Annotated in this window: 51 protein-coding genes, 2 tRNA genes and 1 riboswitch; of the genes, 43 read left to right on the forward strand and 10 right to left on the reverse strand. The window is 37.1% G+C overall.

Annotated features, from left to right (window positions below; all coding sequences use genetic code 11):
* Positions 1 to 321: 321 nt before the first annotated feature.
* Positions 322 to 834, reverse strand: a complete 513-nt coding sequence (locus tag JEM49_RS06775) for a Panacea domain-containing protein (protein ID WP_025005692.1) — start codon at positions 832 to 834, stop codon at positions 322 to 324.
* A 233-nt stretch (positions 835 to 1,067) separates the two neighbouring features.
* Between JEM49_RS06775 and JEM49_RS06780 the strand changes: the two genes are divergently transcribed.
* The 3 genes from JEM49_RS06780 (at position 1,068) to JEM49_RS06790 (ending at position 5,343) form a co-directional block, all read left to right on the forward strand.
* Positions 1,068 to 2,294, forward strand: a complete 1,227-nt coding sequence (locus tag JEM49_RS06780; protein ID WP_201874316.1) for an SLAP domain-containing protein — start codon at positions 1,068 to 1,070, stop codon at positions 2,292 to 2,294.
* A gap of 18 nt (positions 2,295 to 2,312) precedes the next feature.
* Entirely contained in the window at positions 2,313 to 3,404 is a 1,092-nt protein-coding gene (locus JEM49_RS06785) for an SLAP domain-containing protein (protein ID WP_025005694.1), read from the forward strand.
* A gap of 103 nt (positions 3,405 to 3,507) precedes the next feature.
* Positions 3,508 to 5,343 (forward strand): monovalent cation:proton antiporter family protein, encoded by a 1,836-nt coding sequence (locus JEM49_RS06790; RefSeq protein ID WP_201874318.1) that lies wholly within the window; start codon positions 3,508 to 3,510, stop codon positions 5,341 to 5,343.
* A gap of 297 nt (positions 5,344 to 5,640) precedes the next feature.
* Here JEM49_RS06790 and JEM49_RS06795 read toward each other — a convergent pair whose 3' ends face one another.
* The 3 genes from JEM49_RS06795 to JEM49_RS06805 all read right to left on the reverse strand — a co-directional run bounded on the left by JEM49_RS06795 (position 5,641) and on the right by JEM49_RS06805 (position 8,254).
* Positions 5,641 to 6,606 (reverse strand): Gfo/Idh/MocA family protein, encoded by a 966-nt coding sequence (locus JEM49_RS06795; protein ID WP_201874325.1) that lies wholly within the window; start codon positions 6,604 to 6,606, stop codon positions 5,641 to 5,643.
* 9 nt (positions 6,607 to 6,615) lie between these two features.
* On the reverse strand, positions 6,616 to 7,416 hold the full coding sequence (locus JEM49_RS06800; protein WP_201874327.1) for a hypothetical protein: 801 nt from the start codon (positions 7,414 to 7,416) through the stop codon (positions 6,616 to 6,618).
* Positions 7,417 to 7,498: 82 nt separating this feature from the next.
* Positions 7,499 to 8,254 (reverse strand): DUF6612 family protein, encoded by a 756-nt coding sequence (locus tag JEM49_RS06805; protein WP_201874329.1) that lies wholly within the window; start codon positions 8,252 to 8,254, stop codon positions 7,499 to 7,501.
* Positions 8,255 to 8,417: 163 nt separating this feature from the next.
* Between JEM49_RS06805 and JEM49_RS06810 the strand changes: the two genes are divergently transcribed.
* The 19 genes from JEM49_RS06810 (at position 8,418) to guaB (ending at position 30,392) form a co-directional block, all read left to right on the forward strand.
* Positions 8,418 to 9,110, forward strand: a complete 693-nt coding sequence (locus tag JEM49_RS06810) for a 2,3-diphosphoglycerate-dependent phosphoglycerate mutase (RefSeq protein WP_003630668.1) — start codon at positions 8,418 to 8,420, stop codon at positions 9,108 to 9,110.
* A 221-nt stretch (positions 9,111 to 9,331) separates the two neighbouring features.
* Positions 9,332 to 9,934, forward strand: coding sequence for a pyroglutamyl-peptidase I (pcp, locus tag JEM49_RS06815; protein WP_201874331.1), 603 nt, complete (start codon positions 9,332 to 9,334; stop codon positions 9,932 to 9,934).
* Between the two features lie 63 nt (positions 9,935 to 9,997).
* Complete coding sequence (locus tag JEM49_RS06820; RefSeq protein WP_087176742.1) at positions 9,998 to 10,558, forward strand: aldose epimerase family protein; 561 nt, start codon at positions 9,998 to 10,000, stop codon at positions 10,556 to 10,558.
* Between the two features lie 101 nt (positions 10,559 to 10,659).
* Positions 10,660 to 11,766: an LCP family glycopolymer transferase gene (locus JEM49_RS06825; RefSeq protein WP_201874333.1), complete on the forward strand. Its 1,107-nt coding sequence runs from the start codon at positions 10,660 to 10,662 to the stop codon at positions 11,764 to 11,766.
* A complete protein-coding gene (locus JEM49_RS06830) occupies positions 11,766 to 12,383 on the forward strand; it encodes a glycerol-3-phosphate acyltransferase (protein ID WP_025005701.1) in 618 nt (205 codons plus the stop codon). The genes JEM49_RS06825 and JEM49_RS06830 overlap by 1 nt, the downstream gene beginning before the upstream one ends.
* A 36-nt stretch (positions 12,384 to 12,419) precedes the next feature.
* Positions 12,420 to 15,410, forward strand: coding sequence for an LTA synthase family protein (locus JEM49_RS06835; protein WP_201874335.1), 2,991 nt, complete (start codon positions 12,420 to 12,422; stop codon positions 15,408 to 15,410).
* 85 nt (positions 15,411 to 15,495) lie between these two features.
* Positions 15,496 to 16,890, forward strand: coding sequence for a fibronectin type III domain-containing protein (locus tag JEM49_RS06840; protein WP_201874337.1), 1,395 nt, complete (start codon positions 15,496 to 15,498; stop codon positions 16,888 to 16,890).
* A gap of 252 nt (positions 16,891 to 17,142) precedes the next feature.
* Complete coding sequence (tyrS, locus tag JEM49_RS06845) at positions 17,143 to 18,405, forward strand: tyrosine--tRNA ligase (RefSeq protein WP_201874339.1); 1,263 nt, start codon at positions 17,143 to 17,145, stop codon at positions 18,403 to 18,405.
* 421 nt (positions 18,406 to 18,826) lie between these two features.
* Positions 18,827 to 19,183 carry a hypothetical protein gene (locus JEM49_RS06850; protein ID WP_087235720.1) on the forward strand — a complete coding sequence of 119 codons (357 nt, stop codon included), beginning with the start codon at positions 18,827 to 18,829 and terminating at the stop codon, positions 19,181 to 19,183.
* Between the two features lie 124 nt (positions 19,184 to 19,307).
* Positions 19,308 to 19,380: transfer RNA gene (locus JEM49_RS06855), tRNA-Thr, on the forward strand.
* A gap of 69 nt (positions 19,381 to 19,449) precedes the next feature.
* Entirely contained in the window at positions 19,450 to 20,763 is a 1,314-nt protein-coding gene (locus JEM49_RS06860) for a C1 family peptidase (protein WP_025005706.1), read from the forward strand.
* Positions 20,763 to 21,416, forward strand: coding sequence for an HD domain-containing protein (locus JEM49_RS06865; RefSeq protein ID WP_087176745.1), 654 nt, complete (start codon positions 20,763 to 20,765; stop codon positions 21,414 to 21,416). The genes JEM49_RS06860 and JEM49_RS06865 overlap by 1 nt, the downstream gene beginning before the upstream one ends.
* 158 nt (positions 21,417 to 21,574) lie before the next feature.
* A complete protein-coding gene (locus tag JEM49_RS06870; protein ID WP_087235721.1) occupies positions 21,575 to 23,194 on the forward strand; it encodes a peptide ABC transporter substrate-binding protein in 1,620 nt (539 codons plus the stop codon).
* 185 nt (positions 23,195 to 23,379) lie between these two features.
* The gene (locus JEM49_RS06875; protein WP_087176736.1) at positions 23,380 to 25,008 is read left to right on the forward strand and encodes a peptide ABC transporter substrate-binding protein; all 1,629 of its coding nucleotides are present in this window, start codon (positions 23,380 to 23,382) and stop codon (positions 25,006 to 25,008) included.
* 142 nt (positions 25,009 to 25,150) lie between these two features.
* On the forward strand, positions 25,151 to 26,080 hold the full coding sequence (opp3b, locus tag JEM49_RS06880) for an oligopeptide ABC transporter permease (RefSeq protein WP_087176546.1): 930 nt from the start codon (positions 25,151 to 25,153) through the stop codon (positions 26,078 to 26,080).
* 4 nt (positions 26,081 to 26,084) lie between these two features.
* Positions 26,085 to 27,116 (forward strand): ABC transporter permease, encoded by a 1,032-nt coding sequence (locus tag JEM49_RS06885; protein WP_087235722.1) that lies wholly within the window; start codon positions 26,085 to 26,087, stop codon positions 27,114 to 27,116.
* A gap of 13 nt (positions 27,117 to 27,129) precedes the next feature.
* On the forward strand, positions 27,130 to 28,179 hold the full coding sequence (locus tag JEM49_RS06890; protein WP_087235723.1) for an ABC transporter ATP-binding protein: 1,050 nt from the start codon (positions 27,130 to 27,132) through the stop codon (positions 28,177 to 28,179).
* Between the two features lie 21 nt (positions 28,180 to 28,200).
* Positions 28,201 to 29,142, forward strand: a complete 942-nt coding sequence (locus tag JEM49_RS06895) for an ABC transporter ATP-binding protein (protein ID WP_087176549.1) — start codon at positions 28,201 to 28,203, stop codon at positions 29,140 to 29,142.
* A gap of 107 nt (positions 29,143 to 29,249) precedes the next feature.
* Positions 29,250 to 30,392: an IMP dehydrogenase gene (gene guaB / locus JEM49_RS06900; RefSeq protein ID WP_201874347.1), complete on the forward strand. Its 1,143-nt coding sequence runs from the start codon at positions 29,250 to 29,252 to the stop codon at positions 30,390 to 30,392.
* Between the two features lie 75 nt (positions 30,393 to 30,467).
* Here the strand turns inward: guaB and JEM49_RS06905 are convergent, their stop codons facing one another.
* Together JEM49_RS06905 and JEM49_RS06910 are read right to left on the reverse strand one after the other, a co-directional pair.
* Positions 30,468 to 31,784 (reverse strand): C1 family peptidase, encoded by a 1,317-nt coding sequence (locus JEM49_RS06905; RefSeq protein ID WP_201874348.1) that lies wholly within the window; start codon positions 31,782 to 31,784, stop codon positions 30,468 to 30,470.
* 140 nt (positions 31,785 to 31,924) lie between these two features.
* Positions 31,925 to 32,350 carry an Hsp20/alpha crystallin family protein gene (locus JEM49_RS06910; RefSeq protein ID WP_025005709.1) on the reverse strand — a complete coding sequence of 142 codons (426 nt, stop codon included), beginning with the start codon at positions 32,348 to 32,350 and terminating at the stop codon, positions 31,925 to 31,927.
* A 233-nt stretch (positions 32,351 to 32,583) separates the two neighbouring features.
* On the opposite strand from JEM49_RS06910, the gene greA reads away from it, so the two are divergent.
* Complete coding sequence (gene greA / locus JEM49_RS06915; protein ID WP_025005710.1) at positions 32,584 to 33,045, forward strand: transcription elongation factor GreA; 462 nt, start codon at positions 32,584 to 32,586, stop codon at positions 33,043 to 33,045.
* Between the two features lie 88 nt (positions 33,046 to 33,133).
* A complete protein-coding gene (locus tag JEM49_RS06920; RefSeq protein ID WP_087176553.1) occupies positions 33,134 to 33,796 on the forward strand; it encodes a CPBP family intramembrane glutamic endopeptidase in 663 nt (220 codons plus the stop codon).
* 48 nt (positions 33,797 to 33,844) lie between these two features.
* On the opposite strand, the gene JEM49_RS06925 is transcribed toward JEM49_RS06920, so the two are convergent.
* Positions 33,845 to 33,915, reverse strand: a tRNA-Gly gene (locus JEM49_RS06925).
* Between the two features lie 41 nt (positions 33,916 to 33,956).
* The gene (locus JEM49_RS06930) at positions 33,957 to 34,556 is read right to left on the reverse strand and encodes an SOS response-associated peptidase family protein (protein WP_201874350.1); all 600 of its coding nucleotides are present in this window, start codon (positions 34,554 to 34,556) and stop codon (positions 33,957 to 33,959) included.
* 126 nt (positions 34,557 to 34,682) lie between these two features.
* Here JEM49_RS06930 and trpS point away from each other — a divergent pair, with 126 nt between their 5' ends.
* The 15 genes from trpS to JEM49_RS07005 all read left to right on the forward strand — a co-directional run bounded on the left by trpS (position 34,683) and on the right by JEM49_RS07005 (position 51,672).
* Complete coding sequence (gene trpS / locus JEM49_RS06935; RefSeq protein WP_003625567.1) at positions 34,683 to 35,705, forward strand: tryptophan--tRNA ligase; 1,023 nt, start codon at positions 34,683 to 34,685, stop codon at positions 35,703 to 35,705.
* Positions 35,706 to 35,725: 20 nt separating this feature from the next.
* On the forward strand, positions 35,726 to 36,205 hold the full coding sequence (locus JEM49_RS06940; protein WP_087176555.1) for a deoxycytidylate deaminase: 480 nt from the start codon (positions 35,726 to 35,728) through the stop codon (positions 36,203 to 36,205).
* Positions 36,195 to 36,803 (forward strand): TPM domain-containing protein, encoded by a 609-nt coding sequence (locus tag JEM49_RS06945; RefSeq protein ID WP_201779645.1) that lies wholly within the window; start codon positions 36,195 to 36,197, stop codon positions 36,801 to 36,803. The genes JEM49_RS06940 and JEM49_RS06945 overlap by 11 nt, the downstream gene beginning before the upstream one ends.
* A gap of 49 nt (positions 36,804 to 36,852) precedes the next feature.
* Positions 36,853 to 37,016: riboswitch (M-box (ykoK) riboswitch) on the forward strand.
* Positions 37,017 to 37,101: 85 nt separating this feature from the next.
* Positions 37,102 to 39,765: a magnesium-translocating P-type ATPase gene (gene mgtA, locus JEM49_RS06950; protein WP_201874353.1), complete on the forward strand. Its 2,664-nt coding sequence runs from the start codon at positions 37,102 to 37,104 to the stop codon at positions 39,763 to 39,765.
* A gap of 91 nt (positions 39,766 to 39,856) precedes the next feature.
* On the forward strand, positions 39,857 to 41,833 hold the full coding sequence (gene metG, locus JEM49_RS06955; protein ID WP_087176558.1) for a methionine--tRNA ligase: 1,977 nt from the start codon (positions 39,857 to 39,859) through the stop codon (positions 41,831 to 41,833).
* Positions 41,833 to 42,600, forward strand: coding sequence for a TatD family hydrolase (locus JEM49_RS06960; RefSeq protein ID WP_201874354.1), 768 nt, complete (start codon positions 41,833 to 41,835; stop codon positions 42,598 to 42,600). Before metG ends, JEM49_RS06960 begins: the two co-directional genes overlap by 1 nt.
* Entirely contained in the window at positions 42,587 to 43,153 is a 567-nt protein-coding gene (rnmV, locus tag JEM49_RS06965; protein ID WP_025005717.1) for a ribonuclease M5, read from the forward strand. The genes JEM49_RS06960 and rnmV overlap by 14 nt, the downstream gene beginning before the upstream one ends.
* Positions 43,143 to 44,027 carry a 16S rRNA (adenine(1518)-N(6)/adenine(1519)-N(6))-dimethyltransferase RsmA gene (rsmA, locus tag JEM49_RS06970; RefSeq protein ID WP_025005718.1) on the forward strand — a complete coding sequence of 295 codons (885 nt, stop codon included), beginning with the start codon at positions 43,143 to 43,145 and terminating at the stop codon, positions 44,025 to 44,027. The genes rnmV and rsmA overlap by 11 nt, the downstream gene beginning before the upstream one ends.
* 61 nt (positions 44,028 to 44,088) lie before the next feature.
* Entirely contained in the window at positions 44,089 to 44,346 is a 258-nt protein-coding gene (locus JEM49_RS06975; protein WP_003625575.1) for a Veg family protein, read from the forward strand.
* A 104-nt stretch (positions 44,347 to 44,450) separates the two neighbouring features.
* Positions 44,451 to 45,281, forward strand: a complete 831-nt coding sequence (gene purR, locus JEM49_RS06980) for a pur operon repressor (RefSeq protein ID WP_025005719.1) — start codon at positions 44,451 to 44,453, stop codon at positions 45,279 to 45,281.
* A 46-nt stretch (positions 45,282 to 45,327) separates the two neighbouring features.
* Positions 45,328 to 46,713, forward strand: a complete 1,386-nt coding sequence (gene glmU, locus JEM49_RS06985; RefSeq protein WP_025005720.1) for a bifunctional UDP-N-acetylglucosamine diphosphorylase/glucosamine-1-phosphate N-acetyltransferase GlmU — start codon at positions 45,328 to 45,330, stop codon at positions 46,711 to 46,713.
* A gap of 148 nt (positions 46,714 to 46,861) precedes the next feature.
* A complete protein-coding gene (locus JEM49_RS06990; protein WP_201874356.1) occupies positions 46,862 to 47,641 on the forward strand; it encodes an SLAP domain-containing protein in 780 nt (259 codons plus the stop codon).
* Between the two features lie 134 nt (positions 47,642 to 47,775).
* Positions 47,776 to 49,461 carry an SLAP domain-containing protein gene (locus JEM49_RS06995; RefSeq protein ID WP_201874358.1) on the forward strand — a complete coding sequence of 562 codons (1,686 nt, stop codon included), beginning with the start codon at positions 47,776 to 47,778 and terminating at the stop codon, positions 49,459 to 49,461.
* Between the two features lie 241 nt (positions 49,462 to 49,702).
* The gene (locus JEM49_RS07000) at positions 49,703 to 50,677 is read left to right on the forward strand and encodes a ribose-phosphate diphosphokinase (RefSeq protein WP_025005722.1); all 975 of its coding nucleotides are present in this window, start codon (positions 49,703 to 49,705) and stop codon (positions 50,675 to 50,677) included.
* A gap of 62 nt (positions 50,678 to 50,739) precedes the next feature.
* Positions 50,740 to 51,672, forward strand: coding sequence for an ROK family protein (locus JEM49_RS07005; RefSeq protein WP_201874360.1), 933 nt, complete (start codon positions 50,740 to 50,742; stop codon positions 51,670 to 51,672).
* 30 nt (positions 51,673 to 51,702) lie between these two features.
* Here the strand turns inward: JEM49_RS07005 and JEM49_RS07010 are convergent, their stop codons facing one another.
* Both JEM49_RS07010 and JEM49_RS07015 read right to left on the reverse strand, forming a co-directional pair.
* Entirely contained in the window at positions 51,703 to 51,978 is a 276-nt protein-coding gene (locus JEM49_RS07010; protein WP_025005723.1) for a hypothetical protein, read from the reverse strand.
* Between the two features lie 31 nt (positions 51,979 to 52,009).
* Positions 52,010 to 53,374, reverse strand: coding sequence for an HD domain-containing protein (locus tag JEM49_RS07015; RefSeq protein WP_201874362.1), 1,365 nt, complete (start codon positions 53,372 to 53,374; stop codon positions 52,010 to 52,012).
* A 114-nt stretch (positions 53,375 to 53,488) separates the two neighbouring features.
* On the opposite strand from JEM49_RS07015, the gene JEM49_RS07020 reads away from it, so the two are divergent.
* From JEM49_RS07020 to JEM49_RS07035, 4 genes are all read left to right on the forward strand, one after another.
* Entirely contained in the window at positions 53,489 to 53,890 is a 402-nt protein-coding gene (locus tag JEM49_RS07020) for a DUF1934 domain-containing protein (protein WP_056945556.1), read from the forward strand.
* Between the two features lie 46 nt (positions 53,891 to 53,936).
* The gene (gene rpoE, locus JEM49_RS07025; protein ID WP_056945557.1) at positions 53,937 to 54,491 is read left to right on the forward strand and encodes a DNA-directed RNA polymerase subunit delta; all 555 of its coding nucleotides are present in this window, start codon (positions 53,937 to 53,939) and stop codon (positions 54,489 to 54,491) included.
* 117 nt (positions 54,492 to 54,608) lie between these two features.
* Entirely contained in the window at positions 54,609 to 56,228 is a 1,620-nt protein-coding gene (locus JEM49_RS07030) for a CTP synthase (protein WP_087235736.1), read from the forward strand.
* A gap of 134 nt (positions 56,229 to 56,362) precedes the next feature.
* Positions 56,363 to 57,658 carry a UDP-N-acetylglucosamine 1-carboxyvinyltransferase gene (locus JEM49_RS07035; protein WP_056945558.1) on the forward strand — a complete coding sequence of 432 codons (1,296 nt, stop codon included), beginning with the start codon at positions 56,363 to 56,365 and terminating at the stop codon, positions 57,656 to 57,658.
* Positions 57,659 to 57,671 lie beyond the last annotated feature (13 nt).

The following is a 57,671-nucleotide window of genomic DNA, read 5'->3' on the forward strand; positions in this document are numbered from 1 at the left end:
TAGACGACCTCTATCGGCAATAGTCAAAAGATTACTGCTGGTAAGTCAAGTCCGTATCTAAGCAAGTTGGTGTTCTGGTTAGCGCAAGCTAACGAGCCACTAAGCCCTAGACTTCAGTCTAGGGTAGTTGACTCCCTAGACGGTCAACAAAGTTGGAGAATTCATTCTTTTCGTCTTTAAATGAATTTAAAAATTGGTCAAAAAATAGAATTTTTACATCAGCATTGAGCATTCAGCTGACCAGCAGTATGCTGATTAAATAATTTAACTCCAGTCGTTAGGCTGGGGTTATTATGGTTGGTTACTAATTTGGGACGAAATTTAGGCATTTGTGGTTGCGGCATATTCCTTGTAATCTTCAATAATCTCTTCTTCATTCATGGGACAATGTGATTGACCGGCCTTATAAGCCTTTTTCCAAGCACTATCTTGGTGTGATCTAGCTACTAATCCAAAATCATTAATAGGATCAATTTGTGCAATCATATCATCAATAAATGACCAAACATCTTTTTCCATCGAATTAGAGTAACGCTTTTTCTCTAAACTTGGCGTGATTGAGTTATTTTTATCTTCTCCATAAACTTTGTTTAGGACGGGGCCGTATTGCCAAGCTTCAAAGTTCGCCTTAAATAATCTTTTTGGGTATTTGATAGTTTCTGAAAATTCACTATTTTCATTAGAATAATCAATGCTTCCGTATGTTGCAGCATAGAAGGCCCATAAGAAATACAATGATTTTTGAATTTTCAATGGAGTAGGGTTAGTAAGTTTTGCTTCAAGATATGATACCAAGTCTTCGACTTTATCAAAAAAGTATGCATCTCTACTCATAATAGTCTCCTTCATATTAAATCTCGTACCTACAAATATTATAATGAAATCTGTTAAAAGTACCTAATGAATTAAATATCACCATACACTTTCTTAAGATTGTACAGCTCCCACCAAACACAATAAAAACAGTGTAATAGAAATATTACTTTTTCCGTACAAATGGTATGAATGGCTTGTTTCTTGCTTATTTGCTAGATACAATGAAGGGTGTTATACAAGGAGGAAATTTCATGAAGAAGAGACTTTTGACCAGCATAGCTGCCGCAGTTGTGTTGACTTCCACAATTGCCCCAGCATCTAATATTTCTGCAATTAATGATTTTCGTAGCCAAAAGGTTTCTGCTGCTACTGATGCGCAAACAGCATTTTTAAATAAGGCCGCTAAGCAAGCTGTCAAAGCTGCTAAGAAATATGGTACTTATCCATCAGTAATGATTGCACAAGCTATCGTAGAATCTGGTTGGGGACAATCAGGTCTTGCAGTTAATGCCAACAATCTTTTTGGTATGAAGGCTGACGATAGTTGGGGTGGCGCTACTTATTCTGCCAAGACTCGTGAAGAGGGCAAGAATGGTAAGAGCTACTACATTAATGCCAAGTTTAGAAAATATAATTCTTTTGAAGAATCATTTGAAGATAATGGTAGCAAGTTGCGTAATGGTGTTACTTGGCAACCACTTCGCTACAAGGGCGCTTGGCTTGAGAATGCTAACACTTATGCCGAAGCAACCAAGGCTTTAACTGGTACTTATGCTACCGACAGCAAGTATGATATTGCACTTAATTCTAGAATCACTAGTCATAATTTGAACCAATATGACCCAGTGATTTCTAAGGCTACCAAGCACTACACTGTTGATAAGTCAGGTTCAGTTTATAACTGGCCAACTAACCATTCAGTAGCTAAGGCTGTTGGTTCTGTTAAGAGCGGCGAAAAGGTTACTGTAACTAAGACCATTACCTACAATGATGGTTCAACTAGAATGTACATTGAAGGTAAAGGCTGGATCAACGGTACTTCTTTAACCAAGGGTAAGACAACTACTAGCGAACCAAGTACTCAGGCTCCAAAGGGTGCAACCAAGGTTGAAAAGAACTTGATGCACAATGCCTATGTCTACGATGCCAAAGGCAAGAAGATCAAGGGCAAGATGTACAAGGTCAACGATGAAGAAGGCACCAAGTTAATCGCTACTTACGGTACTAAGACTATTAAGAAGAAGACTTACTACCGTGTAGGCGAAAATGAATACATTGCAGCCGGTAACATTGATGGTACTCTTAGATTCTTGAAGCATAATGCCTATGTTTATAACCAATATGGCAACCGCGACAACACTTTAAAGCGTAAGAAGAATGAACAAGTTGCTACATACGGAAGTGCTGTTAAGATCAATGGCAAAAAGTATTACAGAATCGGTATCCGTCAATACATTAAGAAATCAAACTTCATGTAATAAGAACGGGGGCCTGATTTGAAATTAAAGAAAGTTTTAGCAACTTTAATTGCGGTATTGGGGCTGATTACGGCGATTAATATTCAAAGTCAAACAGTTCATGCTGAATCAATCAACTCGCTCGCCAAAAAATATAAATATAGCGGTGTGACTTATTTATACAAGATGCTGAAGCTCGAAGGTATTAAGTATAATAAGTTCCCTGGTGTCGAATATGAAAATGGCAAGCCAGAAGGAATCGTAGTTCACGAAACTGACGATCCTGGCGCGACTGCCCACGATGAAGCAATTTACTTTAACCGTGAGTGGATGAATATTAATGCTTACGTTCATGCTTTTGTTGATAGCAAGCAAGTTATTCAGATGAGATCACCAGATATGGGTACCTGGGGTGCAGGTCCTAAGGCTAACAACCGTTTTATCCAGATTGAGCTTTGTGAAGAAAATACTAGGGATGCATTTGCTAAGTCAGTGAATAATGATGCTATTTATATCGCAAAACTGCTTCACCGTTATGATCTTAAGCCAGACAATGCCTGTGATGATGGTGAAGGGACGATCTGGTCTCACCATGCTGTCAGCACATTCTTAGGTGGTACCGATCACGTTGACCCAGATGGCTACTTTGCTAAGTGGGGCTACGACATGGATCAGTTCTATTCTTTAATCAAGTATTACTACAACTTGCAAAAGAAGAATGAAAATACCCATACTAAGGATCCAAACAAGACGAAGGAAGAAGTACCTGCAGTTCAAGGTGCGGTAACTCTTGGTCACGATGCTTATGTTTACACCGAAAAGGGCAAGAGAACCAAGATCTTGAAGAAGACTGGCAGTCCTGTCGTTGTGATGGGTTACAAGATGATCAATAATAAGAAGTACTACAAGATTGGCGAGGATCAATATGTTGTTGCTTCTAACATTGATGCCACTGTCCGCACAGTAAAGAACGAGACCTACTTGCACACTAGAAGTGGTCGCGTTGAAAAGCAGAACAAAGTCAAGGAAGGCAGCCGCGTATTAACTTACGGCAGCAAGATCACAATTAAAGGTCAAAAGTATTATGCACTTAACGCTACACAATATATCTTAGCTAAAGATATTGAATAGAAGTGTAGTTGATTTAACGCTAGATGATTATTTGTTAGAATATCATCTAGCGTTTTAATTTTGAAAATGAAATAATTAACTCGTGTTGAAAGAGAGGGAGTTTATGGCACAACTATCACTATTTTTAGTAGTTTTGTTAGCGCTAGTCATTCCAATATTTATGGCACGCTTTCAGATTAGTAACGTACCAACCGCGGTTGCCGAGATTATCGTCGGCATTATCATGGGATCCAGCGGTTTTAACTTGATTACATCCACGCATGATCTAACCTTGTTATCTAATCTAGGTGTGATCTTGTTGATGTTTTTATCAGGGATGGAAATTGATTTTGATTTATTGCAAAGAAAAAATAATCCTAAAGGGAAGTCGCAAGCAGGGAAGACGGTCGATCCGCTGAAGACGGCGATTACTGCCTTTATTGGGATCGTGATCATGGCCTTTGTTTTAGCCTATGTCTTACGACTTACCGGATTATTCAGTGAAGTCATGTTGGCCGCAATTATCTTGATGACTGTGGCCCTTGGCGTGGTTATCGCTACTTTGAAGGAAAAGGATATTTTAGGTCGACCAATCGGACAGACGATTTTGTTAACAGCCGTACTCGGCGAAGTTATTCCACTGCTTTTGTTAACAATTTATGCATCTATCAATGGTGGTAATGCGGAACAATTGTGGTTGATTATCTTATTATTTGTTGCTGCAATTTTCTTGTTGCGTCGATTTAAGCAGCCATATTTGTGGTTTGCTAAGATTACTAAGTCAACAACTCAGCTAGATATCCGACTAGCATTTTTCCTGATTTTTGCATTAGTAACTGTGGCAGAAAGAGTTGGTGCTGAAAACATTTTAGGTGCCTTTTTAGCCGGAATGGTAATGAAGTTGCTTGAGCCAAGTGAAGCTACTAAAGATAAGTTGACTTCAATTGGTTATGGCTTCTTTATCCCAATTTTCTTCATTATGACTGGTGTGGTACTTAACTTGCGTTCACTTTTTGCACATCCGTCTTCATTGATGTTATTGCCAGTGTTAGTTATTTTCTTATTTATTGCAAAAGTACCAGTTCTTTTAACTTATGTGCGCTATTTTCAGAAGAAAAATGCTTTTGCTGGTGGGTTCTTGACGGCAACAACTATTACGATTGTTTTGCCAACTTTACAAGTTGCACGGAAATTGCACGCAATCACATCAACGCAGTCTGATGCCTTCATTTTGGCTGCGGTAATTGTCTGCATTTTGAGTCCAATTGTCTTTAACTCTAACTTTGTTTTGTTACCAGAAGACAAGATTAAGGAAAAGGTGGCAATTGTTGGCGCGAATGCCGTTACTGTGCCTGTTGCTCATGATTTGCATGCTAATTGGTATTCAGTCAAGATGTTCACTGACAAAAAGAATCAATATAAAACTTACGATAGTCGAGTAGAGAATTTAACCTTTTTGCCAAATCTAGACGAAGAAACGCTTGAAAAAGATGGCGTATTTGATGGTGATATCGTGGTAGCGGCTAATCGCGCGGACGAAGATAATATTAAGATTGCCCGGATGGCAAAAGAGAAGGGCATAAATCGTGTGATTGCCCGACTTAGCGAAGTTGATAGCAAGACTTTGACCGAGTTTAATGAGAAGGGAATCGAAGTCTTTAACTCTACCAATGTGCATGCTGCATTGATGAGGGCAATGATCGAGTCACCAACTGTTTACAGAATTATGACTGACACGAAGAACATTTTGTATTCTGTCAAAGTGAAGAATACGCATTATACGGGTCGTCAACTGATGGATTTGGAGTTTATTGATCAGATTACGGTAAGTAGAATTAAGCGTGGGGATGAATGGTTAATTCCACGTGGTGCGACTGTGATTGAGCCGGGAGATATTTTGGTCTTCTCTGGTGAATTTAAGGTGGCAGATCGTGTCCGTGATTTGTTGAGTAAGGAATAGTAGAAAAGAAGTGTCTGAGAAAAATCTCGGACACTTTTTTAGTAATCATTGGACGCGATAATCTTCTTATATACATAAGAACATGTTAAAGTAAAAATGCATGTCATTCATGCACATTCTAGGGGCTGGCCTAATCAACCTGCTACATGAACTTCATTTAGTTCTTCGCGAGCTAAATAATCTGCTTGATAAGTAGGCAACATTAGTAGACGCGATCGGAGTCATTGGCAGTTGTATAGTCGATGGTTTATAAAATAAGACATAAAGAAACCACCTTGTTTAAAGGTGGCTTTCACATTATTCAACTGAATTTTTAGCTGCAGTTAAAATCTTCATTGTTTCCAAAGTATTGACAAACGCTTCATCAGCTCTTCGAACATCATGTTGATCGATCATCTCGGCAAATGCAGTGAACTCACTTGCCATGCGATGTGGATATTTATTAAAGTTGTAACGCTTCGGCTTTTGCCCGCGCATTTCAACAGTGAAATTATCAAGTGTACCGGTTGAACCGTCAAAATAAATGCTGCCTTTTTCGCCTTCAATGAACGAACGTGGCGTTACATAACTGTCCTTTGAACCGATCAAAGTTACTTGTTTATCAGGATAAGAAAGATGCAGGATACCCGATGTATCAATGCCTTTTTGCATGTTGGCGTAGTATTTTACCTTATCAGGCAACCCGAGCAGTCCAGCGGCAAGGTGGATATTGTAAATATTCAAGTCCATCAAGGCGCCGCCATCTTTTTTCGGATCAAAAACGGGAGCAATCTTACCTTCAAGGAAGGCGTCATAACGGCTAGAGTATTGCGTATAATTTAAAGAAACGATATGAATTGGAGCAATATTATCTAATTCTTTTTTGATCTTTTTGTAGTTTTCTAAGTAGATATTAGTGATAGCTTCAACGATAATTAAATCTTTTTCATCGGCCAATCGCTTTAATTCTTCGGCTTCAGCTGTACTTAATACAAATGGCTTTTCGCAGATGACATTTTTGCCATGTTCAAGTGCAAGCTTAGCTAGCGAGTAGTGCAAGAAATTAGGCACGCCGATATAGACCGTATCAACGTTGCTGTCTGACGTTAATTTTTCATTGTCAGTATAGGTTTGAGAAATATTGTATTTTTGTGCTAATTCTTGCGCGATGCCTGCGCTACGCTTGGTTGAAGAAATTGCGGTTAATTCTAAGTTATCAATTTGATCAGCAGTAGTTAAAAAGTCTTGAACAATCATGCCGCTGCCGATAATTCCTAATTTCATCGTGAATACCTATTTCTTTTTCTTATTATTGTCAGTAGTTGGCAAATTCTTAGCGTTCGTAGCGTTAGTTGGAACCTTTAAGAAGTCGTGACTACCAAAGTTGCCATAGCTTTGACCGACCTTGACTGTCATCATTTTGCCAAGCTTCATGTTAACGAAGACGTTAAAGGTAGCTAATTTATTGTTTTTCACTACCGCCTTAACCGTCATTGATTTGTATTTGCCTAATTTTTGAATTTGCTTAAACACTTTAGCTTGACCTGTGCTTTGTGGAGTAGTATCAAAGATAGGAGTAGCTGCTTTTTTCATCAAAGCTTTATCACTTGTTTTAGCAGTTAAAGTGTAGGTGTTTTTATTGCGCTTTAACTTGTAAGCTTTAATCAACTCAGCACTAGGATTAGTGATCAAGTGATTATTCATAATTGCATCAGTTAAATCGGCGTATGAGTGTCCGGTTAATTTCTCTAGATCAGCTTTATACCAAGTGTCACGACCATTGATATAAATGTTGTTCATGTTAACCCATTCTTCGCTAGAGCGGGTCTTGCCCTTGCTATAAGTTTGATTGGTTATATGGTAAACCGTTGAGTCACCGCCAAATGTGGTGTTGGCAATAGCTGCTTGGTTAGAAGTGTCAGTGCCAAGAATAACTGATTGAATAACTTGACCACTCTTGAAGCCCTTTTTCATTTTTTGAACTACCTGACTTTTGTTTAAAACAGGATCAGCTTTCTTTTCTTTGGGGCTACAGCCACTGAGTAAAAAGACGGCGGCTAATGATATACCGATAATTGCTTTTTTTAATTTCATAATAAAAAATCTCCTAAATAACTATTTCTATTATAACGAAAAAGCCCAAATCTATGCTTAGATTAGAGCTTTTTTATATTAATTATTTTTTATCTAATTTTCCTAAATCTACGGAATTCTTTTTAACTGCACTAGGAACGGACAATTTCTTAATTTGATCAATTTGATCTACATTCATAGTCAAGGTCTTCTTTTGCCCATCATCTTTGTAGCTAGAAACAATTTTTACATCATTGACATTGTAATTTTTATCAACGTCGACCTGAATTTCAGTATTGATTGGCTTTACATCATCAATATCAATTCCGATTAAAGTTGTAACTGCCGCATCAGAGACGATCGCATTCCAAACTCTTTTGTTGTTTCCTTTATAAATAAGGGCATAATTGTTGTCATTCTTTTTGACTTTAAATTGTTTGTGCAAAGGAATAAATGGAGTTAACAAGTTGCCATTTAAGCTTTGGATGAATGATGAATAGGTGCCAGCCTTAGTAGTGGTCTTAAACCAGTGACTGCTGTTGGTGCCTTTCATTTGAATGTAGCTATTTTTCCCTTCAACCCACATTTTATAGTAATTAGAAGTTGCGGAAACATTGGCATAAATGATCGTAGGTTTAGTTGTATATTCAACCGCAGCCTTTTGTAAAGTTTTGCCATTGCTTTTTTCGTCCCAAGTGGCATGCATCGAATTATAATTTGCTTTTTGTGCTTTAGTTAAAATAGTTTTGGCGCTCGGCAAGTTGTCGCCAGATTTAGCGCTTTTTTGCGAGCAAGCGGATAAACATAATGCTAATAAGGCAACTAAGCCTAAAATTAGTTTTTTATTCATAAATTTCATTTTTTACACTTCTTTTTGAATATTTTACTTAAAAGTAACACAAAAAAGAAGATAATAGAAAGTGAACATCAAAAAAAGATGTTTTTTACTCATTTCTCTATGAAAAAAACTGTGAAATGTGTAAAATATGGATGAAACATTGAATTTTAAAAGGAGATATTTCATGTCAAAATTAGTTTTAATCCGTCACGGACAAAGTGAATGGAACCTTTCAAACCAATTTACTGGTTGGGTTGATGTTAACCTTTCAGAAAAAGGTGTTGAAGAAGCTAAGAAGGCTGGTCGTTTAATCAAGGAACACGGTCTTGAATTTGATCAAGCTTACACTTCATTATTAACTCGTGCCATCAAGACTTTGCACTTCGCATTGGAAGAAAGTGGCCAACTCTGGATTCCAGAAATGAAGACTTGGAGACTTAACGAACGTCACTACGGTGCTCTTCAAGGTTTGAACAAGAAGAAGACTGCTGAAAAGTACGGCGATGAACAAGTTCACATTTGGCGTCGTTCATACGATGTTTTGCCACCAGCTATTGATGATGACAATGAATTCAGTCAAGCACATGACCGTCGTTACGCAAACTTGGACCCACACATCGTTCCTAAGGCAGAAAACTTACACGTATGTCTTGACCGTGTAATGCCATTCTGGGAAGATCACATTGCTCCAGACTTACTTGACGGCAAGAACGTAATTATCGCAGCTCACGGTAACTCACTTCGTGCTTTAACTAAGTACATCGAAAACATTTCTGATGACGACATCATGAACCTTGAAATGAAGACTGGTGAACCAGTTGTTTACACATTCGACGAAAACTTGGATGTTGTTAACAAGGAAAAGTTGGACGACTAATTTAATTAATAGTTATTCACACAAAAAAGGAACTTTGCAAGAAGCTCCTTTTTATTTTGTATTTTTTAGGAAAAAAAAGCACCCCAAAAGGGATGCTCTATTTTATCAACTTGCCCCAAAAACTATTTTTTAAACATTTAGTTTCATAATTTTTTGGAACAAGTATATTATATTATAAATAAAGAAAATTTACCATTTTTTTCTAAGGAAAGAGGAACGATATGAAAATATTAGTAACCGGTTTTGATCCTTTTGGCGGAGAGAAAATTAATCCTGCAATTGAAGCTGTAAAAAGATTACCTAATGAAATAGCTGGTAACAAAATAATTAAGTTAGAAGTTCCTACTATTTTTTATCAAAGTGCTGATGTCGTAAAGAAAGCGATTGAAAAAGAAAATCCTGAGATGGTGATTAATGTAGGACAGGCAGGTGGTCGCGGTGCTATTACGCCCGAAAGAATAGCAATTAATTTTCAATCGGGTTCAACTCCTGACAATTTTGGTAAAGGTCCTAAAGAAGGTAAAATTCAAGCAGACGGATTAGATGGCTATTTTACCCAATTGCCAATTAAAAAGATGGTAACTGCTATTCGTCATGCCGGAATCCCTGCACAAATTTCAAATTCTGCGGGGACATATGTCTGCAATCATCTTTTTTATGAAATTCAATATTTAATTCATCACGATTATCCTGATTTAAAGGGCGGCTTTATTCATATTCCATATTTGCCAAGTCAGACTAAGAATGGACGTTATCCTTCAATGAGTTTAGAGAATATGGTAGTCGGGCTGACAGCGGCCATAAAAGCGGCTGCAATGTGTTAAAAATTGACAGTTACCCCTTTTAAGTGCTATTTTTGTCAATGGAATTAAAGTGGGGAGAAAAATATGCAAACAATTGATAATTCTCTCTTACAAGTCTCTGTCGATGAGAATGGGGCCAAAATGGTCCATCTTGTATCTATTAATGATAATTATGATTATCTCGGCGAAAATGGGACTGAAGAGGGTATGGCAATTGCTTTTCCAGTGCTTGATCAAGGCAATAACTGGGCTAGCAAACTGCCCTGGACTGTCGTAGATAAAGGTGATACTCGAGTCAGTTTGACTTTAATTGATACACCGGAAAGCTATAAAAGTTTTCCATATCATTTTGAAGTGATGATAACATATGCTTTGGAGGGCAATCAATTAAAGATATCATTTTATCTAAAGAATTCATCACATAAGGAATTACCATTTTCATTAGGTTTTGTATTGCCAAGTACTTGGCAAAGTCAGAGCAGCGTTAACAAAATTAGTTTAATTAATGAAGAACATGGAATAGATATTGCTTCAACTGATTTTAAGTTAGCCGCAGAAGATGGTAAAGTTACTGCTTTTACTGATAAAATTGAATTAGAGGCTGAAAGTAGCCGCAATTTTGAGATTACATTGACACTAAAGTAAAAATAAGTAACGATTTTAATAAGATGTAGGAAGCAAGTCAGCGATGATTTGCTTTTTTTGTTATAATACACTCAATGTGAATTTACATATAGGTATGATTTATGAAGAAAAGTAGAAAAGAGTATAGAAATCACCCGACAGAGACTCGAGTGCAAAATCATAAATATAAAAAGCGCCATGTTTGGGCGTGGGTCACGGGGATAATAGTCTTAGTAGCAGTAGTTGCGACCGCGGCTTATTTTGCTTCTGTATATTTCCGAACAAAGAACGCTGTTGATAAAACCTATGATCCGCAAACTGCAGTGAAAACTACAGGTGAATTTAATGGGAAAAAACGTTTTGCTGTTTTATTGATGGGAACCGATACTGGTGCTCTTCATAGAACAGAAAAGCGTGGACGAACTGATACCATGATTTTAGCTGTAGTTAACCCTGCTAAGAAGCACTATACGTTGGTTTCTATTCCACGTGATACGATGGCGCAAATGGTTGGTACAGATAAGTTTGGGGTAGAAAAAATTAATGCTGCCTATGAGATAGGCGGAGCAAGAATGGCAATGGACACTGTCTCTGAATTAATTAATGTGCCTGTTAAATATTATGCTGTAGTTAATATGGGTGGGATCATGAAAATGATTCGTTATGTTGGCGGCATTAATATTCGACCAACGCTTAGCTTTGAATATGGCGGTTATGTCTTTAAGAAAGGCAAATTAACCCATATGGGTGGTGCCGGAGCACTTGCTTACTCGAGAATGCGTTACGATGATCCTAGAGGAGATTATGGTAGGCAGGAGAGACAGCGACAAGTCATCACGACATTAATTAGAAAGGCTGTTTCGATTAGTTCACTATCAAATTTAGATTCAATTCTAACCTCTGTTTCAAACAATGTACGAACCAACTTGCCATTTAGTGCTTTACAACAAATTGCAATGAATTATCGTGATTGTGCTAAAAACTCATCAAGTGATTATCTTCATGGCTATAATGCTGAGGTTGAGGATGCCGCATATCAAATTCAACCAACTAGTGAATTGCAACGAATTTCTGATTTAGTGCGCACAGAGTTGGAATTAGAAAAGGAAGTTGTTCAGAATAACGAGACCTTCCAGAATGAACAAAATAAAGCTAATGGCTTTAGTTTTAAGAGTGGCAAGATTCAGCATTATCATATCTATGATTACACCGGAGAAGGGGATAATTAATGGAGCGAGTTTGGGCCACGCTGATTGGCTATATTTTTGGTAATTTTCTGACAGCGATGGTTGTTGGTAAAATCTTTTTGAAAATAAACCCTACAGAATATGGTTCACATAATCCAGGAACAGCTAACATGGGGGCTGTTTTTGGTAAAAAATGGGGTATTTTAACTTGTTTGGGCGATTTGCTAAAAAGTTTGATTGCTCTGTTTATTGTGTATTTTGTTTTCCCAGCACATATCAATATTGCATATACTGGTCTGGGATTGATTTTAGGACACTGTTTTCCAATTTGGGATCATTTTAAAGGCGGTAAAGGTGTTGCAGTTGCCGCTCAGGTAGCGGTCTTTTATGATTGGAAGGCAGGATTTGCAACTTTGCTAATTGCTCTGGTATTAACTGCAATTATGCAAAATTTGACGATTCCACCAATTGTGTTTATGCTTTTATTCAGTGTTTATGAATTTTGGCACAATCAAGAAGCAGGAATTGTCTTTTTGGTGATTACTTTAATTATGATTTTCAAGTTCTGGCATGATATTATTGATTTCTTTACCGGTCATGGTAAAAAAGTTGATATTTTATATTCAATTAAAAAGAAGTTGGGAATTAAGAGTAAGTAATAACAGAAAATTTTAGTAAGGACATAGACTAGGAAAATGAGTGAGATTAATAAAAAGAAATCACTGAATGTTGGTCAAATTGTTTGTATAATCTTGGCTGCATTTTTAATGCTAGTGCAGATGTTTTCATGGGGGAAGACCTTTGGTAGATTGCCATTGAGTACCTTAATGAGATTTATTCCAGGAATGCTAGGTAGTGCAACATTAGTGCTTGTACCGATGGCTTTTGGTGCTGTATACAGCAAAAAGAAAATCCGTCCAACTGAAGCATTCAGATTCTGGATTATTGCAGTTGTAACGCTGATACTTCTGTATTTGGCTAACTTCATTAAGCGACCAGGTAGTTTTGTCATGTGGAAGCTGTGGGGTGTGTTCTTCCCAGTTTTGACAAGTACTTCAGTTTTACTGGCTGGATTGATTTTCAGTATTTTGGCTCAACCATATCTGTATGAGTTGCAACGCCGAATTACAACTAAGCAAAATGTGTTGCTGCTTAGTGCATTGACATTAGTAGGCTTTGCTACTAGTGCAGGTACAATGTACTTTAACTACTCCATTTACGGTGTTTACCTCGTCTTATACTTTGCTTGGGGGATGTTCTTGGCCAATGTTAAGATCCCTAAGAAAGTCTTTGGCTGGTCAATTGCTGCAGGAGTATTTTCATTCTTTGTAATGTTTATTGGGGTTCCGGGATTTAACGGTGTCTACTGGTATCAGCGTTTATCCGGACGTAGTGGAGTTTATTCTTGGACTCCTAAGTTTTTAAGTAATCCTACCTCGCCATTTCTATTTTTAATGGTCTTGGCAGTATTCTTAATCTTTAGAAAAGTAATCGTTAGCTATAGCGCTAAGGATATGCGTTTCTTTATTCCAATAATTATTTTTATGGACGCACCAATTATTGGTGGGTTTGTAAGATCATTCCGCTTTACTAATAGTGCTGGTTTTAACAAGTTCTTGATGATCGTCATTATGATGATCGCAGCTCTTGCGCTGAACTATTTGTATAACCGCTTTTTATTTAGAATAAAGCCAATTAAGAAGACAGTTGAGTTCTTCAATAGTCATGATAATTTAGCTGAAGTTGTGGAATATGGTTGGAAGAACTTCACAGCATGGGTAGTTGAAAACCGAGTAAGACTTCTTACTTGGGGCTGGTTCTATATCTTGAGTTTTGTTTCATTCTTAATTGAATCAGATAACTTAAGAATTCAAATTACAACAGCTACAGATATCAATGCCGTAATTTTCTTGCTCGGGACTAGATTCTTCGCCATCATTTTGACGGCTATCTTCCTCGATGCAATGTTTGCGATCTTCTACTTCATTACTACGCGTTACTGGACCTCAACTGTTTTGGTCAGCGTAATCACAATTGGTTGGGCTATTGCCAACAAGATCAAGCTTAATCTTCGTGGTGAACCTATTTATCCAACTGAACTTGATGAAATTGTTAACTGGAAGACCTTGCTTCCAATGGTTGGTCAACAAAAGGTAATTATGATTGCCGTTGCTTTAGTGATTGTAATTGCTTTGACTGTTTTCCTTGAAATCAAGTTTCCAATTAAGAAAAAGGGTTCATGGAAGCGCCGTGGTATCTGGGCATTGCTCAGCTTGCTTTTGTTTATGACACCAGCTCGCTTCAACCACGATGGCGGAATCATTTATCACATCAACCGTGGTTTTGATAACAAGCAATCATTCAGAAACCCTGAACGTGATATTCAAATTAACGGTCCATTATTGAACTTCTTGAACTACTTCGATTTACAGATTATGAATAAGCCATCTAATTACTCCAAGGCTACGATTAATCACTTGAATGAAAAGTATGGCAAGATTGCTGATGAAATTAACAAGACTAGAAAGAATACTTTAAAGGATCAAACTATTGTCTACAACTTGAGTGAAAGTTTTGTTGATCCATATACTTTCCCAACAATTAAGATTGATCCTAAGGTTCCAAATCCAGTTAAGTTTATTCAATCAATGAAGGACAGATCTACTTACGGTAGCATGCTTAGTGCAGGTTATGGTGGTGGTACTGCCAACATGGAATGGGAAACTTTGACAGGATTTAACATGGGTATGTTCAAGTCAACCTTGACTCCATATGTACAAATCGTACCAAACTACGACTTCTACCCAACCATTGGTATGGACTTCAACTACAAGTCAGCTGTTCACCCATTCATTGGTACTTACTACTCAAGAGTAGAAGACTACAAGAGATTTAAGTTTAACAAGTTCGTTTACCTTGGTTCTAAATACAAGATCATTGATCAAAAGAAACTTGGTAAGAGTACTTACAACTCTGACTTCACTACTTATGCTAACGGTTTGAGACAAATCAACAGCATGAAGGGTGGTCAATTTATTAACTTGATCTCAATTCAAAACCACATGCCTTACAACAACTGGTATCCAAACAACGAATACATGGGTAAAGTATCTGGTGAACTCTTCAACACTGCTGCCGTTCGTGAACAAATGGCAACTTACATCAAGGGTACGCAATACACCGACAAGGCAGTTAAGAAGTTTATTGGTCAAATTGATAAGATCAAGAAGCCAATTACCATTGTCTTCTACGGTGACCACTACCCAAGTATCTTGTCACAAAACTACACTGGCAGATACCCAGTTCAAATGCACTCAACTCGTTACTTCATTTACTCTAACAAGTACGCTAGAGAACATGGTGCTAAGGAGAAGTTGACTCACAACACTAATTACGTCAACACTAGCGACTTCACTGCAATGATGCTTGAACAAACTAATTCTAAGGTAACTCCTTACCAAGCATTACTTACTGAAGTTCACAAGAAGCTTCCCGCAATCACCATTAACTTTAACGGTGATAAAGGCTTCCAATTAGTTGATCAAAAGGGACACTTCGTTGATCCTAAGAAATTGACTTCAGAACAACAAGCAATTTTGAATGACTACGAAATGGTTCAATACGATATGACTGCTGGTCAAGCTTATGGCTTGAAGGCTAAGGGGTTCTACAAGTTAGATAACTAAACAAAAGACCGAACACGAAGTTCGGTCTTTTTTGTGTCTAATGGTAAAATAGTAGCTAAGAAAAAACGTGTTAAAGGTGATTAAAATGAAAAAGATAATGACAATGGCACTAACAAGTGCTGCACTTCTTGGACTTTCTGCTACAACTGTTCAAGCTGGTACATATAATCCAAAGAATACTACTAGTTTTAATATTAATAAACGTAACCATGTAACTAAAGGCAAAATTTACAAATTACATTTACCTGCAGCTGGTAGATTAGTTACAAATAGTAATGTTACCTTGAAAAATAGCATGGAATGGACATGTATTCCTTATGGCAAAAAGAAGAATACATATTATTTGCGTAAGGGTACATACTATTTAACCAGTTCAAAGAATGCCAACATAAAGACTGCATATACTCGTTTGACCAAGATTCGTAAGAATTTAGAAACTTACGTTGAAACTAAGAAGGATAATGATAACAGCAGCCTTAAGGCAAGAAAGATTAAAATTGGTCAAAAAATCAAAGCAATGGGTGAAATGTACAATTATGATAGTATCGACTACTACAGCTTTACTATTGATTCACCTCAAATGGTTACGATGAAGATGACTAATAATCCAATTTATCAACTTGGAAAAGGCAACATCTTCAGCAAGATGAACGTAATCATGTTTGATAAAGATAATTCTGTTGGCGGTGGTACTATGCTTTACCCAGAGGATTTCAAAGTTAATGGCAATAAGACTGCCAGCCAAAGTTGGTACTTGGCTAAAGGAACCTATGTGTTTAGTGTAAATACTCGCGGGCTTTATGATTTCCAATTAACAGCCGTTCCTGATACACGCATGGTGCCAACAGATACTGAAATTGAATCTTTGAAGGATACTAAGGATGGTGTGGTTGCTACATTGAGGGATGCACTTCATGCTAAGACTTACGAACTTGCATGGCGTGAGAAGGGCTCAAAGGCTGCCTCATTTACTTCTAGTAGCAACACTGTAGAAGTAAGTACTGCTCCAGCTACGCGCTATCTAGAAAGAAACGGTCATAAAATTCCAGTTCAAATTGGTAAAAAGTTAGTTAATGGTCAAACTTATGATTTTGTAGCTCGCGGAGTAAGCAACCCTGACTACATTCGTTACGGTAATCCAGAAACTGATAATTATTTTGGTGCTTGGAGTAAAGTTGTTGAGCATACCTACTATGCTCCTTCAGATGCCACACCAGGAGCTGTCGATTTAACCATTGCTAAAGCTGACAATACTTACCACAACATTCATGTAGCTTGGAAAAAAATTGATAGTGCACAAAGTTACCGCATTGCTTACCGCCAAAAAGGTACAAGCAAGTGGTATTACGAAGTAACCGATCAAGCTTCTAACGCTATTACAGGTATTACCAGAAATAGAAGTTATGAAGTGAAATTACAAGCTTTAAATGGCAGAGAAGAAGGTCCATGGTCCGCAATTAAAACGGTTTTCTTAAAATAGCGGTTGACTAAAACTATTTTTCTCGTTAATATCATAACTAACGAATGAGTAGCGAGTCGGCTCAGCGTTCAGAGAACTAGCGGTTGGTGTGAGCTAGACAGGCCGATTTTAGCGAAGTACTTAATAGGGTTGCTCCTTTACCGGCTTTAATAAGGCGCAGTAGCGCAAACGTGGGTGGTACCACGGCTAATAATGTAATTTAGTCGTCCCTTGATCGGAAGATCAGGGGACGTTTTTTATTGGAGGAAAATTATGGCAAAGTTTGATATCTTAGAAGACTTGAAGTGGCGTGGAGCCATTAATCAAGAAACTGATGAAGAAGGTTTACGTAAGTACTTAGCAGAACATGATGATCTTGCTCTTTACTGTGGTACTGACCCAACTGGTGACTCACTTCACATCGGTCACTTAATTCCATTCATGATCTTGAAGAGATTCCAAATGGCGGGTTACCACCCAGTAATTTTAATCGGTGGTGGTACTGGTGCAATCGGTGACCCATCAGGCCGTAAGACTGAACGTACTTTGCAAACTGCCGACCAAGTTAAGCACAATGAAGAATGCTTGACTAACCAAATGAAGAAGTTGTTTGGTACTGAAAACTTTGAAATTAGAAACAATGCTGAATGGCTTGGCAAGCTTAACTTAATCGATTTCTTGCGTGATTACGGTAAGTTCTTCCAAGTTAACAACATGATTAACAAGGACGTTGTTGCTAGTCGTCTTGAAAACGGTATTTCATTCACTGAATTTACTTACCAAATTTTGCAAGCCATCGACTTCTACCACTTGAACAAAGATGATGGTGTTCAACTTCAAATCGGTGGTAGTGATCAATGGGGTAACATCACTGCAGGTATCGACCTTATTCACAAGCTTGAAGGTGCAGATCGTCCTGCATTTGGTTTGACTATTCCATTGATGCTTAAGGCTGATGGTACTAAGTTTGGTAAGTCAGCTGGTGGTGCTGTGTGGCTTGATCCTGAAAAGACTAGTCCTTATGAATTTTACCAATTCTGGATTAACCAAGATGACCGTGACGTTGTTAAGTACCTTAAGTACTTTACTTTCCTTAGCCGTGAAGAAATCGAAGACTTGGCTGAAAAGACTGAAAAGGAACCTTGGAAGAGAGCTGCTCAAAAGCGTTTAGCTGAAGAAGTAACTAAGTTCGTTCATGGTGAAGCCGGTCTTAAAGAAGCTCAAATGATTACTGATGCATTGTTCTCAGGTGATATTAAGAACTTATCAGTAACTCAAATTGAACAAGGTTTGAAGAACGCTCCAAGTGCAAAAGCAGGCAGCGAAAAGAAGAACTTGGTTGACTTTTTAGTTGATACCAAGATTGAACCTTCAAAGCGTCAAGCACGTGAAGACATTAAGAATGGTGCGATTTATGTTAATGGTGATCGTGAACAAAGCGTTGACTTTGAAGTTGATCCATCAAGCGCCTTCGATGGTAAGTATGTAATTATCCGTAAAGGTAAGAGAAAGTACACTTTGGTTACAATTAAGTAATTAATCAGAGAAAATGGGATGATAATTCATCTCATTTTTTTGTTTTCAGAAATACTATATGAAATTTAACTAATATAGTAACTGATTTTATGCAGTTTTGAATACTGAAAAAGCGTGAATTAAATAAAATAATATTTTACTAGATAAACTGTTATTTTATTTTTGCCACAAAAAGCAAAATAATCAATATAAGTTATTTTACAAATTCACATGATGACTATACGATTTAAAATACTGCAATAATATATGCATATAACTATACCTATATACAATTTAAGAATGCTGACACAAAGCGCAACTGTAAAATATAGTCTTTTGAATATTTATTGTGAAATATTTAACTATTTTGTTTACTTTTGACTAAATAGTGTTATAGTAAAAGCGTAAAGAGAAAGCAAGTAAATAGAAAGAGGTTATTAAAATGTTAGAATCAAGAAAAGTTTTAAAAGTTGTTTCAAGTTTAGTAATCGGCTTAAGTCTTGTCGGTATCGGTAGTAATGCCGCTCAAGCTACTTCATTTACTGCTCCAAAGTTAGGTGTTGCTGAAGACGTACCAACTAACCCATCAATTAAGAAGGGTGACAAGATCTTCGTCATTGTTAAAGACACCAAGAACCAAAGGGTTGCTGTTTACACTAAGAATGCTAAGAAGACCAAGAAGACAGTTAAAATGGGTTCAACTTTCACAGCAAAGGCTGTTAAGAAGGTTAACCACAAGAAGATTGTTAGAATTAACAAGAAGCAATGGCTGAACAGCAAGGATGTTGTTAAGAACTAGTCATTGATTAAAGTTTAATAACCTCATATATATTTGTGGGCTTTTTCTACTCTTGGATTAGGAATTTTTAAAGGGCAAAGATATTCAGAATGAATATCTTCGCCTTTTTTGATACAATAGAAACGCCGCTTTAGCTCAATAGGTAGAGCACCGCCGTGGTAAGGAGGAGGTCCCCAGTTCAAACCTGGGAAGCGGCTTTTTTTAGTAGGCAAAATAATGCTAAAATGATGACAACTAAATGATTTCTAATGAGAAAGGAAAGTTATATGAAACACGAACTTACAATGGCAGAAATTGCCAAGTTTCAAAAAGAATATAAAAAAGAACCACAAAACCGAGTAGCAGAACTAGCAGTCGTAAATAATGGTGTCCAAAAGGCAAGTTTCAATACCGAAGGAATTAGAAAGCTTAACCGTAATTTTTCAATTGAAATTCCTACTGATAATGTAACTGATCAAAAGCAATCTGGACGTTGCTGGTTATTTGCGGCATTAAATACTTTGCGTCATGGTTTTGCTAAAAAATACAATGCCAAGAATTTTACTTTTTCTCAAAATTATCTCTTCTTCTGGGATAGAGTAGAAAGAGCCAATATCTTTTTTGACAATATTTTAAATACAGCTGATAGACCACTTGATGATCGAACTGTTCACACTTATATGCAAGGTCCTGATACCGATGGTGGTCAATGGGCTATGGCTGTATCATTGATTCGCAAGTATGGTTTGGTGCCAACTTATGCTCAAGAAGAGAGCTTTACTGCAAACAATACCGCCGCTTTTAACCGTGCATTGAATATGAAGCTGCGCGAAGATGGTCTAGTTTTGCGTAAATTAGCTAAGGAAAACAAGACCGATGAAATCGAAGCAAAGCGTCAAGAATTCTTAAGTGAAGTTTACCGTATGGCTGTCATTGCATTTGGTGAACCTGTCCAACACTTTGATCTTGAATTCAAAGATGACGATGGCAAGTACCATTTTGATGGTGATTTAACTCCACTCGATTTCTTCCATAATTACTTTACTGATGATCTTGATGATTACATTGTTTTGTTCAATGCTCCAGATCATGAATTTGATAAACTTTATGCATTACCATTTGAAGACAATGTTGAAGGTGGTACGCCAGTTCAATTTTTAAATACTGAAATTAACAACTTAAAAGAAGCTGCTATTAAGCAACTTAAAGCTGGTGAAACTATCTGGTTTGGCTGTGATGTCGGTAAAGATAGTGATCGTCAAAAAGGTATCTTATCTAAGGGCCTTTACCAAACCGATACTATTTTTAATATTGAAACTAAATTATCTAAGAAGGAACGCTTGCAAACTGGTGCTTCCGGTTCAACTCATGCCATGACTTTAGTGGGTGTTGATGTGGTTGATGGTAAGCCACGTCAATGGAAGATTGAAAATTCTTGGGGCACAAAAGTCGGTGAAAAAGGCTACTTTGTCATGGATGATGATTGGTTCAACGAATACTTATTTAAGGTAGTCGTAAAGAAGCAATACGTCCCAGAAAAATTAGTTAAGATCTGGGAAGGCGAAGCAACTCCAGTAGAAGCATGGGATTCAATGGCATAATGAATATTGATGCAGTAATTGATTTTACTAAAAAGCATTTAGAGGGCGAAAAGACAGGACATGATTTTTATCATGGTGAGCGTGTGGCTAAATTAGCTAGCAAGATGTACCTTGCTGATCATGAACATGCGCATAGGGATAGCCGCGAAGTAGCAATTATTAAATCTGCAGGTTATCTTCATGATACGATTGATGAAAAGATTTGTGCTGATCCCGCAAAGGTGGTTAAAGAGATCGAAGAATTATTGCCTCAATTAGGTTTTAATGATCTAGAAGCTTGGGACATTCTTTACACTATTCAGCACATGTCTTTCTCCGCCAATATTGAGCATCATTATCATTTGCCGCTTTCTGGCCAATATGTTCAAGATGCAGATCGATTAGAAAGTTTGGGCGCAATTGGAATTGCACGTGCCTTTACATATGGTGGCAAGCACGGCAACAAGATTTATGATCCTAAAATTAAACCAGAGAAGTTAGTGAGTCATGATCAATATCGCAATCATGAGGAAACAACGATCAATCATTTTTATGAAAAATTATTTTCGTTAGCTGATTTGATGAATACACCGGCAGCTAAAAAAGAGGCTGAACGACGTACAGCTTACATGCGCAATTTTGTGCGTGAGTTCATGCAAGAGTGGAATATATAAGTTAAAAAGGTTACTAGAACTATATCTAGTAACCTTTTTGTGTGCTGTATAAAAATAAAATTAAAAAATAATATTGCATTTCAATAAAAACATGAGTATACTCTTAATCAAGTTAAAAAGAATTATTAAAAATCTCATAATTGAGAGGGGTTAATTGTATGAAATTTGCAAAATTATTTGCGGCAGGAGCTACAGTTTTAGTTTCAGCTGCAACTTTAGCAGCTTGTGGTTCAAAGAGTAACTCATCTTCTTCAGCTAAGAAGACTCTTAATTGGGAGGAAAGCGCAGAAATTCCTACCATGGACTTGTCAAAAGCAACTGATGTTACTAGTTTTAACCAATTGAACAATGTTTTGGAAGGTATTTATCGTTTAGGTGAAAACTCTAAGGTTGAAAATGGTTTGGCATCAAAGACTCAAGTAAGTAAAGATGGTAAGACTTGGACTTTCACTTTACGTAACTCTAAGTGGTCAGATGGTACTCCATTAACTGCTAAGGACTTCGTTTATTCATGGCGTAGAACTGTTAACCCTAAGACTGCTTCACAATATGCATACTTGTTCGAAGGTATTCACAATGCCGACAAGATTTCTAAAGGTAAGGCAGCAGTTAACACTTTAGGTATTAAGGCAGAAGGTAACAACAAGTTAGTTGTTAGCCTTGATAAGCGTATTCCATACTTCAAGCTTTTGATGGGATTCCCATTATTCTTCCCACAACAAGAAAAGGCTGTTGAAAAGTATGGTTCTAAGTACGGTACTGCTTCTAAGTACATGGTTTACAACGGTCCATTCAAGCAAACTGGCTGGACAGGTTCTAACCTTTCATGGAACTTGAAGAAGAACAACAACTACTGGGATAAGAATGCTGTTAAGTTAGACACAATTCACTACAGCGTGCAAAAGACACCATCAACTGCTTACAACTTATACCAATCAAATAAGATTGATGCAGTAAGTCTTGATGCGCAACAAACTAAGAATTTAAAGCATCAAAATGGCTTCACTCTTCGTCCAGGTTCAAGTACTTTCTACTTACAATACAATCAAAAGAATAAGTTCTTAAAGAATGCTAACTTGCGTCGTGCAATTTCACTTGCAATTAACCGTAAAGCTTTAACTAATGCTTTAGGTGGTGCTAACAAGCCTGCAAGTTCATTAACTGCAGCTGGTTTGACTAAGGTTGAAGGTCAAGACTTTGCTGATAAGACCAAGGATACTGATTACAGTCAATACAACCCAGCTAAAGCTAAGAAGTTATTTGCTCAAGCCCTTAAGGAATTAGGCACTAAGAGCGTTTCATTCACTATCTTGTCAGATGATACTGATGCTGCTCAAAAGACCACTGAAACTCTTCAAAGTCAAATTGAAGAAAATTTAAAGGGTGCCAAAGTTAGTGTTCAAAACTTACCATTCAAGACTCGTTTGAGTCGTTCAACTGCTGGTAACTTTGATATTGTTGTTACTGGTTGGGGCGCTGACTTCGCAGATCCAATTTCATTTGATGATTTGTTCACTTCAAAGAATGCACAAAACACTGGTAAGTGGGCTAACGGTGAATACGACAAGTTAATTGCCAGCTCTAAGACTGCAACTAACGATGAAAGCCGCTTCAGCGATTTAGTTAAGGCAGAAAAGATCTTGCTTAAGGATCAAGGTATCACGCCACTTTACTACCAAACTACTGCTTGGTTAGTACGTCCATCAGTTAAGGGCATTGTGTACAATGCAGCTGGTGCTAACTACAACTTTAAGGGAGCTTATGTTTCCGGTAATTAGTAATTAAATTAAGGAGAAAATTCATGTTATCAATTTCAATTGTTATTTTAACCTTACAACTCAATACTTAACTTCAGTTGCAGTGCTTGGAATAATTTTGTAGGCGATAAATGGATTTTAATTAAAAGGAGCAACTGCAAGTAGGCGGTTGCTCCTTTTGTGTATGAAAATAATGAGGAATAAAAATGAAAAAATGGAAAAAGTATTTAAGTGCAAGTATGTTAACAGTAGTATCTGCTGCAACTCTAGCAGCGTGTTCTAATAAGGACTCTTCAACTGGAACTAAACAAACTTTAAATTGGATGACTAAATCAGAACTACAAACTTTAGATTTATCAAAGGTAACCGATGCTACTAGCATGGATCAAATTAGCAATTCCATGGAAGGATTATACCGTTTAGGTAAAAATTCTAAGGTAGAAAACGCTTTAGCAACTAAGACTGAAGTTTCAAAAGACGGTAAGACCTGGCATTTTACTTTAAGAAAAAATACTAAATGGTCCAATGGAGATCCCGTGACTGCTAAAGATTTTGTTTATTCTTGGCGCAGGACCGTTGATCCAAAAACAGCATCACAATATGCATATCTTTTTTCAGGTGTAAAGAATGCAGATGCCGTAGTAGCGGGTAAGAAAAAGGCTGATACACTTGGTGTTAAAGCTGATGATGATCAACATTTAACTGTTACTTTAGATAGAAGAATCCCGTATTTTAAGCTGTTAATGGGATTTGGTGTTTTCTTCCCACAAAATAAGCATGCTGTTGAAAAGTATGGTAAGAACTATGGTACTTCCTCAAAAACTATGGTTTACAATGGTCCATTTGTTTCAAAGGGTTGGACAGGCTCTAATTTATCTTGGAAGTTAGTTAAGAATAATAATTATTGGGATAAGAATAAGGTTAAGCTAAGTACTATTAATTACAGCGTTCAAAAAACGCCATCAACTGACTATAACCTGTATCAATCAGGTAAGTTGGATGCCGCTTTGTTGGCACCACAGGCTACAAAGCAATTGAAACATCAATCAGGCTATACTATTAGACCAGCTTCATCTACTCAATATTTGCAATTAAATGAGAAAAATAGACTTTTTAAGAATGCAGATTTCCGTAGAGCACTTTCGTTATCAATCAATCGTAAAGCTTTAGCTTCCTCAGTAGGTGGGGCCAATAAGCCAGTAACTACTTTTTCACCAGCTAACATGACTGAATTTAATGGTAAAGATTATACGGCTTTAGTTAAAACAGCTGAAACAGATAAGGTAATGACATATAATCCTGCGTTAGCTAAAAATTATTGGAAGAAGGCACAAAAGGCTTTAGGTCAAAGTAAAGTTAACTTTACTTTGCTAACTTATGACGATGATGATGCTAAAAAGGCTGGGGAATATTTGCAAAGTACTATTGAATCTAATTTGAAGGGAGTCAGTGTTAAAGTTAACAGCTTACCTAAGAAGACTGCATTAGTACGTGGCCAAAGTGGTAATTTTGATGCTTTGCTCATGGGTTGGCAAGCGGACTTTACTGATCCAATTTCTTTCCTTGATTTGAATACTACAAATGCATCATATAATTGGAGTAAGTGGGCTAATAAAGATTACGATAAGTATGTTGCCGCTTCAAAGACTACTGGTAATATGGATGATCGTTTTGAAGATTTAGCTAAGGCTGAACGTGTATTGTTAACAGAACAGGGAGTAGTACCTTTGTATCAACCTGCCGAAGCTTGGATGGTTCGACCAACGGTTAAAAATGTTGTTTACAACGGTGCAGGTGCTAATTATAACTTTAAGTATGCATATGTTGAAAAATAAATATTAATTAAAAAAATAAGAGAAAATGCGATTTTATCTTATTTTTTTAATTATGACTAGATATTTTTTTGTGTTTTGCTATAATAGAAACTAACATTAAAAAATAATGTGAAGATTAAATAAAAAGTAAGGAGCTGCAAATATGGCTAGATACTTAATAAAGCGTATTTTATATATGATCCTCACTTTGTTTATTGTAGCAACGGTAACCTTTTTCTTAATGAAATTGATGCCAGGATCACCGTATGCCAATGAAGCAAAGATGACGATGACGCAAAGACATATCATGGACCAACAATATGGTTTGAATAAACCAGTATGGCAACAATACTTGATTTATATTGTCGGTATGCTGCACGGTGATTTTGGAACAAGTTTCCAATACAGTAATCAACCTGTCTCATCATTAATTGGTGCTCGTCTCGGTGCTTCAGTTCAATTAGGTCTTCAAGCATTGATTCTTGGTGTTGTGCTCGGCGTTATCGTTGGTGCAATTGCAGCCATGAAACAAGGTACTTGGGCTGATTCTACTGCAACTGTTTTTTCAATTATTGGTAAATCTGTTCCTAACTTTGTTTTAGCAGTTCTTCTTCAATATTACATTGGTTTAAAACTGGGATGGTTCCCGATCGCTGGTTGGGGTCAATTTTCTCAAACCATCTTGCCAACTATTGCTTTAGCTGTAGGTCCGCTTGCTGAAACGGCTCGATTTATTAGAACTAGCATGGTTGATACTTTGAGTAGTGACTACATTGAATTAGGTAAGGCAAAAGGGTTAAGTAGAATGGAAGTTATTAGAAAGCACGCAATGCGTAACTCAGTAATTCCATTAGTGACTTTGATTGGACCTTATGCTGTAGCGTTGATGACTGGTTCAATGGTTATTGAAAATATTTTCAATATCCCTGGAATTGGTGAACAATTCGTTAAGTCAATTTTGACTAATGACTATCCAACAATCATGGGTATTACAATGGTCTACTGTATTGGTCTAGTAATTGTTCTTTTAATCACTGATATTGTTTACGGATTAATCGATCCACGAATTAGATTAGCAGGAAGTGAGGCTTAGAGATATGGATGAAAAAGATTTAAAACTTAGTCCAGATGCTTTTGAACCTTTACCAAAAGGACAAGCTCAAGATAGTGAAAAAATTGCTGGGCCTGCACTTTCATTTAGTCAAAATGTTTGGATAAGATTCAAACAAAGAAAAGCAGCTGTAATCTCTGCAATCGTTATTATTTTTATGGTTATAGTTGCTTTTGGTTCAACGCCATTTATTAATAAATCTACATTGGTAAAATCACATCCGCAGTACGCTAATTTACCTGCTAAAGTTCCGGGATTGAGCGCTATTAATGGTCTTAACGGTAAAATTAAGCAAAATGGCCAATGGGTTGATGCCTATGCTCAAAATAATGTTCCTAAGGATAAGTATTTCATAGCAGGAACTGACTACTTAGGTCGTTCATTAGGTCAAAGAATTATTTATGGTACAAAAATTTCTTTAATTGTTGCTTTAGTAGCTGCTTTCTTTGATTTAACGATCGGGGTTATGTATGGAATAATTTCTGGTTGGAAAGGCGGAGGAGTCGATAACGTTATGCAACGGATTATCGAAATTATTTCTTCCGTTCCTAACTTAATTATTGTGGTTCTAATGTTGGTTGTTTTAAAACCAGGTATTACTTCAATTATTTTAGCAATTGCTATTTCAAGTTGGACGACAATGGCCCGGCAAATTCGTGCAGAAACATTGAGTTTGAAAAATGAAGAATATGTTTTGGCAGCACAGTCATTAGGTGAATCAGGTTGGAAAATTGCATGGAAGCATCTTGTTCCTAATTTATCAAGTTTAATCATTATTCAAACCATGTATACTATCCCAAGTGCAATCTTCTTTGAAGCATTCCTAAGTTTTATTGGTATTGGTATCACTGCACCGGAAACCTCACTTGGTGTGCTTCTGAATGAAGGCCAAAAGAACTTCCAATTCTTACCATATCAGATGTGGTATCCAGCAATTGTTTTATGTATCTTGATGATTGCATTTAACTTACTTGGTGATGGCTTGCGTGATGCATTTGACCCTAAAGGACAAAGATAGGAGGCAAAACTAAATGCCAAAGAAAATTTTGGATGTTAAAAATTTGAAAATTGATTTTCACACTTATGCAGGTGAAGTAAAGGCAATTCGTGATGTCTCCTTTCATTTGAATGAGGGAGAAACCTTGGCAATTGTTGGTGAATCAGGTTCAGGAAAATCTGTTACTACTCGTTCAATTATTGGACTTCTTGCTCGTAATGCTCAAATTATGGGTGGAGAAATAAATTTTCACGGTAAAAATTTATTGGATATTTCTGAAAAAGAATGGCAAAAAATTCGTGGTAATGAAATTGCCATGATTTTCCAAGATCCAATGACTTCACTGGATCCAACCATGAAGATTGGTCAACAAATTGCTGAACCTTTGATTAAGCATAAAGGCGTTTCAAAAAAAGAAGCTTGGGCTAAGGCTTTGGAAATGATGAAAGCTGTTGGTATTCCTAATGCCGAAGAGAGAATTAATGAATACCCTCATCAATTCTCTGGTGGTATGCGACAAAGAATTGTGATTGCAATTGCTTTAATTTGTGAGCCAGAAATTTTATTAGCAGATGAACCAACTACTGCGTTAGATGTAACAGTTCAAGCAGAAATTTTGGATTTAATGAAGAGTTTACAAAAAAGAGTTAAGACTTCAATTATCTTTATTACTCACGATTTGGGTGTTGTTGCTGGGATGGCTGATCGAGTGGCAGTAATGTATGCTGGTGAATTTATGGAATATGGTACAGTAGATGATATTTTCTATAATCCGCAACACCCATATACCTGGGGATTGATTAATTCAATGCCAACTTTAGAAAGCGATACTTTGGAATCAATTCCGGGTACACCCCCAGATTTACTTGATCCACCTAAGGGTGATCCGTTTGCACCAAGAAACAAGTATGCAATGAAAATTGATATTGAGCGTAAACCACCATTTTTCAAAGTATCAGATACACATTATGCGGCTACTTGGTTACTTGCACCAGGAGCACCTAAAGTAGAACCACCGGCTGAAATTCAAAGACGTTGGAAGAAATTTGAATTGATGCAAGAAGAAAATAAGGTACAAAACTAGCAACAGCGAGAGGAGATTTATATGTCAGAAAAAGAAAAGATTTTGCAAGTAAAGCATTTAAAGCAATACTTCAAAAATGGACGTACAATCACTAAAGCTGTAGATGATGTGAGTTTTGATATCCATAAAGGAGAAACCTTCGGTTTAGTAGGTGAATCAGGTTCAGGTAAAACTACGACTGGCCGTTCAATTTTACAGCTTTATCAACCAACTGCTGGTGAGGTTATCTTTGAGGGAAAAAACATTGAAAATCTGAAGAAACGTGAAGATAAATTGAAATTTCGGCGTGATGCACAGATGATTTTCCAAGATCCATATGCATCATTAAATCCTAGAATGACAGTAGAGGATATTATTGCGGAAGGTTTGGACATTCACCATTTAGTTAAATCAAAAGAAGAACGTCGTCAGAGAGTAGAAGAATTACTTGAAACGGTTGGCTTGAATAAGAATCATGCTAGTCGTTTCCCTCACGAATTTTCTGGTGGGCAGCGTCAAAGAATCGGAATTGCACGTGCATTGGCAGTAGAACCTAAATTTATCGTTGCAGATGAACCTATTTCGGCGTTAGATGTTTCGATTCAAGCGCAAGTTGTTAACTTGATGATAGAATTGCAGAAAAAGCATGGGCTAACTTACTTATTTATTGCGCATGACTTATCAATGGTTAAATTTATTTCTGACCGCATTGGTGTTATGCACTTTGGTAAGTTACTCGAAGTAGGACCAGCCGATGATGTTTATGATCGTCCGTTGCATGACTATACTAAGAGTTTGATTTCGGCAGTTCCAGTGCCTGATCCAGAAATTGAACGAAATCGTAAGCGTATAGACTATGATGTACAAAAAGAAGAGGGCGATGGTAAAGAACGTACCATGCATGAAATCCGTCCTGGACATTTTGTGCGTTGCAGTGATGATGAAGTTGCTCATTATCAAAATGTTGCTGCTAGCTATGAATAAGCAAATCCATCCTTGAAGGATGGATTTTTTGATATATTTCTTGAAATTTGGTAAGGGTGCTAGTAAAGTAGAGCTAATAATTTTTTGAATGAGAAAAGGAGAGTCATATGTCTAACTGGGATACCAAATTTGCCAAAAAAGGTTTAACTTTTGATGATGTTTTATTAATTCCGGCAGAAAGTCACGTTTTGCCAAATGAAGTTGATTTAAGCACTAAGCTTGCCGATAATATCAAATTAAATATTCCATTGATCAGTGCAGGAATGGATACTGTTACTGAAGGCGCAATGGCAATCGCTATGGCTCTTCAAGGTGGACTTGGTGTAGTACACAAGAACATGTCAATTCAAGCTCAAGCTGGCGAAGTAGCCAATGTGAAGAGCGTAGTCGTACCAAGCAATGCGACTAAGGCTGCAGTCGATGATCAAAATAGATTGCTTTGTGCCGCAGCTGTTGGTGTAACTAGTGATACTTTTGAAAGAGCAGAAGCACTTCTTGAAGCTGGTGCCGATGCAATCGTTATTGATACTGCTCATGGTCACTCAGCAGGTGTTTTGCGTAAGATTAAAGAATTCCGTGAACATTTTCCAAAGCAAACTTTAATTGCCGGTAATGTGGCAACTGGGGATGCCACTCGTGCATTGTTCGACGCTGGCGTTGACGTAGTTAAGGTAGGTATTGGACCTGGTTCAATTTGTACTACTAGAATCGTTGCCGGTGTTGGTGTACCACAAATTACTGCTATTTATGATGCTGCTTCAGCTGCACGTGAGTACCACAAGCCAATCATTGCCGATGGTGGTATTAAATATTCTGGGGATGTAGTTAAGGCTTTAGCAGCAGGTGGTAATGCCGTCATGCTCGGTAGTATGATTTCAGGAACAACTGAAGCACCTGGTGATATTTTTGAAGAAAATGGCAAGAAGTTTAAGCGTTACCGTGGTATGGGCTCTGTTGGTGCGATGGCTCAAGCTCATGGTTCAAGTGACCGTTACTTCCAAGGCGGCGTTAACGAAGCTAATAAATTGGTGCCGGAAGGTGTTGAAGCTCGTGTAGAGTACAAGGGCGACGTGAGTGATGTAGTCTTCCAAATTGATGGGGGACTTCGCTCTGGTATGGGTTACTGTGGTGCCGCAAATATTCCTGAGTTGATTGAAAAGGCACAATTTGTTCAAATCACTAATGCAGGTTTGCGTGAATCACATCCACATGATGTTCAAATGACTAAGGCTGCTCCAAATTATAAGTAGAAGAAAAAGGATTAAAAAAAGACTTAATCTAGACATTTGCTGCTAGATTAAGTCTTTTTCGTTTATCTTAAATAATTAAGCAAGTGAGTCCCATGCGGGAAGATCAGTGATTGGGCCTTCAGCAAGTTCCTTTTGCTTGTCAGTCAAATACTTCTTGTGAACAACAACTTCGTAAACGTAATCGTTGAACCATTCATTGTTCATTACATAGTAACCCTTAGCACCGGACTTGTCGCCCCATGAGTTTTCAACTTTCCATTGACGAACTTCACCATTGTCTTCATCAACACCAACTAAAGTCATGGCGTGAGAAACTTCGCCGACACCGGTCTTTAATCTGTCAGCCTTTGACATCTTAAGATCAACGCCGAATAAGTCGTCTAATTTGTAAAGGTTAGTGTCAAGGTAACCAGTCTTGCGGTCCATTTGACGAAGAACATCGTTACCAAACCAAACAGCTTCACCATCCTTTAATTGGGCAATTGAAGCAGCGGTCAAGTATTCCATTGGCACGTTCAAAAGCTTAATTCTGAGTGAACCAGAAACGTTGTCTTCTGCTGGTAAACCATAAAGCTTGCCATATTCGTGATCTGGAGCGTTAGTTAAAACAACGTAGTCATCAAAATCAACGTCGCCTAAGTACTTGTGTAAGAATTCAAGTGGAGTAAGGTCTTTTTCTAAGTGATACTTCTTATCGTCATCGCGATATTCAAGATCAAATTTCTTAGGTGGCTCACCAACAGCAATGGCAGTCATTTGGTAAACTTCACTTAAGAATTTTTCACGAGTCTTCTTGATTTCGTCATCTTTGCCTTCTTGCTTTAATTTTCTAAGAAATAAAGCATCCTTCTTAAGCTTGTCGCCTAATGCAGTCGCAAAGCCAGTAGTATCGTTAGTGTTGAAAGTTTCAGGCATAGCGTATGAAGGAACAACACCGTATTTTTCAACTAATGCAGCAGCCATTTGGAATTGACCACCATCTGCACCAGCAAAGTCTAAATCACTTTTAACTTGGCGAGAATCAAGTGGCATGTCAGCACTGTCCAAAATACGGTTGTAGAACATGTTGGCACGTTCAATCTTGTCCCAGAAGAAGTTGTAAGCTTGTGAGAAAGTAAAATCCTTTGCCTTGTATTTCTTGCCGAATTCATGACGTAAAACGTTTAATGTGGCAAATAACCAGCAACGACCTGAGTGCTTTTGGTTGGTAACATTATCAGTATCAAGTTCAGTTGAAAAAACGCGGGTTAATTCGCTTTGAACGCGGTCATTGTAAGAAGCTTCAAGTACACCGCTACGTTGAGCAGCACGAGCAACGACTTCGTTTTTAGGATTTTTATTAAAATCGGCAGAAAACTTTTCCAGTTCCTGCACAGTTAATTCATGAGCCATTAAAAAAATCTCCTTTTCTCATTTTTAATTTTTTCTTAAATTAAGTCTATTTTAAGCCAAAATAAAAGCGGGTTCAATCATGAACTCGCTTCAGAGAATTATATCCGTAACTTATTAGACCTCTTGCTTAATCTAATAAATTAATCAATATGGATAGAATTGCTATCATCACCAGCATTTTGCTTTGGCAAGATGATAGTCAATACACCATTATCATACTTTGCATGGATCTCACTTGCAACTATATTTGGTAATCTATAGCTTCTTGAAATGCGACCTTCGCTTCTTTCTTTATGAATAATGTTCTTATCCTTGTCACTTGTATCCTTAAATGATTTTCTGCTGCCAGCAACTGTTAAAAGACCATCTTTGTAGTTAACGTTGATGTCCTCTTTGTTCATACCAGGCATATCGATCTTAACGGTATAGTCTTTGTCTGTTTCGGCAACATCTGATTGCATGATGTTTTCAATTTCAGTGTCATCAAAGAAGTTTCTTGGAAAACCAAACCAGTCGTTCATTGCATCCATCATATCATTGCGACGATTCATCATATCGTTTGCCATATTGAAAACTTCCTTTCAATTTTTATTTGCTCTTTAATTCGTAAGGACTCGTTCTTTTTCCTTACACTGATTATTGTAGTCAGTTTCAAAATAAATTAAACTATTTAGCACTTGAAAGTATATAGTGCTAATTTATGAATAAAAACTTTAGTAAATCAACGTTTAACACTTGTGGATAACTTTTGTATAATTAAAAAGAAAAATGAATGAACGAATTGATAAGGTGTTAAATCATGGTATATTTTCAAAAAATGACGCCAGAAGGCTATAAACAAATTGAAGATGAAATTGCACGTTTAAAGAAAGATCGTCCTCGCAGAATAAAGATTTTACAAGCTGCGCGAGCTCTAGGCGATTTATCAGAAAATACTGAATATACAGAGGCTAAAAGGGACCTTGGACACTTGCAGAGTCGTCTGCGTTATTTAGGTAAGCAATTAAAGTACGCAGAAATTGTCGAAACTAAGGATGATGGCAAAGTAGATTTGGGTAAGACCGTAGTTCTTAAATTTGATGACGATGATGAAACAGAAGAATATAAGATTGTCGGACGGATGGAGGCGGATTTGGCCGATGGCAAAATCTCCTTTGATTCACCTTTAGGTCAAGCAATTATGAAGCAAGAGGCAGGTATCGTTGCCACAGTCGAAGCCCCAGCTGGAGAATATAAGGTGACTATTGTAGAAGTGAAGTAAGCGGACGCCCTATCTGTATTTAATAAACTGTATTTTTTTGGTATAATATTGATTTTGTAGGATACAATCCAGAGTAGGAGTGAAAATTTTGAATACGCCAGAATCGAGAGAGGGAAACGTTATCCGCTATGCAGTGTACCTGGTAGGGTATGTTATCGTCTTTGCAGTCGTTAAGCTAGTGACTAGGAAGACGCCATTGCATGTTTGGGATTTGATTTTGTTTTGCCTTGTTGCAGCAATGATTTTATTATTTTATGTTTATCGCTTTAATCGCGAACAACGTTTTTTTGCTCGAGATTTTAAATTACCATGGCTAGGCAGTTTTTCTACGGTAATGTTGCTTACTTTGGCAATCACGGCTACTCGAATTCTTATATCGTATTTACAAGCATATGAAAAGATTCCACATTATGACTTTCAATTGATTTATTTAAAAAATGAATCAGTTGACATGTTTTGGTTTTTGATCTTAGTACAAGGAATTATCTTACCAATTCTGCAAGAATTCCTTGCAACAGGATTTTTGTTTAATTATGCTTTTCGCAGAAGTACTACTCAAGTTGCAGTAACAGGAATTATTGTTTCAGGAATTATTTTTAGTTTGTTAAACTTTCAAAGTTCACTTTTGTTGGTTGTGATTGAGATTATCTATGGCGGGCTATTTGCCTGGAGTTATCTTTATACACAAACGCTCTGGATGCCGATTTATTTGGCTATCATTAGTGGCGTTTTAACCGTTATCATGGCGTAAAAAATAAACGGATGAGAAAAAATCTCATCCGTTTTTTTTGTACAAAAAAGCGGATAGCGTGAATCGAACCCGCATCTACAGCTTGGGAAGCTGTCGTTCTACCATTTAACTATACCCGCAATACTTCTTTATTCTATCATGCTTTTAATTAATAAACCAATTATTTTTGATGTGGCTCTTTTTGTATTTTTAGGTCAATATTGCTGCGATCAACCAAACTGGTAAAGTTTTGAAAAAGCCATCTACGCAGTTCGCCAGGATCAATGATTAGTGGCATGCGGTTATGAATGGGAGCTATGTCTTTATTAGGAGCGGTAGTAACCATAGAAAAATTATTTTGATCATAAATCCCTGCAATTAATGTGATGGGATTAGCCGTTTTAAAGCGGTAGCGTTCATGATATTTTTTGCCATTAGCTCCTTGGTATGTAGTTTTAGCATATTCAAAAAAATCGCTACTTAAAATTAAACAGCGTTGTCTAGCAAAAGAACGATCCCACATAGAAGGCTTATTTTCATAAAAACGCTCTATTCTGGCGTTAAACATCGGCTTTTTGGAATCTACTGGACTAGGATAGCCCCAGTTTTTATTGACGAGCTGCAATTTATTGTCTTGATAGAGCAAGACTGGCGCAGTTTGATTTGGAAAAATATCTTGTTGCTTTATTTCGATTTTTGGATCGGTTAATGGTAAAGCGAGGTCTTCAGTCAGATATTTTTTTATTTGCATTAAATCGGGTATCCGAAAGTGATTACACATGTCTTGTTTCCTTTCATTGGTGATAGTTTAATCATAGCTTAAATTTTGTTAAAATTAGGTCATTAACATAAGAAATAAAATAAAAAAGCAAAGAGTATAAAATAAAATTAGAAAAGAGTAGAAGTTATGGCAAAAGAAATTTTATTAACCGGTGATCGTCCAACTGGCAAACTTCACATTGGTCACTATATTGGCTCACTTAAAAATAGAGTAAAATTGCAAAATTCTGGCAAGTACGATCCTTATATCATGATTGCTGATACTCAAGCGTTGACAGATAATGCTCGTAACCCAGAAAAGATTCGTAACAGTTTAATTCAAGTAGCATTAGACTACTTAGCTGTAGGCATTGATCCAAGTAAATCAACAATTTATGTTCAATCACAAATTCCAGCTTTGTTTGAATTAACTTCTTACTACATGGACTTAGTAACTGTAGCACGTCTTGAAAGAAACCCAACTGTTAAGACTGAAATTAAGCAAAAGGATTTCAAAGATTCAATCCCAGTTGGCTTCTTAAATTACCCAGTTTCTCAAGCTGCAGATATTACTGCTTTTAAGGCTACTATCGTTCCTGTTGGAGATGACCAAGAACCAATGCTTGAACAAACTCGTGAGATTGTAAGAACCTTTAACCGTGTTTACAACACTGATATTTTGGTTGAACCAAAGGGCTACTTCCCACCAAAGGGTTCTGGTCGTCTTCCAGGTCTTGATGGTAATGCTAAGATGTCTAAATCACTTGGTAACTGCATTTATTTGTCAGATGATGCTAAGACCGTTCAAAAGAAAGTTATGTCAATGTACACCGATCCAAATCATATTCACGTTGAAGATCCAGGTAAGGTTGAAGGCAACACTGTCTTTACTTACCTTGATGTCTTTGATCCAGATAAGGATAAGGTAGCAGAACTTAAGGCAGAATACCAAAAAGGCGGGTTAGGCGATGTTAAAATTAAACGTTACTTAAACAAAGTACTTGAAGCAGAACTTGCACCTATTCGTGAACGCCGTGAAAAGTACGCTCAAGATGAAGATGCAATTTATGAAATGCTTTTAGAAGGTTCAAAGAAGGCAAATACAGTAGCTAATGAAACTTTAGAACAAGTTCGTGATGCTATTGGTTTGAACTACTTTAAGAATAGATAAGAATAAACAGAGGTAAGTTCATGCACGATCGAATTCCTTGGAAACAATATTTCATGATGCAGGCACTAGTGATAGCTCAGCGCTCCACCTGCAACAGAGCTCTAGTTGGTAGTGTTTTGGTTAAAGATAATCGTATTATTGGCACGGGGTATAATGGATCGGTATCCGGACAACCACATTGTGATGAGGTAGGTCATCAAATGGTAGATGGGCACTGTGTTCGAACTATTCATTCCGAAATGAACGCGATAATCCAATGTGCTAAATTTGGCGTATCAACTGATGATACGGAAATATATGTGACTCATTTCCCTTGTTATAATTGCTGCAAGTCTTTGCTTCAAGCCGGTGTAAAGAAAATCAATTATTACTTTGATTATCGTGATAATCCGTTAGCAATGCAGTTGCTTCATGATTGCGGGGTACTATATGAGCAAATTAAAATCGATCGGAAATATGTGGAAAGCTTGGCTCATAAACTTGAAGAAGATGAAAACTAGATTTATTTGGTTATTTGGCCTGTTAGCCGTCTTTATGACGATGACAGGATTTGTGCAACCTAATATTGAAGATCATGTCCATATTTTAGACAAAGAGACTAAGACTTTAATTAAAGAAAAGAATAATCGTTATTTGCAGACTAAAGAGCAACCGCAAATAGCAGTAATTACAGTAAAGAAACTCAAGAATTTAACACCAAAGGCGTTAAATCATTCTAAACGTACTGTTTTTATTGTGGTAGGTCAAAAAGAAAAGAAGCGCAATGTGCAAATCTTTTCAAGCAAAGACTTACATGGAGCTTTTACTGCTGATACGAGATCGAATATTCTTCGCGCTGAAGTAGATCGACTTCGCAGCCATAATAATGCTACTTTTAACAAAGGTTTGCGGTTTGTTTTTCGGGCCTGTGCAACTAAAGTAGATCAACAATATCAGTATGCTCTTGATAAATATGATTTATCGCAAAGTGAACAGGATAAAATTTCCCATCCCCATCGAGTAGCACTGCCGATTGCATTAGCTTTAGCATTCTTAATTATGGGAATAATATATATGCTTAGAAGATTCGGACATCATAGCTCCAATTTGCACAAATAGGCAACTTGACTTATTTGAATTAAGTCCTTAAACTTTTTGTAGACATAGTAAGTGAAACTGTTAGGTGAGACTCCTACGTGAACACACGCTATCGCCCAGAAACATCCAGAGATGCCAACGGGTTAAATAGGTGTCGTCGACTTAAGGCGAGATCCAGATAGCTAGCATGTGCTTACGTCACGTAGTGTTAAAACTGAACGACGAGTATGACAAAAGCCTTGTTTGGCGTGCAAGTCACCTGCAGAAATAGCAGGTGACTTTTTTGTTTGCTTGTCTATTGAATGAGAGGAATTGAAGAATGTTAAAATCAGCGAGCAAAAAACATTCAAATGTTGATATTCAACAAATTCAACGGATTGCACGTGAATCACGCAGCGAAACGCTAGCAAGATTGCAAGCAAGTGCCGAAGGCCTTTCAACTAAAAAAGCTGATGAAAATAGAAAAGAATATGGCAAAAATGAAATAAGAACTAACACTAACGCTTCTAAATGGAGATTGTTGGGTGAATCCTTGGCGACACCGTTTACTGTAGTGTTGATTATATTGACTTTACTTACTACATTTACTAGTTACATTGTTCCTCACGGTAATAGCGATATTGAAACTGTAATCGTGATGCTATTGATGCTTCTTATTTCGGTAGTGGCGAATTTTATTCAAAAAATACGGATCGCTAAGGTAACTGAAAAATTGCTGAATATGGTGTCAGTTACTACCAATATTCGTCGTGATGGTAAAAATATGGAGCTACCAACTGAGGATGTGGTAGTTGGGGACGTGATCAATCTATCGGCAGGTGATATGATTCCAGCTGATATGAAGCTGCTGACTAGCAAAGATTTATTCTGTTCTTCTAGTTATCTTGATGGTGATTCTGAACCAACTGAAAAAGTAGCTAATGTGACTCTAAAGCCGAGTATGTTAGCTGATTATCTCAATTATCCTAATATTTTATATGAGGGAACTACTATTGTTTCTGGTTCTGGCAGTGGCATTGTGTTCGCGGTAGGAAATAACACTGTTTTTGGTAAAGAGGTCCAGAAGATTTCACGCAAAAAAGTTAAGACGACTCTTTTTGATCGGGAAATGAAGCAACTTGCTAGAATCTTGATAATCGCTACAGCTATCTTATTGCCGCTATTATTCATAATTAATGGCGTAACCAAAGGCGATTGGGGAGAAAGCTTAATATTTGCTCTAGCTGCAGCAGTTAGCCTTACTCCTGAAGTTTTACCAATTATTGTTAATAGCAATCTGACTAAAGGCGCTCTTGAAATGTCTAAGCAAGGCGTAGTAGTTAAGCAGATGAATGCTATTCAAAATTTGGGTTCAACCGATGTTTTTTGTATCGATAAAACAGGTACTCTTACTCAAAATCAAGTGGTGCTAGAGCGACACTATGATTTAGAAATGGAAGAAACGCCGCGCATCTTGAAATTCTCATACTTAAATGCTTATTATCAAACCGGGATGAAGGATTTGATTGATAAAGCAGTAATCGATGCGGCTGGTGATGAATTAGATGTAAACGAGATCCAACGTGATTACAATAAAATAGATGAAATTCCTTTTGACTATAGCAGAAAAAGAATGAGCGTTGTGGTGGTTGATAACGATGAACACCATGGACAACACTTATTAGTAACTAAAGGCGCTGCGGAAGGGATGCTAGATATTTCTAACCAAGTTGAAGTAAATGGCAAAACCGAGAAATTGACTTACGCTTGGCGTGAAAGAATCTTAAACCAAATTAATGAATTAAATGATGACGGTTTGCGTGTTCTATTAGTTGGTTATAAATTGAATCCAGCTCCAGTAGGAGAATTTTCGGCTAAAGATGAAAATGATTTAACCATTATTGGCTATCTAGCATATCTTGATCCACCTAAGGAAAGTACTAAAGAGGCTTTGCAAGATCTAAAGAATGATAATGTAAATGTTAAGATCTTTACCGGCGATAATGAGGCAGTTACAAGAGCGATTGCTCTGCAAGTTGGTTTGAACGTGGATACGGTTTACGATGGTGAACAAATTGAAACAGCAACCACGGAAGAACTAGCAGAAATTGTTGAAAAGTGTAATATCTTTGTTCATTTAACTCCTGAATTGCGCGTTAAGATTATTCAAGCGTTAAAGAGAAATGGACATACAGTAGGCTACATGGGCGATGGCAATAAGGATGCTTTGGCAATGAAAGTTTCCGACGTCACTGTTACTTCTAATAATTCTGTCGATATTATTAAGGAGTCTGCTGATATTGTATTTGAACAAAAGGATCTCCAGTTGCTTGAGCAAATGATTATTACAGGGCGTAAAGTCTTTTCAAATACAATGAAATACATTAAGACGTTTTTGGTAACCAACTTTGGCAGTATTATTGCAATGGTCATTGCTTCACTTACTTTACCATTTTTACCGTTATTGCCTTTGCAGCTACTTATTTTAAACTTGATTTATAGTCTTAGCTGTTTAGTGATTCCATTTGATAGTGTATCTAGAAACTATGTGAAGAAACCGCAGAAATGGTCAATTAATAAATGGCCTAAGTTCGTACTTAACTTTGGACCGATTCCCGCAATAATCGATTTGATTACTATGGCATTAATGTTTTATGTGATCTGTCCGTACTTGGTAGGAACTGATTTTCATCATTGGGTATTTCAATCGCTGTTTTATTCAGGCTTATTTGTGGAATCCTTGTGGACAAGAGAAATGGTTATCCATGTTTTGCGCGATGAACGTTTCCCATTCATTAAGCAACGTGCCACTCCAGTTGTGATCTTGGTAACTTTTGGCTTGGCTCTTTGGGGCAGCGTCTTGCCATCTTCTAATGTGGCAGCTAGTTTGGGATTAACGCAATTGCCAATCAGCTTTATTTTGGTAGTTGTTGCATTAGAAATAATATATGTTTTATTAACTACGGCAATTAAGCAATTATATTTAAAAAAAGAAAAATTTTAGAGAAAAGGAATTGGTGTTTTAGCCCAATTCCTTTTTTTGCATGTTATTATAGAATAGATATTTTAGACGAATAAAGGAGTATGACTAATTAATGGCTGATAAAGATACTTTTTACATTACAACCCCAATTTACTATCCATCTGGTAGATTAACTATTGGTAATGCTTATACTACAATTGCCGCAGATACTATGGCTCGCTACAAACGTAGCCAAGGCTATGACACTTTCTTTTTAACTGGTACTGATGAACATGGCTTGAAGATTGAACAAAAGGCCGAAGCTCAAGGAATTAAGCCTCAAGAATTCGTTGATAAGATGGCTGCTTCATATAAGAAGTTATGGAAGAGTCTTGATATTTCTTACGATAAATTCATCAGAACTACTGACGAAGAACACGTTAAGGCTGTCCAAAAGATTTTTGAAAAACTTTTAAAGAAGGGCGACATTTACTTAGGCGAATACACTGGTTGGTACTCAGTTGAAGACGAAGAATACTTCACTGAATCACAACTTGCCGAAGTTTATAAGGATGACAACGGTAATGTGATTGGTGGTAAGGCTCCAAGTGGTCACGAAGTACGTTTGGTTAAGGAACCTTCATACTTCTTCAAGATGAGCAAGTACGCTGACAGATTGGTTGAATACTACAAGGAACATCCTGAATTTATTTTGCCTCATTCTCGTGAAAAGGAAATGCTTAATAACTTCATTAAGCCAGGCCTTGAAGATCTTTCAGTTACTCGTACCACTGTTAACTGGGGAATTCCTGTCCCAAGCGATCCCAAGCACGTAGTTTATGTTTGGATTGACGCACTTTCTAACTATATTACTGCTTTAGGTTATGGCTCAGACAATGACGAATTGTTTAAGAAATATTGGCCAGCAGATGTTCACTTGGTAGGTAAGGAAATTGTACGTTTCCACACTATCTATTGGCCAATTATGTTGATGGCACTTGATTTGCCACTTCCAAAGCACATTATTGGTCACGGCTGGGTATTGATGAAGAACGGTAAGATGTCTAAGTCTAAAGGTAATGCAGTTTACCCAGAATCACTTACTAGTCGTTATGGTGTTGATCCACTTCGTTACTACTTGATGCGTGCACTTCCATTTGGTGCAGATGGTATTTTCACTCCTGAAGACTTTATCGAAAGAATTAACTATGATTTAGCTAATGACCTTGGTAACTTGCTTAACCGTACAGTTTCAATGATTAATCAATACCAAGATGGTCAAGTTGCACCCGTTCCTGTTGCTCAAGACAAGTTTGGTAAGGATTTACAAGATACAGCTGCTAGTGTGATTGCAGACTACCGTCAACAAATGGATTCACTTCATTTCTCACAAGCTTTAGACAGCATCTGGAAGTTAGTAGCACGCGCTAACAAGTACATCGATGAAACTACTCCTTGGGTATTGAACAAGGAGGGCAAGAAAGATGAATTGTCTCATGTAATGAGTAATTTAGCTGAAAGCTTGCGTTTGATTGCCATTATGATTTATCCAGTAATGACTGAAACTGCACCAAAGATGTTTGAACAACTTGGCTTAAACTGGGATGATGAAGATCAAAAGAATTTAGCCTTTAATGATTTTGGTTGGAATACCAAGGTAATTGAAAAGCCAAAGCCAATCTTCCCAAGACTTAAAGCTGAAGAAGAAGTTAAGTACATCAAGGACGAAATGGCAAAGGCTAAGCCAAAGAAGACTACTAGAAGTGAACAAAAGAAGGGTAATGAAATTACCATTGATGATTTTGACAAGGTAAAGATCCAAGTTGGTCAAATCTTGTCAGTAGAACCAGTTAAGGGCTCAAATAAATTACTCATGTTCAAGCTTGACTTTGGCGATGGTAAAGAACGTCAAATTTTGAGTGGTATTCGCAAGTTTTACCCAGATGCAAGTGAACTTCTTGATAAGAAGGTTTTAGCTGTTACTAACTTGAAGCCACGTAAGATGTTGGGTCACCTTAGCGAAGGTATGCTTTTATCTAGTGAAAAAGATGGTCAAGTTAAATTAGCACTTGTTGGTGATGAACATCCAGTTGGAGCTGAATTAGGCTAATGGAAATTATTGATAACCATACGCACTTAAATGATGAGCCCTTTAGAGGGAAGGAACAGTACTATCTTGAACGTGCCAAAAGTTTGGGTGTAACCAAAGCTATTTGTGCGGGACAAGATCCTGACTTTAATGAACGAGCTGTTGATTTGGCAGAAAAGTTTGATAATGTCTATGCGATGGTGGGATATTGTCCTGATGTGGCCAAAGATTATGATCAAAAAGCCGAAGATAAGCTGATTGAACAATTGAAAATGCCTAAAGTTGTCGCAATGGGTGAGATCGGTCTTGATTACTATTGGGATGAATCGCCTAGGGATGTACAACGTGAGGTTTTTGCTCGTCAAATCGAAGTGGCACATGATTTAAAAATGCCGGTCGATATTCATACTAGGGATGCATTTCCTGATTGCTACGATATTTTGAAAAATAGCAATTTAGAATATGGTGCCATTTTGCATAGCTTTAATGGTGGGATTGACTGGTTAAACAAGTTTTTAGATTTAAACGTTTACTTCTCATATTCAGGTGTAGTTTCTTTCACCAAGGCTACGGAAGTTCATGAAAGTGCTAAAGCAGCTCCGCTTGATCGAATCCTAGTTGAAACCGATGCACCATATTTAACACCTAAGCCATATCGTGGTCGTCAAAATGAGACTGGCTATGTGCGTTATGTTGCAGAGGCAATTGCCAAGTTAAAAGATATTCCACTTGAAAAAGTTGCAGAAGCTACTTATAAAAATACAGTGAGAGTTTATGGTCTTAAATAAAAAGAATTTTGATGCGGTAGTTGTCGTTGAGGGAAAAGACGATACTATTCGTTTAAAACAATTTTTCCCAGGAATTGAGACGGTAGAAACTAATGGTTCTGCTGTTTCAGATAGTGTTTTAGCTCAGTTGAAACAGCTCAGTAAAAATAGACAGATTATTGTTTTTACAGATCCTGACTTTAACGGTGAGCGAATTCGCCGAATTGTAACTAATGCTGTGCCTAATGCTAAGCAGGCTTTTATTACACGTAAAGAAGGCGAACCCCATAAAAAGGGGAGTCTTGGAGTAGAGCATGCTTCAAAAGAAGCACTTGAAAAGGCATTAAGCGATTTACATGAAGTTAGTCCACAAGCAAGTGATTTAACTGAAAGCGAATATCGTAAATTAGGTTTAGCAGGCGGCGCAGGCTCTCGTAAGTTGCGGGAACAAGTTGGCATTAAGCTTAGAGTTGGATATGGTAATTCTAAGCAATTCTATAATCGTTTGCATACCTTTGGTGTTTCACTTGATGAGTTAAAAAATGCGGTAGAAGAGGCGAAAAATGACAAATAATATTCCAATTGGTTCTCCCGTTAGAACACAAGCAATTATTAACCGCTATTTTGTAAAAGCTAAGAAAAACTTGGGTCAAAACTTCTTAATCGACCAAAATGCAATTTTGGGTATTGTTGAAGCTGCAGATATTCATGCGGGTGATCAAGTAATTGAAATTGGTCCTGGTATTGGTTCTTTAACCGAGCAACTTCTACTGGCAGGTGCAAAAGTTTTTGCCTATGAAGTAGACGATAGTTTGCCAGATATTTTGCAAAATGAGCTGCCTAAAAAAATTGGTGATGCTCCTTTAGAAGATCGCTTTAAGTTAATGCTTAAAGATGTGCTTAAGGCTGATTTTAAAGAAGATCTTGCTGGCTTTTTTGACATGAACAAGCCAATCAAGGTAGTTGCTAATTTGCCATATTACATTACTACTCCAATTATTTTTGCTTTAGCTGAGTCAGATTTGCATTTTGCTAGTTTAACTTTAATGATGCAAAAAGAAGTGGCCGAAAGGCTAGAGGCTAAGCCGGGCAGTAAAGAATACGGTCCGTTAACTATTTCTGTTCAAACTGAAATGGATGTCAAAGTGGCATTAGAAGTTAACCATGAATCATTCATGCCGCGTCCTAAGGTCGATTCGAGTGTAGTTGTTTTAACTCCATTGAAGAATAAACCCGAAATTGAGAATCGCAAGCACTTTGTTTGGGTAGTCAAAATGTGCTTTTCACAACGTAGAAAGACACTGAATAACAATTTGAAAACGTTGATTCCAGACACTGAAAAGCGTGAAGCCTTAATTAAAAAGCTTGGTGTAGATCCACGAGTTAGACCTGAAAATTTAACAATTGAACAATTTATTGAAATAGCTAGAAATATTCCCACTAAGTAGTGTATAATATTGATTTTACTGTTAAAATGTGATAAAATGCCACCAAAGGAGTTGTTGTTTAGTGCCAACATCAATTATCACAATAAAGCATAAGTTGGATTCTCACTTAGGTGATACCTTAACAGTAGTAGCTCAAGCGGGTCGTAAGAAAGTTACTAAGAGACGGGGAATTCTAAGAGAAACATTCCCTGCAGTGTTTGTGGTCGATTTAGACCAACATCAAAATAATTTTAAACATGTTTCTTACAGTTACACTGATTTATTAACTAAGAATATTGCATTAAAGTTTGATGATGAGGCTGAGGAAGCTGAAGCTTAAACACAATTCAGAATTGTCACTAGCATTAAAAAATGTTAGTGCTTTTTTTTGCTCTTTAGAGTATATTTATTAAGTATAAAGCCAAACATTAGAAAGGAAATATCATGAAACGTTCAGAAAGATTGGTTGATATGACCAAGTATTTAATGGAGCGTCCCCATACTCTAATTGCGTTACCATTCTTTGCTAAGCGATACGGTGCAGCTAAATCCTCAATTTCAGAAGATTTAGCCATTTTGAAACACACACTAGCTAATAATCAAGATGGTATTTTGGAAACTGTAGCAGGAGCAGCTGGTGGGGTACGCTATATTCCATTTTTAGGTAAAAATCATGCGGAAGATTATTTATCTGATTTAGCATCAAGAATTGAAGACCCAAGTCGAATTTTAGCCGGCGGTTTTGTTTATTTATCAGATATATTGGGTGATACGCAAGATTTGCGTAGAATTGGTGAATTGGTTGCCACTCGCTACGCTTATGATGAGATAGATGCCGTAATGACGGTCGAAACTAAAGGAATCGCTTTAGCACAAGCTGTAGCTCGTTACTTGGATGTGCCATTTGTAACAGCTAGAAAACGTTCTAAGGTTACTGAAGGAGCAACGGTTTCTGTTAACTATATCTCATCTTCATTAGCCCGCGTTTCTAAAATGGAATTGCCAACTCGTGCTCTTAAAAAAGGTGCAAAAGTATTAATCGTGGACGACTTTATGAAAGGCGGCGGTACCTTAACTGGGATGGAAGAACTAGTTAAGGAATTTGAAGGCACGATTGCTGGTATTTGTGTTCTTTGTGAAGCTGATTTTGATAAAGAAAAATTAGTCAAAAACTACCTTTCATTAGTAAAAATTAGTAAAATCGATACGGCAAAGAAGCTCATCTTGGCAGAACCAGGAAACTTCTTAAATGAAACTGATTTTGATCGCTTTTAAATGCTATACTAGATCTAAGTTTTAATTATTAAGAGGTTAATTACTAATGGAAAAATATGTAGTTGTTCTTGCCGCAGGCAAGGGTACACGAATGAAGTCAAAGCTGTACAAGGTTTTACACAAAGTTTGTGGTAAAACCATGGTAGAGCACGTAGTTGATGCTGCTAGTGGAATTAATCCTACTGAGATCGTAACTGTAGTAGGTACTGGTGCAGGTGAAGTCGAGAAGGTATTAGCAGATAAATCTAAGTTTGCTTTCCAAGAAAAGCAATTGGGTACCGGTGATGCAGTAATGACTGCTAAAGAAGCCTTAGGTGATAAGGAAGGCGCTACTTTAGTAGTTACAGGTGATACCCCATTATTTACTACTGATACTTTTAATGAATTATTCAAATATCACGCAGAAAAGGGCAATGCCGCTACTGTTTTAACTGCAGAAGCTCCAAATCCATTTGGCTACGGCAGAATTATTCGTGATAATCAAGGCAATGTTTTACGAATTGTTGAACAAAAAGATGGTAATCCTGAAGAATTAAAAGTTAAGGAAATTAACACCGGTGTATTTTGCTTTGACAATCAAAAATTGTTTGAAGCTTTAAAGCATGTTGATAACGATAATGCTCAAGGTGAATACTACTTAACTGATGTGCTTGAAATCTTGCGCAACAATGGTGAACGCGTTGGTGCTTACAAGATGCCTGACTTTAGTGAAAGTCTTGGTGTAAATGATCGTGTTGCTTTAGCTCAAGCTACTAAGACCATGCAAAGAAGAATAAATGAAGCTCATATGCGTAACGGGGTTTCATTTGTTGATCCTGATACTGCTTATATTGATGCAGATGTAAAAATTGGTAACGATACTGTGATTGAAGGCAATGTAGTTATCAAGGGTAACACTGAAATTGGTAGCGATTGTTACATTACTAATGGATCAAGAATTATCGATTCTAAGATTGGTAATGGTGTAACTATTACTTCTTCAACTATCGAAGAAGCTGAAATGGATGACAACACTGATATCGGTCCTAACTCTCACCTTCGTCCTAAGGCAATTATTCGCAAGGGTGCTCATATTGGTAACTTTGTCGAAATTAAGAAGGCAGAAATTGGTGAAAACACTAAGGTGGGTCACTTAACTTATGTTGGGGATGCAACCTTGGGTAAAGATATTAACATTGGTTGTGGTACAATCTTCTCTAACTACGATGGTGTCAAGAAGCTCCATACTAATGTTGGTGATCATTCATTTATTGGTGCTGGCTCAACACTTATTGCTCCAATCAATGTTGCTGATCATGCCTTTATTGCTGCCGACTCAACTATTACTAAGGACGTAAACAAGTACGACATGGCGATTGCACGTGGACGTCAAGTTAACAAGCCAGATTACTGGCACAAGCTTCCTCTTTCCAAAGATAAAGATTGGGAATAATTAATAAATAAAGAAGTAACCCTGGTCATTTGAACTAGGGCGCTTTTTTGCTAAGAAAGTATTAAGGCTATAGTATTTATTTGCAAAATTATATAAGAGCCCTACAATAGATTTACAAAGATGTTTTTAATGAGGTAGGTATATATTTATGAAGTTAAGTCATAAGTTAATGATGGTATCAGCAGCTGTTTTGATGGGCGTTAGCCCAGTTGTAGGTATGGCAAATAGTGCTTCTGTTCAAGCTGCACCAATTGCACATGCTAAGGGTGTTCATAATACTTATGGTAAGAATAGTCGCGTTAAGATGACTAAGACCATGAAGTTTGTAGACCGCTATGGTAAGAAGACATCAAAGACTGCAACTAAGGGTGGTCACTACACTATTTGGAATGTAAAGAACATTAACGGTGAAGTTTACTACAGTATCCAAACTGACTTGAAGTACTGGATCCCAGCTGCTGCAACTGAAGGTACAGTAACTTACAAGTCTGGTAAGACTACTTATACTCTTAAGTCTAACGGCAAAAAAGTTGTAACTTCTACTTCAACTGCAAAATCAACTAAGAAAGCAGCTAAAAAGACTACTAAAAAGGTAGTTAAGAAAGCAACAAAGAAGACTGTTAAAAAGTCAGAATCTAAGAAAGACAGCAAGAAGACTACAACCAAAAAGTCCTCAGCTAAGAAAACGGCTAAAAAGACTACTTCAAAGAAGTCTAGCAAAATTAAGGTAGTTAAGATTTCAATGAAGAAGAAAGCTTATGTTTATGACAACAATGGCAAGCGTGTTAAGAACTATTTAGGCACTAGTTACATTGGTAAAGATGTAACTGTAAAGGGCTTAGGTACTAAGACTATTAAGGGCACTAAATACTACGCTTTAAAGCCAAATCATTATTACGTTAAGGCTTCAGATGTTACTGTTAAGTAACAATGTGGAGTAAAAGATATCTTTTCCTTAAGAAAGGGTATCTTTTTTGTTTCTAAAATTGGCAAAATTTAGATTTGGATTTACAATATATAAATGAATTAGAATTTTAGTTTTAGATATGAGGTAAATTATCGATGAAATTAAGTCATAAGTTAATTATGGTATCAGCAGCTGCATTAATGAGTGTTAGTCCACTTTTAAATACTACACAAAACGTAAATGCTGCGACAGCTTCAACTAAGAAGACTACTACAAAGAAGACTTCAAGCAAGAAAACAACTACAAAGAAGTCTGCTTCTACTAAAAAGACCACTTCAACAAAGAAGTCAACTTCAAAGAAGACTACTAAAAAAGCTGCTTCATCAAAGACAACTACTTCAAAAAAGACTACGTCTAATACTATTAAGTTAACTCACAACGCTTATGTATATGACAAGAACGGTAAGCGTCTTAAGACTTACATGGGTAGCGCTAAATACACTACTATTGCTAAAGGTGTAACTGTAAATTCAAATGGTACTAAGACTATTAAGGGCGTTCTTTACTACAGCCTTGGTGGTGGTGCATACATTAAGGCCGCTAACGTAGATGGTAAAGTTGCAACTAGTTCATCAACTAAAAAGACATCATCAAAGAATACTTCTTCAAATAAGCCTTCTACTGATGAATCAGAAGATAGTACCAGCACTAAGTTAATTCACAATGCTTATGTATACGACGTAAATGGTAAGCGTATCAAGAAGTATGAAGGTAAGTCAAAGCTTACTAAGGGTACAGAAATTGATACTTACGGTACTGTGAATATTAAGGGTAAGAAGTATTACCAACTTGATAAAGAAGGTACTGCTTTCGTTAAGGCTGGTAATGTTGATAGACCAACTACCATTACTTTAAAGAAGAATGCCTACATTTATAACAGTGAAGGTAAGACCAAGAAGAAGCTTGTTAAGAAGGGCAAGACCGTTAAAACCACAGAAGCTAAATACATTGGTACCAAGCTTTACTACAAGATTGGCGATGATCAATTTGTTAAGGCTGCTAATGTAGGCAAGGTTAAGGGCGAAGAACTTGATCCAATTAATGAACCAGATGGTGCAGCAACTGTTGAAGTTCCAGATACTGAAGATGTAAATTCAACTAAGGTAATTACTAAGGGCGTTGTTTCACTTTACGATATTAAAGGTCAAAAATACGCTAATAGAATATTCGATGCTGGTGTAAGTCAACAAGTTTCTGAATTAAGATACATTGCAACTTCAGTAAACTCAACCCCACAATTGTTCTACAAGTTAGCTAGTGGTAGAGGTTACTTAAAGGCTGATGAAGTAACTGTTGATGGTAAGATTTTGAATGCTGTTAACACTCAAGAACAAGCTAAGGCTGATGTTACTGTAGCTACTACTGCTGATAAGGCTAAGTTGACTCAAAGCATCAATGAAGCTGCTAGTGTTAAGGCTTCAGAGATTTACAAGCTTTCAAGCTCAACTGCTAAGGCTGCATACGACAAGGCTATTACAGATGGTGCTATAGTAAATAACAATGCTAGTGCAACTATCGGTCAAGTTAACGAAGCAGAAAGTGCTATTACTAGTGCTAAGGCTAAGCTTAACGGTGCTAAGATTGCTGTAGCTAACCTTAACAGCTTGACTCCAGATGAAGTAACTGCAATTGTTAGAGCAGTTGCAAATGCTAATAACGTTCCAGAAAGCGCAATTCAATTCTCAAATAACAACACTACTTTATCAATCGTAACTAACGGTTATACACAATCATTAAACATTAATGACTACGCTGTTCAAAACTCAGCTATTAATCGTTAATTAAGAGAAAAATAAAATAAGACGTAGCGTCAAAAGACGCTATGTCTTATTTTTTTAGGATATTTTCGTTGTACTAGAAAGTACAAGTATATTCTAACTTTTTTAGTGAGGAATAGTTAGTGCTTTTACCGCTTTTTTACTGTTAAAACAAAAAATCTTGTTATAATTAAGGAGTACATGGTTCTTTTTGGAACAACTTTTGCTAAAATAGAGCTGGTTAATTATTTTTACGGAGGAAATTATGTCCTATAAAGACGATATGATGATTTTTGCCCTCAACTCAAACGTGCCATTAGCACAAAAGATTGCTGATCGTGTGGGCGTACCACTTTCAAAGTCAAGTGTTGAACGTTTTAGTGATGGCGAGATTCAAATTAATATTGATGAAACTGTACGTGGTAAAGACGTATACCTCATTCAATCCACCAGTGATCCAGTAAATGACAATTTAATGGAACTTTTGATTATGATTGATGCTGTACGTCGTGCCAGTGCTCGTACAATTAACATTGTGATGCCTTACTATGGTTACGCTCGTCAAGACCGTAAGACTCGTGCACGTGAACCAATTACTGCTAAGCTTGTTGCTGATATGCTTCAAACTGCAGGTGCAAATCGTATTTTGTCACTTGATTTACATGCTCCACAAATTCAAGGTTTCTTTGATATTCCAGTTGATAACTTAATGGGTGCTCCACTTCTTGCTGATTACTTCTTACGTAACAACCTAGAAGAAGGCGCAGTTGTTGTTTCACCTGATCACGGTGGTGTTAACCGTGCTAGAAAGCTTGCTGAATTCTTAGGTTGTCCTATCGCAATCGTTGATAAGCGTCGTCCTAAGGCTAATGTCGCCGAAGTTATGAATATTATTGGTGATGTTAAGGGTAAGCGTGCAATTATCATTGATGACATGATTGATACTGCTGGTACTATTACTTTAGCAGCTCAAGCATTAATTGATGCAGGTGCTACTGAAGTTTATGCTAGTGCAACTCATGCTGTTCTTTCTGGTCCAGCTATCAAGAGATTAAATGCTTCACCAATTAAGAACTTAGTTCTTACTGATTCAATTAATCAACCAGCTGAAAAGAAGCTCGACAAGATGCTTTTAGTATCAGTGGGTCCACTTATGGGGGATGCTATCAAGTGCATTCAAGAACATAAGGCACTTAGCCCATTGTTTAATACTAGATATGAAGCAGACAAGAATGAATAATTAAAGATTTAAAAAGGACGACTAGTCGATTGACTAGCCGTTTTTTGTATTAGGTGAAAAACATGGCAAAATACTTATCTTTTGATATTGGCGGCACAAATTTGAAATATGCCTTGATTGATGAAGAAGGAAAAATTTTTGAAAAAGACAGAATAGAGACGAATACAGAAAGTCTTGCTGCGTTTATGCAGTCAATTTATCAAGTAGCAGATAAATATCGAGGACAGTTTAAGGGAATTGCTGTTTGCGCACCAGGTAAGATTGATACTAAGCACAAAGTTATTTATTTTGGTGGTGCTCTGCCATTTCTTGATGGGCTGAATTTACAAGAAACTTTAGGCAAAAAATATCAGGTACCGGTTAGCGTAGAAAATGATGGTAAAGCTGCGGCTTTAGCAGAGCAATGGCATGGTGAATTACATGATGTAGCTGATGGCGTCGCTATTACTCTAGGAACTGGCGTTGGTGGTGGGATAGTAGTTAATCATCGAGTCGTTCATGGTTGGACATTTCAAGCAGGAGAGCTTAGCTGGATGATTACTAACGCTGGAATAGGCGCCAAAAATATGGCAGCATATACTGGTTATACCTGTTCAGCGGTTAATATGATTAAAAAAATCAATTTAGCGTTAGGTAATGTTTCGAATCTAGATGATGGTGTAGCAGCTTTTAAAGCGATTAATGAAGAAAATTTACGTGCATTGGCAATCTTTCAACGTTATTGTCGCAATGTGGCTATCACGATCATTAATATCCAAACTATCATTAATGCTTCCAAATTTGTAATTGGCGGTGGAATTAGTGCACAACCAGTCTTAATTGAAGAGATTAATAATCAATTGCATAAAATTTTAGAAAATAATCCAATGATTGGTAAGCAAATGATTGCTCCACCCGTAGTAGCCGCAAAGTATGGTAATGATGCCAACTTATATGGGGCTTTATATGCGTTGCTACTTGAATTGAAAGAAAAAAAGCAAACAAAAATGGACTAGTTTTTGGCTAGCCCATTTTATTAATTAAATTTATTCATTTTTAGATAAAGCTTTAGCAATACTTACGCTTGCTGCGGCGATGCTGACGACCATACCAGTCTTGCATCCTGTCTTCACAATATCCTTAATTAAGTCCTTGTTGTCATGAATGAAATCAAATGATAGCTTAGTATAATCCATGCAATAACCATGAATAGTATTCATTAAGTCTTTGACTTGTCTGTAGCCACTTTTTTCGACATGTTCAATCTCGTCTTCGGGATTAATTTGAGTTCTTACGTTTGTATTTAAATCGTCATTATTCATAACAGATACCTCTTTTCTATATAAATCTATTTTACCTCTTACGAGGCTTTCTTAAGTATCTTAATGCTCCATTTTTGACGTATTTTTGGAATTGTTCATAAAGGGGATCAAAAATTTGCGGTTGATCTTCGTCATGTGAAAGCATGGTCTTAGGGAAGAAGAAGCGCTCATCACCTTGGAAAGTACCATTTAATGCTCGAACTAAAGGACTAAGCTGGGATAATTCGATTAAACTGCCATCATCTTGCATGATTTCAATTTGACTATTAGCATTTTTACCTGATGGCTTATAAGCGTCATAAGGCTCGTCAAAAGCAGAATTAGTGGCAGTGTAGTAATCTGGATTGAATCCTGTTTGCTTAATAATATTTCTCAGTTTAGGCAATAGATTTTTAGTTTCTTCGTCAATTCTTACACTAGCAAAAGGTTTTCTGTATAAGTATCTTTTAGCTAAATCTGATAAAATAGGATCCTGCGCTTCAGTCCACATTAAAAAGTTTGTTTCCATGACGCCATCATCTAAATTAAGATAATCATCAAGAGTCCAATTCCCTTCTAAAAAGCTAGCTAGACTAGAAGTAACTTTTAAATTGCCCTTTTCGTAAATATCTTTTGCACGTTCAAGTAAATGCTGTAAAATAACCTCCATGGAACGGCCTACGCGGTGGAAGTAAACTTGTTGGTACATCTGATAGCGAGAGACTATATAATCTTCAACGGCATGCATACCGTTGTTAGTGAAACAAATTCCGTTTTGATAAGGTCTGATAACGCGTAAAATGCGGGATAAATCAAATCGACCATAGTTAACGCCTGTAAAGTATGCATCTCGTTGCAAGTAATCCATTCTGTCCGCATCAGCTTGACTAGAGATCATCTTAACTACTTGTGGATTAGGATAAGTTTTAGCAATTATGCTAGCTACCAATTCAGGAAAATTAGGTGCAACCTGTTTTAAAGCCTTGTTGATTTCAGTATTAGGATCTGTAATGATCTTTTGTCCAATTTTTTCATGATTAGTATTAAATAAATGTTCAAAAGTATGAGAATATGGACCATGGCCAATGTCGTGAAGTAAGCCTGCACATTCAACTAATAAGCGATTATCATCATTCCATAGACCATCACCTGGTGTGATAGAAGGATATTTTTTTGCAAAAATATCACAAATTCTTCTAGTAAGTTCATATACACCTAGATTATGTTCAAACCGGGTATGAGTAGCACCTGGAAAGATGTAGTTAACAGGTCCCAACTGCTTAATTCTGCGCATGCGTTGAAATTCCTTGGCCTTAACAACGTCTAGGACAACTTTATCTTCGATATGGATATAACCGTGAACAGGGTCACGGAGCACAACTTCTTGTTTTAATTTTTCACTTTGAAATCTTGCCATAAAAACCACCAAGCTTGATAATTTAATTTTTTGAATTATATACTAAAATAGATTGTAACCACATAAAATTATAGCAAATATCAACCAAGAGTGTTCAATGAAAGGGATGAGGATATGGCAGCAATTACGGTTAATTTGACTAGTAAAATTACACAAGATGATGAAACAGAAACTTTTACTAAAGTAGCCTCAGGCCAGCTAGAAGAAAATAATGGTGTAATTCGTGTATCTTATAAAGAAGAGGGCACCATTCTTGTTAAAATGTTGTTGAAAGAGGATGAACTCATAATTAAGCGCGGGGTAGATAATAACAACTATTCTTTGATGAAATTTGTTCCTGGTGAGAAAGTTAATTGCCGCTATGTTGTTGAAGGACGACAAATGGATATGACTAGTGTGACAAATTTGCTTGAATATAAAGAGCAAGCAAGTTCACATCAACTTCGGCTTGAATATGACCTCTTTAATGGACTATACTTAATAGGTAACTATGCAGTCACGTTGATTTTTACTTAAACGCCTAGTAGAATAGTAAAGATTGTAAAAGAGAGGACGTACAGCTGTGGGATTAGACAAATTTAAAGACAAAAACCGCGATGAATTATCAATGATCGAAGTTGCACGAGCAATTTTGGAAGATAATGGTAAGAGAATGGCATTTGCCGATATCGTTAATGCCGTACAAAAATACTTGAATAAGAGTGACGAAGAAATTCGTGAACGTTTGCCACAATTTTATACTAATATGAATACTGATGGTGAATTTATCTCTATGGGTGAAAATGTATGGGCACTTCGTACTTGGTTCCCATATGAATCAGTTGATGAAGAAGTTAACCACCCAGAAGATGAAGAAGAAGACGATGCACGTAAGCACCATAAGAAGGTTAACGCATTCTTAGCAAGCGCTACTGGTGATGATGATATTATCGATTATGATAATGATGATCCAGAAGACGATGATTTAGACGCTACTGCTGACGATAGCGATGACGATTATGGTGATGATGATTCTGAATACGATGAAGATAATGACGATACAGATGACGTATTGCCAGACGGAATTGAAGGTCAATTATCACAATTAAACGATGATGATGACGACGAAGATAATTAATTTGCTTGACTTAAGAGAAAAAAGCAGATAGTATTTTTGTTGGGCACCCTATGTGCGTTTAGCTCCCTAACAAGGGAGCTTTTTTGTTTAAAGGATAAGTTAAAAAGGAGCAAATAAATGACAAAATATGTTTTCGTAACTGGCGGTGTCGTATCTTCACTTGGTAAGGGTATTACTGCATCAAGTTTAGGTCGACTTCTTAAAAATCGTGGTTTAAAAGTAACCATGCAAAAGTTTGACCCATACATTAACATTGACCCAGGAACAATGAGTCCTTACCAACACGGTGAAGTTTATGTTACCGATGACGGTACAGAGGCTGACCTTGACTTAGGTCACTATGAAAGAATTGTTGATGTTAGAACAAGTAAATATTCTAATGTAACTACTGGTAAGATTTACCAAGAAGTTCTTGAAAAAGAACGTCGCGGTGACTACAACGGTGCTACTGTACAAGTAATTCCACATATTACTGATATGATCAAGAAGAAGATCATGCGTGCAGCTCTTACTACTGATTCAGACGTTATTATTTCTGAAATTGGTGGTACTGTTGGTGATATGGAATCAACTCCATTCATGGAAGCTATTCGTCAAATGCGTCGTGAAGTTGGTGAAGAAAATGTAATGTACATTCACTGTACTTTAGTTCCACTTCTTCACGCAGCTCATGAAATGAAGACTAAGCCAACTCAACACTCAGTTGCTGAACTTCGTAGCATCGGTATTCAACCTAACATGCTTGTTCTTCGTGCTGAACAACCAATTGATCAAGAACACAAAAACAAGATTTCAACTTTTACTGATGTTCCTGTTGATCGAATTATCGAATCCATTGATGCTCCTTCATTATTCGATGTGCCTTTGGCATTTCAAAAGCAAGGTATGGACCAAAAAGTTTGTGATTTCTTACATATTGAAAGTCCAAAGCCAGAAGCAGATATGAAAGCTTGGAAGAAGCTTGATGAACGTGCTAAGAACTTGAAGCACCACACTAAGATTACTTTGGTTGGTAAGTATGTAGAACTTGAAGATGCTTACATCTCAGTAACTGATGCTTTGCAACATGCTGGTTACCTTTACAACACCAAGATTGATGTAGATAAGGTTCAAGCAGAGGATATTACTGACGATAACATTGCTAAGATCATGGAAGGCTCTGATGGCTTAATCGTACCTGGTGGTTTTGGTACTCGTGGTCTTGAAGGTATGATCACTGCTATTAAGTATGCTCGTGAAAATGATATTCCATTCTTGGGTATTTGCTTAGGTATGCAAATGGCTAGTGTAGAATTTGCACGTGACATCTTGAATCTTGAAGATGCTAATACTACTGAAGCAGAACCACATTGTAAGAACAATATTATCGATATCATGGCTGATAAGCGTGATGAAGAAAATATTGGTGGTACCTTGCGTTTAGGTCTTTACCCAGCTGCTCTTAAGAAGGGTACTAAGACTCGTGAAGCTTACGATGATCAAGATGTAATTCAAGAACGTCACCGTCACCGCTTTGAATTTAACAACAAATATCGTGAAGCATTTGAAAAAGCTGGTATGGTATTCTCAGGTGTATCACCAGATAATCATTTGGTTGAAATCATTGAATTGCCAAAGAAGAAGTTCTTTATTGCAGCTCAATACCACCCAGAATTTTTGAGTCGTCCACAACGTCCAGAAGGATTATTTAAATCATTTATCGGTGCAGCTAGTGGACTTCCAGCACAAGAATTTTAATGAATAATCACTTGAATTATACAAAATCTTAAGAAAACAAGAGTTGAGGGACCTCGGCTCTTGTTTTTTTCTCAAATTTCCTTTAACATTATTATGATTAATTGAAAGTAAAAGAAAAGGATTTGTTTTCGCCAATGAAGCAGATGATTATTCATGGTGGAAAGCCTCTACAAGGTGACGTTTGGATTGGTGGCGCAAAGAACTCTACAGTTGCGCTCATTCCAGCATCGATTTTGTCAAGAACACCAGTAACTTTGGAAGGCGTCCCAAGGATTGCTGATGTTGTCAACTTAATGGATTTATTAAGCGAGATGGATGTACATTGTGATTTTGGAGAAACCACATTACGTATTGATCCAGAGAATATTAAGATGAGTCCATTACCAGCTGGTAAGATTAAGAGTTTGCGTGCATCGTATTACTTCATGGGTGCGCTTCTCGGTCGTTTTGGCAAGGCAGTAGTAGGCTTCCCTGGTGGTGACGATATTGGACCACGTCCTATTGACCAACATATTAAGGGCTTTGAAGCTCTAGGCGCCAGTGTAAAAAATGAAAATGATCAAATTGTAATTACAGCACCAGAAGATGGATTGCATGGGGCAAAAATCCATTTGAAAATGCCGTCTGTTGGTGCAACGATGAATATTATTATGGCCAGTGTAACTGCACAAGGCCAAACTATTATTGAAAATGCAGCCAAAGAACCAGAAATTATTGATTTAGCGACCTTTTTGAACAATATGGGCGCAGTAATTCGTGGTGCCGGAACTGATTCTATCAGAATAGAAGGTGTGGATATGCTTAAAGCACAAATTCCACATACAATTATTCCTGATCGAATTGAAGCAGGTACTTATGTTTCCTTGGCTGCTTGCATTGGTAATGGTATTCGCATTCATAATATTATTGAGGAGCACCTGGATTCTTACTTAGCCAAGGTAGAAGAAATGGGTGTAGTAATTGACGCAGATGAAGATTCACTTTATGTTTACCCAGCAGGGGACTTAAAGATGGTACAAGTAAAGACAGACGTGTATCCTGGCTTTGCGACTGATCTTCAACAGCCAATTACACCGCTTCTTTTAACTGCTAAATCAGGTGAAGGCGTAGTAATCGATAATATTTATCCAAAACGTAATGGTCATATTCCACAATTACAGAAGATGGGTGCCGATATTAAAGTTGAAGATAATATTATTTTGGCTCATCCAACTAAGCAACTTCATGGAGCTGAAGTAACAGCTGGTGAAATTAGAGCGGGAGCTTGCTTAATGATTGCCGGATTAATGGCAAATGGTACTACTGTAATTGATAAGGCTGGCAATATTTTGCGCGGATATGATCGTGTACAAGAGAAGCTTCGTCAACTTGGAGCTGATGTCACAATTAAAGATGATCCGAGTGAACCTGGTATATTAGACAATATCTAGTTAAAAAGCATAT

The sequence above is a fragment of the Lactobacillus sp. A27 genome, assembly GCF_016742815.1.
Lineage (GTDB): Bacteria > Bacillota > Bacilli > Lactobacillales > Lactobacillaceae > Lactobacillus > Lactobacillus gallinarum.

Excerpts from the sequence above, each read along its gene's own strand:
- JEM49_RS06775 (WP_025005692.1), bottom strand. The coding sequence starts at position 834 with ATGAGTAGAGATGCATACTTTTTTGATAAAGTCGAAGACTTGGTATCA.
- JEM49_RS06780 (WP_201874316.1), top strand. The coding sequence starts at position 1,068 with ATGAAGAAGAGACTTTTGACCAGCATAGCTGCCGCAGTTGTGTTGACT.
- JEM49_RS06790 (WP_201874318.1), top strand. The coding sequence starts at position 3,508 with ATGGCACAACTATCACTATTTTTAGTAGTTTTGTTAGCGCTAGTCATT.
- JEM49_RS06795 (WP_201874325.1), bottom strand. The coding sequence starts at position 6,606 with ATGAAATTAGGAATTATCGGCAGCGGCATGATTGTTCAAGACTTTTTA.
- JEM49_RS06800 (WP_201874327.1), bottom strand. The coding sequence starts at position 7,416 with ATGAAATTAAAAAAAGCAATTATCGGTATATCATTAGCCGCCGTCTTT.
- JEM49_RS06805 (WP_201874329.1), bottom strand. The coding sequence starts at position 8,254 with ATGAAATTTATGAATAAAAAACTAATTTTAGGCTTAGTTGCCTTATTA.
- JEM49_RS06810 (WP_003630668.1), top strand. The coding sequence starts at position 8,418 with ATGTCAAAATTAGTTTTAATCCGTCACGGACAAAGTGAATGGAACCTT.
- pcp (WP_201874331.1), top strand. The coding sequence starts at position 9,332 with ATGAAAATATTAGTAACCGGTTTTGATCCTTTTGGCGGAGAGAAAATT.
- JEM49_RS06820 (WP_087176742.1), top strand. The coding sequence starts at position 9,998 with ATGCAAACAATTGATAATTCTCTCTTACAAGTCTCTGTCGATGAGAAT.
- JEM49_RS06825 (WP_201874333.1), top strand. The coding sequence starts at position 10,660 with ATGAAGAAAAGTAGAAAAGAGTATAGAAATCACCCGACAGAGACTCGA.
- JEM49_RS06830 (WP_025005701.1), top strand. The coding sequence starts at position 11,766 with ATGGAGCGAGTTTGGGCCACGCTGATTGGCTATATTTTTGGTAATTTT.
- JEM49_RS06835 (WP_201874335.1), top strand. The coding sequence starts at position 12,420 with ATGAGTGAGATTAATAAAAAGAAATCACTGAATGTTGGTCAAATTGTT.
- JEM49_RS06840 (WP_201874337.1), top strand. The coding sequence starts at position 15,496 with ATGAAAAAGATAATGACAATGGCACTAACAAGTGCTGCACTTCTTGGA.
- tyrS (WP_201874339.1), top strand. The coding sequence starts at position 17,143 with ATGGCAAAGTTTGATATCTTAGAAGACTTGAAGTGGCGTGGAGCCATT.
- JEM49_RS06850 (WP_087235720.1), top strand. The coding sequence starts at position 18,827 with ATGTTAGAATCAAGAAAAGTTTTAAAAGTTGTTTCAAGTTTAGTAATC.
- JEM49_RS06860 (WP_025005706.1), top strand. The coding sequence starts at position 19,450 with ATGAAACACGAACTTACAATGGCAGAAATTGCCAAGTTTCAAAAAGAA.
- JEM49_RS06865 (WP_087176745.1), top strand. The coding sequence starts at position 20,763 with ATGAATATTGATGCAGTAATTGATTTTACTAAAAAGCATTTAGAGGGC.
- JEM49_RS06870 (WP_087235721.1), top strand. The coding sequence starts at position 21,575 with ATGAAATTTGCAAAATTATTTGCGGCAGGAGCTACAGTTTTAGTTTCA.
- JEM49_RS06875 (WP_087176736.1), top strand. The coding sequence starts at position 23,380 with ATGAAAAAATGGAAAAAGTATTTAAGTGCAAGTATGTTAACAGTAGTA.
- opp3b (WP_087176546.1), top strand. The coding sequence starts at position 25,151 with ATGGCTAGATACTTAATAAAGCGTATTTTATATATGATCCTCACTTTG.
- JEM49_RS06885 (WP_087235722.1), top strand. The coding sequence starts at position 26,085 with ATGGATGAAAAAGATTTAAAACTTAGTCCAGATGCTTTTGAACCTTTA.
- JEM49_RS06890 (WP_087235723.1), top strand. The coding sequence starts at position 27,130 with ATGCCAAAGAAAATTTTGGATGTTAAAAATTTGAAAATTGATTTTCAC.
- JEM49_RS06895 (WP_087176549.1), top strand. The coding sequence starts at position 28,201 with ATGTCAGAAAAAGAAAAGATTTTGCAAGTAAAGCATTTAAAGCAATAC.
- guaB (WP_201874347.1), top strand. The coding sequence starts at position 29,250 with ATGTCTAACTGGGATACCAAATTTGCCAAAAAAGGTTTAACTTTTGAT.
- JEM49_RS06905 (WP_201874348.1), bottom strand. The coding sequence starts at position 31,784 with ATGGCTCATGAATTAACTGTGCAGGAACTGGAAAAGTTTTCTGCCGAT.
- JEM49_RS06910 (WP_025005709.1), bottom strand. The coding sequence starts at position 32,350 with ATGGCAAACGATATGATGAATCGTCGCAATGATATGATGGATGCAATG.
- greA (WP_025005710.1), top strand. The coding sequence starts at position 32,584 with ATGGTATATTTTCAAAAAATGACGCCAGAAGGCTATAAACAAATTGAA.
- JEM49_RS06930 (WP_201874350.1), bottom strand. The coding sequence starts at position 34,556 with ATGTGTAATCACTTTCGGATACCCGATTTAATGCAAATAAAAAAATAT.
- trpS (WP_003625567.1), top strand. The coding sequence starts at position 34,683 with ATGGCAAAAGAAATTTTATTAACCGGTGATCGTCCAACTGGCAAACTT.
- JEM49_RS06940 (WP_087176555.1), top strand. The coding sequence starts at position 35,726 with ATGCACGATCGAATTCCTTGGAAACAATATTTCATGATGCAGGCACTA.
- JEM49_RS06945 (WP_201779645.1), top strand. The coding sequence starts at position 36,195 with ATGAAAACTAGATTTATTTGGTTATTTGGCCTGTTAGCCGTCTTTATG.
- mgtA (WP_201874353.1), top strand. The coding sequence starts at position 37,102 with ATGTTAAAATCAGCGAGCAAAAAACATTCAAATGTTGATATTCAACAA.
- metG (WP_087176558.1), top strand. The coding sequence starts at position 39,857 with ATGGCTGATAAAGATACTTTTTACATTACAACCCCAATTTACTATCCA.
- JEM49_RS06960 (WP_201874354.1), top strand. The coding sequence starts at position 41,833 with ATGGAAATTATTGATAACCATACGCACTTAAATGATGAGCCCTTTAGA.
- rnmV (WP_025005717.1), top strand. The coding sequence starts at position 42,587 with ATGGTCTTAAATAAAAAGAATTTTGATGCGGTAGTTGTCGTTGAGGGA.
- rsmA (WP_025005718.1), top strand. The coding sequence starts at position 43,143 with ATGACAAATAATATTCCAATTGGTTCTCCCGTTAGAACACAAGCAATT.
- purR (WP_025005719.1), top strand. The coding sequence starts at position 44,451 with ATGAAACGTTCAGAAAGATTGGTTGATATGACCAAGTATTTAATGGAG.
- glmU (WP_025005720.1), top strand. The coding sequence starts at position 45,328 with ATGGAAAAATATGTAGTTGTTCTTGCCGCAGGCAAGGGTACACGAATG.
- JEM49_RS06990 (WP_201874356.1), top strand. The coding sequence starts at position 46,862 with ATGAAGTTAAGTCATAAGTTAATGATGGTATCAGCAGCTGTTTTGATG.
- JEM49_RS06995 (WP_201874358.1), top strand. The coding sequence starts at position 47,776 with ATGAAATTAAGTCATAAGTTAATTATGGTATCAGCAGCTGCATTAATG.
- JEM49_RS07000 (WP_025005722.1), top strand. The coding sequence starts at position 49,703 with ATGTCCTATAAAGACGATATGATGATTTTTGCCCTCAACTCAAACGTG.
- JEM49_RS07005 (WP_201874360.1), top strand. The coding sequence starts at position 50,740 with ATGGCAAAATACTTATCTTTTGATATTGGCGGCACAAATTTGAAATAT.
- JEM49_RS07010 (WP_025005723.1), bottom strand. The coding sequence starts at position 51,978 with ATGAATAATGACGATTTAAATACAAACGTAAGAACTCAAATTAATCCC.
- JEM49_RS07015 (WP_201874362.1), bottom strand. The coding sequence starts at position 53,374 with ATGGCAAGATTTCAAAGTGAAAAATTAAAACAAGAAGTTGTGCTCCGT.
- JEM49_RS07020 (WP_056945556.1), top strand. The coding sequence starts at position 53,489 with ATGGCAGCAATTACGGTTAATTTGACTAGTAAAATTACACAAGATGAT.
- JEM49_RS07030 (WP_087235736.1), top strand. The coding sequence starts at position 54,609 with ATGACAAAATATGTTTTCGTAACTGGCGGTGTCGTATCTTCACTTGGT.
- JEM49_RS07035 (WP_056945558.1), top strand. The coding sequence starts at position 56,363 with ATGAAGCAGATGATTATTCATGGTGGAAAGCCTCTACAAGGTGACGTT.